Annotated in this window: 55 protein-coding genes (1 of these 55 running past the window's edge); 24 read left to right on the plus strand and 31 right to left on the minus strand. The window is 46.5% G+C overall.

Annotated features, from left to right (window positions below):
- Positions 1 to 199 precede the first annotated feature (199 nt).
- From AC4IE7_RS10415 to AC4IE7_RS10425, 3 genes are all read right to left on the minus strand, one after another.
- Positions 200 to 2506 (minus strand): TonB-dependent receptor, encoded by a 2307-nt coding sequence (locus AC4IE7_RS10415; protein ID WP_490776772.1) that lies wholly within the window; start codon positions 2504 to 2506, stop codon positions 200 to 202.
- 574 nt (positions 2507 to 3080) lie between these two features.
- A complete protein-coding gene (locus AC4IE7_RS10420; protein ID WP_490776773.1) occupies positions 3081 to 3728 on the minus strand; it encodes a response regulator in 648 nt (215 codons plus the stop codon).
- Positions 3729 to 4021: 293 nt separating this feature from the next.
- On the minus strand, positions 4022 to 5338 hold the full coding sequence (locus AC4IE7_RS10425) for an ATP-binding protein (RefSeq protein ID WP_490776774.1): 1317 nt from the start codon (positions 5336 to 5338) through the stop codon (positions 4022 to 4024).
- Positions 5339 to 5521: 183 nt separating this feature from the next.
- Between AC4IE7_RS10425 and AC4IE7_RS10430 the strand changes: the two genes are divergently transcribed.
- Positions 5522 to 7588 carry a TonB-dependent receptor family protein gene (locus tag AC4IE7_RS10430; protein ID WP_490776775.1) on the plus strand — a complete coding sequence of 689 codons (2067 nt, stop codon included), beginning with the start codon at positions 5522 to 5524 and terminating at the stop codon, positions 7586 to 7588.
- A gap of 692 nt (positions 7589 to 8280) precedes the next feature.
- Here AC4IE7_RS10430 and AC4IE7_RS10435 read toward each other — a convergent pair.
- From AC4IE7_RS10435 to AC4IE7_RS10490, 12 genes are all read right to left on the minus strand, one after another.
- Positions 8281 to 8853, minus strand: a complete 573-nt coding sequence (locus tag AC4IE7_RS10435; RefSeq protein WP_490776776.1) for a DUF2380 domain-containing protein — start codon at positions 8851 to 8853, stop codon at positions 8281 to 8283.
- Positions 8816 to 9760 (minus strand): nucleotidyltransferase domain-containing protein, encoded by a 945-nt coding sequence (locus AC4IE7_RS10440; protein WP_490776777.1) that lies wholly within the window; start codon positions 9758 to 9760, stop codon positions 8816 to 8818. Before AC4IE7_RS10440 ends, AC4IE7_RS10435 begins: the two co-directional genes overlap by 38 nt.
- A gap of 6 nt (positions 9761 to 9766) precedes the next feature.
- On the minus strand, positions 9767 to 10999 hold the full coding sequence (locus tag AC4IE7_RS10445; RefSeq protein WP_490776778.1) for a type III PLP-dependent enzyme domain-containing protein: 1233 nt from the start codon (positions 10997 to 10999) through the stop codon (positions 9767 to 9769).
- A complete protein-coding gene (locus tag AC4IE7_RS10450; protein ID WP_490776779.1) occupies positions 10989 to 11717 on the minus strand; it encodes a (5-formylfuran-3-yl)methyl phosphate synthase in 729 nt (242 codons plus the stop codon). Before AC4IE7_RS10450 ends, AC4IE7_RS10445 begins: the two co-directional genes overlap by 11 nt.
- On the minus strand, positions 11714 to 12283 hold the full coding sequence (locus AC4IE7_RS10455) for a DUF447 domain-containing protein (protein ID WP_490776780.1): 570 nt from the start codon (positions 12281 to 12283) through the stop codon (positions 11714 to 11716). The genes AC4IE7_RS10450 and AC4IE7_RS10455 overlap by 4 nt, the downstream gene beginning before the upstream one ends.
- Positions 12280 to 13686, minus strand: a complete 1407-nt coding sequence (locus AC4IE7_RS10460; protein WP_490776781.1) for a DUF6513 domain-containing protein — start codon at positions 13684 to 13686, stop codon at positions 12280 to 12282. Before AC4IE7_RS10460 ends, AC4IE7_RS10455 begins: the two co-directional genes overlap by 4 nt.
- 24 nt (positions 13687 to 13710) lie before the next feature.
- Positions 13711 to 14217: a 6-pyruvoyl trahydropterin synthase family protein gene (locus tag AC4IE7_RS10465; protein ID WP_490776782.1), complete on the minus strand. Its 507-nt coding sequence runs from the start codon at positions 14215 to 14217 to the stop codon at positions 13711 to 13713.
- A gap of 536 nt (positions 14218 to 14753) precedes the next feature.
- On the minus strand, positions 14754 to 15179 hold the full coding sequence (locus AC4IE7_RS10470; RefSeq protein ID WP_490776783.1) for a DUF6647 family protein: 426 nt from the start codon (positions 15177 to 15179) through the stop codon (positions 14754 to 14756).
- Between the two features lie 525 nt (positions 15180 to 15704).
- Positions 15705 to 16319 carry an amino acid kinase family protein gene (locus AC4IE7_RS10475; RefSeq protein WP_490776784.1) on the minus strand — a complete coding sequence of 205 codons (615 nt, stop codon included), beginning with the start codon at positions 16317 to 16319 and terminating at the stop codon, positions 15705 to 15707.
- Positions 16310 to 17704 (minus strand): aminodeoxychorismate synthase component I, encoded by a 1395-nt coding sequence (gene pabB / locus AC4IE7_RS10480; protein ID WP_490776785.1) that lies wholly within the window; start codon positions 17702 to 17704, stop codon positions 16310 to 16312. The genes AC4IE7_RS10475 and pabB overlap by 10 nt, the downstream gene beginning before the upstream one ends.
- Positions 17701 to 18750, minus strand: a complete 1050-nt coding sequence (locus AC4IE7_RS10485; protein WP_490776786.1) for a hydantoinase/oxoprolinase family protein — start codon at positions 18748 to 18750, stop codon at positions 17701 to 17703. Before AC4IE7_RS10485 ends, pabB begins: the two co-directional genes overlap by 4 nt.
- Positions 18740 to 19744: an ATP-grasp domain-containing protein gene (locus AC4IE7_RS10490; protein ID WP_490776787.1), complete on the minus strand. Its 1005-nt coding sequence runs from the start codon at positions 19742 to 19744 to the stop codon at positions 18740 to 18742. Before AC4IE7_RS10490 ends, AC4IE7_RS10485 begins: the two co-directional genes overlap by 11 nt.
- Before the next feature lie 18 nt (positions 19745 to 19762).
- Between AC4IE7_RS10490 and AC4IE7_RS10495 the strand changes: the two genes are divergently transcribed.
- Positions 19763 to 20449 (plus strand): HisA/HisF-related TIM barrel protein, encoded by a 687-nt coding sequence (locus AC4IE7_RS10495; protein ID WP_490776788.1) that lies wholly within the window; start codon positions 19763 to 19765, stop codon positions 20447 to 20449.
- A gap of 6 nt (positions 20450 to 20455) precedes the next feature.
- Here the strand turns inward: AC4IE7_RS10495 and AC4IE7_RS10500 are convergent, their stop codons facing one another.
- The 8 genes from AC4IE7_RS10500 to AC4IE7_RS10535 all read right to left on the minus strand — a co-directional run bounded on the left by AC4IE7_RS10500 (position 20456) and on the right by AC4IE7_RS10535 (position 28335).
- Positions 20456 to 21691, minus strand: a complete 1236-nt coding sequence (locus tag AC4IE7_RS10500; protein WP_490776789.1) for a 6-pyruvoyl trahydropterin synthase family protein — start codon at positions 21689 to 21691, stop codon at positions 20456 to 20458.
- A gap of 187 nt (positions 21692 to 21878) precedes the next feature.
- Positions 21879 to 22391 carry a formaldehyde-activating enzyme gene (fae, locus tag AC4IE7_RS10505; RefSeq protein ID WP_490776790.1) on the minus strand — a complete coding sequence of 171 codons (513 nt, stop codon included), beginning with the start codon at positions 22389 to 22391 and terminating at the stop codon, positions 21879 to 21881.
- Positions 22392 to 22410: 19 nt separating this feature from the next.
- Complete coding sequence (locus AC4IE7_RS10510) at positions 22411 to 23364, minus strand: triphosphoribosyl-dephospho-CoA synthase (RefSeq protein WP_490776791.1); 954 nt, start codon at positions 23362 to 23364, stop codon at positions 22411 to 22413.
- Positions 23361 to 24272 carry an ATP-grasp domain-containing protein gene (locus tag AC4IE7_RS10515; RefSeq protein ID WP_490776792.1) on the minus strand — a complete coding sequence of 304 codons (912 nt, stop codon included), beginning with the start codon at positions 24270 to 24272 and terminating at the stop codon, positions 23361 to 23363. Before AC4IE7_RS10515 ends, AC4IE7_RS10510 begins: the two co-directional genes overlap by 4 nt.
- Positions 24269 to 25243, minus strand: a complete 975-nt coding sequence (gene mch / locus AC4IE7_RS10520; RefSeq protein ID WP_490776793.1) for a methenyltetrahydromethanopterin cyclohydrolase — start codon at positions 25241 to 25243, stop codon at positions 24269 to 24271. Before mch ends, AC4IE7_RS10515 begins: the two co-directional genes overlap by 4 nt.
- Positions 25240 to 26400 carry an ATP-grasp domain-containing protein gene (locus tag AC4IE7_RS10525; RefSeq protein ID WP_490776794.1) on the minus strand — a complete coding sequence of 387 codons (1161 nt, stop codon included), beginning with the start codon at positions 26398 to 26400 and terminating at the stop codon, positions 25240 to 25242. The genes mch and AC4IE7_RS10525 overlap by 4 nt, the downstream gene beginning before the upstream one ends.
- Positions 26390 to 27292: an NAD(P)-dependent methylenetetrahydromethanopterin dehydrogenase gene (locus tag AC4IE7_RS10530; RefSeq protein WP_490776795.1), complete on the minus strand. Its 903-nt coding sequence runs from the start codon at positions 27290 to 27292 to the stop codon at positions 26390 to 26392. The genes AC4IE7_RS10525 and AC4IE7_RS10530 overlap by 11 nt, the downstream gene beginning before the upstream one ends.
- Positions 27292 to 28335, minus strand: coding sequence for a beta-ribofuranosylaminobenzene 5'-phosphate synthase family protein (locus AC4IE7_RS10535; RefSeq protein ID WP_490776796.1), 1044 nt, complete (start codon positions 28333 to 28335; stop codon positions 27292 to 27294). The genes AC4IE7_RS10530 and AC4IE7_RS10535 overlap by 1 nt, the downstream gene beginning before the upstream one ends.
- 680 nt (positions 28336 to 29015) lie before the next feature.
- Between AC4IE7_RS10535 and AC4IE7_RS10540 the strand changes: the two genes are divergently transcribed.
- The 9 genes from AC4IE7_RS10540 (at position 29016) to pqqE (ending at position 37300) form a co-directional block, all read left to right on the plus strand.
- Positions 29016 to 30320, plus strand: coding sequence for a formylmethanofuran dehydrogenase subunit B (locus AC4IE7_RS10540; protein ID WP_490776797.1), 1305 nt, complete (start codon positions 29016 to 29018; stop codon positions 30318 to 30320).
- A complete protein-coding gene (locus tag AC4IE7_RS10545; RefSeq protein ID WP_490776798.1) occupies positions 30314 to 31981 on the plus strand; it encodes a formylmethanofuran dehydrogenase subunit A in 1668 nt (555 codons plus the stop codon). Before AC4IE7_RS10540 ends, AC4IE7_RS10545 begins: the two co-directional genes overlap by 7 nt.
- The gene (gene fhcD / locus AC4IE7_RS10550; RefSeq protein ID WP_490776799.1) at positions 31978 to 32874 is read left to right on the plus strand and encodes a formylmethanofuran--tetrahydromethanopterin N-formyltransferase; all 897 of its coding nucleotides are present in this window, start codon (positions 31978 to 31980) and stop codon (positions 32872 to 32874) included. The genes AC4IE7_RS10545 and fhcD overlap by 4 nt, the downstream gene beginning before the upstream one ends.
- Positions 32871 to 33686: a formylmethanofuran dehydrogenase subunit C gene (locus AC4IE7_RS10555; protein WP_490776800.1), complete on the plus strand. Its 816-nt coding sequence runs from the start codon at positions 32871 to 32873 to the stop codon at positions 33684 to 33686. Before fhcD ends, AC4IE7_RS10555 begins: the two co-directional genes overlap by 4 nt.
- 412 nt (positions 33687 to 34098) lie before the next feature.
- Positions 34099 to 34173: a pyrroloquinoline quinone precursor peptide PqqA gene (pqqA, locus tag AC4IE7_RS10560; protein ID WP_490777039.1), complete on the plus strand. Its 75-nt coding sequence runs from the start codon at positions 34099 to 34101 to the stop codon at positions 34171 to 34173.
- Between the two features lie 57 nt (positions 34174 to 34230).
- A complete protein-coding gene (pqqB, locus tag AC4IE7_RS10565; RefSeq protein ID WP_490776801.1) occupies positions 34231 to 35145 on the plus strand; it encodes a pyrroloquinoline quinone biosynthesis protein PqqB in 915 nt (304 codons plus the stop codon).
- A gap of 12 nt (positions 35146 to 35157) precedes the next feature.
- Positions 35158 to 35889: a pyrroloquinoline-quinone synthase PqqC gene (gene pqqC / locus AC4IE7_RS10570; RefSeq protein WP_490776802.1), complete on the plus strand. Its 732-nt coding sequence runs from the start codon at positions 35158 to 35160 to the stop codon at positions 35887 to 35889.
- 3 nt (positions 35890 to 35892) lie between these two features.
- The gene (pqqD, locus tag AC4IE7_RS10575) at positions 35893 to 36177 is read left to right on the plus strand and encodes a pyrroloquinoline quinone biosynthesis peptide chaperone PqqD (RefSeq protein WP_490776803.1); all 285 of its coding nucleotides are present in this window, start codon (positions 35893 to 35895) and stop codon (positions 36175 to 36177) included.
- A complete protein-coding gene (pqqE, locus tag AC4IE7_RS10580) occupies positions 36143 to 37300 on the plus strand; it encodes a pyrroloquinoline quinone biosynthesis protein PqqE (protein WP_490776804.1) in 1158 nt (385 codons plus the stop codon). Before pqqD ends, pqqE begins: the two co-directional genes overlap by 35 nt.
- Before the next feature lie 109 nt (positions 37301 to 37409).
- On the opposite strand, the gene pip is transcribed toward pqqE, so the two are convergent.
- Positions 37410 to 38384 carry a prolyl aminopeptidase gene (gene pip / locus AC4IE7_RS10585; protein ID WP_490776805.1) on the minus strand — a complete coding sequence of 325 codons (975 nt, stop codon included), beginning with the start codon at positions 38382 to 38384 and terminating at the stop codon, positions 37410 to 37412.
- Between the two features lie 848 nt (positions 38385 to 39232).
- Between pip and xoxF5 the strand changes: the two genes are divergently transcribed.
- The 4 genes from xoxF5 (at position 39233) to AC4IE7_RS10605 (ending at position 43192) form a co-directional block, all read left to right on the plus strand.
- Positions 39233 to 41035, plus strand: coding sequence for a lanthanide-dependent methanol dehydrogenase XoxF5 (gene xoxF5 / locus AC4IE7_RS10590; protein ID WP_490776806.1), 1803 nt, complete (start codon positions 39233 to 39235; stop codon positions 41033 to 41035).
- A gap of 50 nt (positions 41036 to 41085) precedes the next feature.
- Positions 41086 to 41619, plus strand: coding sequence for a cytochrome c family protein (locus AC4IE7_RS10595; protein WP_490776807.1), 534 nt, complete (start codon positions 41086 to 41088; stop codon positions 41617 to 41619).
- A gap of 116 nt (positions 41620 to 41735) precedes the next feature.
- Positions 41736 to 42590, plus strand: coding sequence for a substrate-binding domain-containing protein (locus AC4IE7_RS10600; RefSeq protein WP_490776808.1), 855 nt, complete (start codon positions 41736 to 41738; stop codon positions 42588 to 42590).
- The gene (locus AC4IE7_RS10605; protein WP_490776809.1) at positions 42587 to 43192 is read left to right on the plus strand and encodes a PQQ-dependent catabolism-associated CXXCW motif protein; all 606 of its coding nucleotides are present in this window, start codon (positions 42587 to 42589) and stop codon (positions 43190 to 43192) included. The genes AC4IE7_RS10600 and AC4IE7_RS10605 overlap by 4 nt, the downstream gene beginning before the upstream one ends.
- A gap of 365 nt (positions 43193 to 43557) precedes the next feature.
- Here AC4IE7_RS10605 and AC4IE7_RS10610 read toward each other — a convergent pair whose 3' ends face one another.
- The 5 genes from AC4IE7_RS10610 to AC4IE7_RS10630 all read right to left on the minus strand — a co-directional run bounded on the left by AC4IE7_RS10610 (position 43558) and on the right by AC4IE7_RS10630 (position 48016).
- On the minus strand, positions 43558 to 44184 hold the full coding sequence (locus AC4IE7_RS10610) for a hypothetical protein (RefSeq protein WP_490776810.1): 627 nt from the start codon (positions 44182 to 44184) through the stop codon (positions 43558 to 43560).
- A gap of 3 nt (positions 44185 to 44187) precedes the next feature.
- Positions 44188 to 44994: an ABC transporter permease gene (locus AC4IE7_RS10615; protein ID WP_490776811.1), complete on the minus strand. Its 807-nt coding sequence runs from the start codon at positions 44992 to 44994 to the stop codon at positions 44188 to 44190.
- Positions 44991 to 45728, minus strand: a complete 738-nt coding sequence (locus tag AC4IE7_RS10620) for an ABC transporter ATP-binding protein (RefSeq protein WP_490776812.1) — start codon at positions 45726 to 45728, stop codon at positions 44991 to 44993. The genes AC4IE7_RS10615 and AC4IE7_RS10620 overlap by 4 nt, the downstream gene beginning before the upstream one ends.
- Positions 45725 to 46726, minus strand: coding sequence for a YVTN family beta-propeller repeat protein (locus AC4IE7_RS10625; protein ID WP_490776813.1), 1002 nt, complete (start codon positions 46724 to 46726; stop codon positions 45725 to 45727). Before AC4IE7_RS10625 ends, AC4IE7_RS10620 begins: the two co-directional genes overlap by 4 nt.
- 66 nt (positions 46727 to 46792) lie before the next feature.
- Positions 46793 to 48016 (minus strand): ABC transporter substrate-binding protein, encoded by a 1224-nt coding sequence (locus tag AC4IE7_RS10630; RefSeq protein WP_490776814.1) that lies wholly within the window; start codon positions 48014 to 48016, stop codon positions 46793 to 46795.
- Between the two features lie 642 nt (positions 48017 to 48658).
- Here AC4IE7_RS10630 and AC4IE7_RS10635 point away from each other — a divergent pair.
- The 5 genes from AC4IE7_RS10635 (at position 48659) to AC4IE7_RS10655 (ending at position 51643) form a co-directional block, all read left to right on the plus strand.
- Positions 48659 to 49183, plus strand: coding sequence for an SRPBCC family protein (locus AC4IE7_RS10635; protein ID WP_490776815.1), 525 nt, complete (start codon positions 48659 to 48661; stop codon positions 49181 to 49183).
- Between the two features lie 91 nt (positions 49184 to 49274).
- Complete coding sequence (locus AC4IE7_RS10640; protein ID WP_490776816.1) at positions 49275 to 50201, plus strand: YVTN family beta-propeller repeat protein; 927 nt, start codon at positions 49275 to 49277, stop codon at positions 50199 to 50201.
- 45 nt (positions 50202 to 50246) lie between these two features.
- Positions 50247 to 50540, plus strand: a complete 294-nt coding sequence (locus AC4IE7_RS10645) for a hypothetical protein (protein WP_490776817.1) — start codon at positions 50247 to 50249, stop codon at positions 50538 to 50540.
- A gap of 17 nt (positions 50541 to 50557) precedes the next feature.
- Entirely contained in the window at positions 50558 to 51247 is a 690-nt protein-coding gene (locus AC4IE7_RS10650; protein WP_490776818.1) for a hypothetical protein, read from the plus strand.
- Between the two features lie 27 nt (positions 51248 to 51274).
- Positions 51275 to 51643 (plus strand): hypothetical protein, encoded by a 369-nt coding sequence (locus AC4IE7_RS10655; RefSeq protein ID WP_490776819.1) that lies wholly within the window; start codon positions 51275 to 51277, stop codon positions 51641 to 51643.
- Positions 51644 to 51786: 143 nt separating this feature from the next.
- Here AC4IE7_RS10655 and AC4IE7_RS10660 read toward each other — a convergent pair whose 3' ends face one another.
- Both AC4IE7_RS10660 and AC4IE7_RS10665 read right to left on the minus strand, forming a co-directional pair.
- Positions 51787 to 52632, minus strand: a complete 846-nt coding sequence (locus tag AC4IE7_RS10660; RefSeq protein WP_490776820.1) for a quinoprotein dehydrogenase-associated SoxYZ-like carrier — start codon at positions 52630 to 52632, stop codon at positions 51787 to 51789.
- A 222-nt stretch (positions 52633 to 52854) separates the two neighbouring features.
- Positions 52855 to 53964, minus strand: coding sequence for an MBL fold metallo-hydrolase (locus tag AC4IE7_RS10665; protein ID WP_490776821.1), 1110 nt, complete (start codon positions 53962 to 53964; stop codon positions 52855 to 52857).
- A 62-nt stretch (positions 53965 to 54026) separates the two neighbouring features.
- Between AC4IE7_RS10665 and AC4IE7_RS10670 the strand changes: the two genes are divergently transcribed.
- The 4 genes from AC4IE7_RS10670 to AC4IE7_RS10685 form a co-directional block, all read left to right on the plus strand.
- Positions 54027 to 55046 (plus strand): ABC transporter substrate-binding protein, encoded by a 1020-nt coding sequence (locus AC4IE7_RS10670; protein WP_490776822.1) that lies wholly within the window; start codon positions 54027 to 54029, stop codon positions 55044 to 55046.
- An 11-nt stretch (positions 55047 to 55057) separates the two neighbouring features.
- On the plus strand, positions 55058 to 55804 hold the full coding sequence (locus tag AC4IE7_RS10675) for an ABC transporter permease (protein WP_490776823.1): 747 nt from the start codon (positions 55058 to 55060) through the stop codon (positions 55802 to 55804).
- A gap of 4 nt (positions 55805 to 55808) precedes the next feature.
- Positions 55809 to 56570: an ABC transporter ATP-binding protein gene (locus tag AC4IE7_RS10680; RefSeq protein WP_490776824.1), complete on the plus strand. Its 762-nt coding sequence runs from the start codon at positions 55809 to 55811 to the stop codon at positions 56568 to 56570.
- A 262-nt stretch (positions 56571 to 56832) separates the two neighbouring features.
- Positions 56833 to 57671: the start of an NAD(P)H-dependent oxidoreductase subunit E gene (locus AC4IE7_RS10685; RefSeq protein ID WP_490776825.1), read on the plus strand. Its footprint extends 868 nt past the window's final position; 839 of the gene's 1707 nt are visible here — the first part of the coding sequence; it begins with the start codon at positions 56833 to 56835; its stop codon lies beyond the right edge, outside the window.

Raw genomic sequence — 57671 nt, forward strand, 5'->3', positions numbered from 1 at the left:
CGGGAAGCCACTCAAGCCGCGATTACGGCGTTGCACCCCTTGGTAAGGGAACAACCATTACCTGCGGGCTGCGCCTTGCACTCACGGCTTGAGCGGCTTTCTAAATACAGGGTTTATATGACGCACCGCACTAGTTCATCCAGGATGAATGGATTAGTAGACTATGCTTCCACCTCCAGCGGCTTTAATAGTGTTTAGATCAGAAAAATTCATAGCTAATTCCAGCCCAGAATGCCCTGGGAGATCCGGGTGAAAGAAAACGGCTATCTTCATACTCATCACCAAGAACCTCATCGGCTTCGCCATAGAGACCAAAGGTTTCGTACTCTTTGTCAAATAGGTTGTCCACCTTGGCAAACACCTTAAAACTGTCAGTGGCCTGATATTCACCCCGTAGATCGACCAGGGTATAACCATCAATTTCATCATCAAGGTTTGCTTCATCGCCTCGCATGATGGTGCTGGAACTATATTGTAAATCCAGGCCAAGAGAGAGTTTCTGGGTCATATGATAGGTGACTCCTGCTTTTAGCAGATTCTCTGGTAGACCCGGAATCCTGTCGCCTGGTTGTATGCTGATTTCACCGTCTACCGCATTGGGGTTGTTAGGGCTGGCGATGGTCAGGTTTTCTTCAAATGTTGCCTTCAGGAAGGTGTAACTCAGGAACCAGTCAAGCTGTTGATCAAATGAGTTACCGTTCAGGCTCATCTCTATACCCTGTCTGCGGGTCTCTCCTACATTATCAAAATAACCCTCATTGGTAAGCGCTCCGGCACTTATAAAAATGATGTCATCATGATTGGTGGTATGAAACACTCCTAGGTGCCACTCAACTCCTGCCTGCGAGCCACGGATTCCGCCTTCCCAGGTCTTGGCCACAACCTGTTCCAGGGGTGGATCTGAGAGAAAGGCATTGGGTAACCGACAAGGATCATCAGGATCTGCGCAGGTCAGTTCCATCGCTGTAGGTGCTCGATTCGATTCACTGTAGCCCGAATAGATATTGAATTGATCTGACAAATCGTATGCGACACCGGCTGCCGGATTGAATCGCGTGAAACTGTGATCACCATTCAAGGCTGTACCCAGTTGATCTTTAAGCTCAATCTCTGTCTTGTTCCATCGACCGGAGAGGGTAAGTGACAGCTGTTCAGTGACAGACCAGGTATCCGTCAGATATAGGGAGAGGTTCTTTGTTTCTGTCTCAACTTCTGTAAAACTCTCCTCAACAAGAATGCCACTACCAATGGCCTGTCTGCTCTCATCGAGCCTGCCCAACTCACTATTGGATGAGAAATCAACCTCACTTCGATCAGCAGCTATACCGATAATCATATGATTATCCCTACCCGCCAATGATTGTAAAAAAGCACTCTGTAAGCTGAAACCCACTGTATCCTGATCACTTTTTGAACGGTTAACAGTAGCGCCTTCAACTGCATCATCTTCCAATACAGGGTTACCATTCTGATCAAACACAACCTCCTCTTCATCCCCATCCTCTTCACAGATGAAGCCTGCGTTCTCTGCATCTTCACACCCTTCATAGTCAGAATCGTCACCGTTTAATGTGTCGAGTTTGCTATTGCGGTAAAAGAGCATTCCTTCAAGCACTATTTCATCGCTTACATAGTGCTCACCTCCCAGTCTAAGTAGTGTGGCTTGCTGTTCTGTAATATCCGGACGAGTAAAGATTGTCTCCCTATCCTCCTCTAAAAGCTCTATCGGCAACGCGCCATTACCGATCAACTCACTGTCACTCAAACTCAGGCTGAGCTCTAGTGTGCTCAGTTCGCCCTGCCAGGTCAGATTACCAAACAGTTGTTGAGACTCAGATGGCGAATAATCCCGCCAGCCATCCTCTTCGAAATAGTTGCCTGTAATAAAATAGGCCAGATTGTCCTGGCTGCCACCAATGCTGGCTTCTGCTGTATAGCGGCCGAAGGAACCTCCGGACAGCTCAATGTCACCACCGGGATGGGAGAAACCATTCTTGGTATTGATTGAAATCGCGCCACCCAGGGTATTCAGTCCGAATAGTGGATTCGATCCAGACATCAGATTGATACCGGCAATGGCCGAGTCAGGAATCACAGACCAATTGACTGTGTCACCAAAAGGTTCGTTTATTCGGACACCATCCATATAGACAGAGATGCCCTGAGGTAATCCGATCAGAGGCGAGGCAACAAATCCACGATAGAGTAGATCTGGTTGCAGTGGATTGTTTTGTGCCTCATTGAGAAATACGCTGCCAAAGCGTTGATTAAGGAACTCTGAAAGATCCAGGCTCTGTTGCTGTTCCATGTCCCCATCAGTAGCAACCTCGGTGTGCATCGGTAAGCGATCTCTTTCAATGCCTACACCATGCAGTGGGGTCGTGCTGATGACTTCGATTGGCGCCAAAGTTTCCGCAGCCCAGCTGCCTCCTATACATGGCGATATAAGGATCGCGGCAATAAGCCATCTGCTGCGCTTATTTTTCGCTGATTGCATTCCTGACATGGTCGTAATCTCTCTTTTTTCTACTTTTTTTTGTTATTAATAACTATTAACAAAACATATGCATATAGGAGTTTATAACCCTATTCGGCATGGAGATGAAGAGGAACTTTTCTTGGGAATTCGGGAAATTTTCCCGTGTCAGAAACGAACATATTTGCACAGTGTCACCCGTTACACTGTTATCCCATTAACTTCTATTATTATCGTGTAAATTGTTGAAGGATAAGAGCGTCGGATTCCATTCGAGTGTAGTGTACAACAGGAACATCATACATTTTTCACCTGATATGGTGGGGCATGGCCCCACCCTACAGCAACCCTGAAAAGTGTGTCTCTTGGTATCCTATTTTGATACGAGCGAGTAGCGCAGGAATAACCCAACTATCGGAATAGATTCAAGCGTTGGGTGGGGCCATGCCCCACCATCAAGGCGTGGTTAGCTGAGAAGGCTTTTCTTTGTCACGAGCCTCAACGCTGTGCAAGGGCCCCTAACATTTATATTAAAAGGACAGGTACGCTTCGGTTGATGAGGAGATATTTATTTGCCGGATTAATAAAATATACTACTTAGGGGCTACTCACTGATTGGATCTATGACACCGTGCCGAATTGCCAGGTGCACCAGCTCAGTTGTGCTTTTAACATTGAGTTTTGATTTGATCTGTGTGGTGTAGTTGGCCACTGTCTTGTAACTCAAAGATAATTCGCTGGCAGTTTCAGTTGGCGAGAGACCATGGGCTAGAAGATTAAAGATTTGAAACTCTCGGGTGGTGAGACAGGCGAATACTTCTCTATCGCCACTAGCTTTATGCAGGGCCAGGTTCTGCGCGAGTTCGTGATCGATATAAGCCTGCCCTGATGCAATTGCTCTGATCGCATCCACCATAATTTCAGCAGCGCTATTCTTGGTGATATAGCCCCGGGCACCGGCTGCCAATGCCTTTTCAACAAAGGCGGTATCATCATGCATACTGAACACCAGAATTGCAGCATCACGATCACGGGCAACAATACGCCGGATCGCCTCAAGTCCACCAATTCCAGGTAATGAAAGATCCATCACCACCAGATCGGGTAGAAACTCAGCATATCGTTGGCAGGCTTCTTCACCACGACCAGCCTCTGCAACCACATCAATATCATGGGTTCCGTCAAGCAGGGTTTTGTAGCCGGCCCGTACAACGGCATGATCATCAACAAGTAGAACCCGGATAGCACTCATTTCTAAAATAATTTTCCTAGGGCCTGTGAACACTAATCGAATCGTCCCTGCTGAGACTGTTTTTTCGTCCAGCAAGGCAGAATAAGCGAGTTGTAGCCATTCTACATGAGCGAATGATAACGCCGCTGGGCGGAAAAATAGCCTCAGCCCTTCGGGTTACCCCTGAAAAAGTGCCTCTCGGCGTTACTCGTCGTTCATTTGGAGTGACCAAACCTCTCTCCTCGCGCCTTGATTGGCGCTTTTTCAGGGGCAACAGGGCCGATTCGATTAGTGTTAACAGGCCCTAATTACCCCTAACTTGAGGGTATAGTGATATCAATTGATACACCCTTGGTGGGTTCACTGGCAAGGGAGATTTTCCCACTCAAAGCCTCAATTCGTTCACGCATACCAAGCAGCCCCATGCCTTTGCGCTTGTTTTTTTGATCGAATCCCTGACCATTGTCACGGATAGATACCCTGATCTCACCTGACGAATTACGTTCAAGTTTTATCTCCACCTTCTCCGCTTTAGCGTGTTTGGCAACATTGGTTAGTGCCTCCTGTACGATACGATAGAGGGTAATTGCACGATCTTCGTCCACCTCATCGAACTCACCAATGATGGTGAGGGCACAGAAACACTCTTCCTGATGATCATTCCAGCCATCTACCAACCTTTCAATACCGGTCACCACGCCCAACTCTTCCAGGGCAACAGGTCGCAGACGATTCATCATGTCACGAACAACACTATACATGTGGTTACATACACTGATAATGGAATTCGTGCCATCATTGATATTTTCAGGGTGCTGTCTGAGCGTGACTGCCATTGCCTTTATTGCGCTGATCGATTGGCCCAGTTCGTCGTGCAGTTCCCGAGACAGATGACGTCGCTCCGATTCCTGCACTGACATCAAACGCCTGCTGAGCTGTCGATTCTCTTCCTGCTGAGCCTCCAGAACCTGCGCCATATGATTGAATTGCTGTGACAGACGGTTCAATTCAGGCAAGTTAAACTTTGGAAGACGAGCTTCATAATTACCAGACTGTATGATGCCGAGACCAGTACTGATCTGATTGACAGGTTTTAATGCTCGACGGATGGTAAATGCCATCAGTACAAGGTAAATGAGTGTAAAGGTAGTGATCAGCATGACAATCGAGCGAGCCTCCAACCATACCTCTCTGATCTCATCTGATGGATCTGCCAATATTACAATCTCACTGCTACCAAATTGTGGACTTGCTATACGCTTATGATATTCCGCTGGCGGTGGTTTGACTAAGTTGACAAACCATTCTGGAACCACTTTTGGTGCCAACTCCTGTCGCTCACTGAATGGATAGATGACCGTGCCGTCACCACGGGTCAGTGCTATGTGCAGATGACGCGTATCATCCAGTCTTTGCAAGTGGGTAATCAGAATTTGCTGTGCCTTTACCTGATCCTCGGCATGGCTGCTTATCAGCGCTGCTGTTAGCAGTTGCATTGTGATTCGCGCACTCGATTCGACCTCATTAGTGATGTTGGTACGTGCCACACCAAGCGCGAAATAGGCACCAAAAACAAACATCGCCAAGACAATCGTCAATACCAGAATCAGTAGTCTACTTGTCAGTGTCATAAGGCTCTTGTTTACCGAAACATACTAACCAGGTCATAGATATTAATATCGACTTGATTGCATTAACAGGTCAAGAGACCAAGTCCATACAATGTCATCACGGGATTTTTTCCCATATTAATAAAGGTTCAGATGGATTATTTTTTGCATTACTCAAGTTATATATCTCTCTCGGAGTGAATCATGTTACCTCTACGCCGTCAAACACCAGCACAGCTTGCTATTCTGATTTCCTTCACCCTGTGCAACGACATTATGGCCGAGGAGTCTGCTGAGGCTACCGTTTTGGAAGACATTTCGGTAACCGCTACACGAGTTGAAAAACCACTGGAAAATGTACCGGCAGCAGTTGGTATTGTGCAGCAGCAGGCGATCCAGTTCGCTCAACCCCAACTGGGACTCGATGAATCTCTGACCCAGATCCCCGGCATCTTTATGCAGAACCGTTACAATTTCGCTCAGGATCTGCGCATCTCGATTCGTGGATTTGGAGCCCGCTCAGCATTTGGTATCCGCGGCATCAAGGTAATGGTCGATGGAATTCCTGAAACCCTACCCGATGGACAGGCGAATGTGGACAGCATCGATATCGGCTCAATTGGGAATATGCAGGTGATTCGCGGGCCTGTCTCAGCCCTGTATGGGAATGCATCAGGAGGCGCACTTCTGATTGAATCAGAAGAGCCGCCAGAGATTCCTTTTATCTCACTTCGCCCTACTTTTGGTGAAGATGGTTTTCAAAAAACACAACTCAAATTTGGTGGCAAAACTGAGTTGTTTGATTACTTGGTCAATCTTTCTGACATGAGCTACGATGGTTATCGCGACCACAGCGCCACAGAGCAAAGCTCCCTTAATAGTAAGTTTGGTATCGATTTTGAAAATGGTGCACGTTTCAATACTGTAATCAACTACACCGACTCACCACAGGCCGATGACCCCGGTGGTCTGACCGAAGCACTGGCAGAGGATGATCCAACAACAGCCTGGACGAGAAATTCAACCCTCGATTCTGGTGAAGAGCTGGAGCAGACACGATTGGGTTTTGTCTACGATACCCCAATGGGTGACAGTGGTGAATTACGAGTACGCAACTACTATGTCTGGCGGGATCTGGCCAATCGTCTGCCCATAGGGGCAACAGGTCAAGGCATCCTGCTTGATCGCTTCGCTGTAGGTGGTGGTATCCAGTACACCCACAGCGCTCCTGTTGCCAATCATGCCAATCGCTTTACCACTGGTATTGACCTGGATCGTCAGCAGGATGAACGAAAACGTTATCTTCTGGCCGGTGACAGTTTGGGTGAAAAAACTCAGGATCAGGATGAGCAAGTCGATAGCATCGGCCTCTATCTGCAGAATGAATACAGTCTCAGTGATCGCATGGAATTAACCCTGGGTGGTCGTTATGATCGACTCAACTTTGATGTGGAGGATAACTTTCTCAGCAATGGTGATGACTCAGGTGATCGAAGCTTCAACAAATTCAGCCCCTCTGTGGGATTTCGCTTCACAGCCATGCAGGATCTCAATCTTTACACCAATATCTCTCGCTCTTTTGAATCACCAACAGCAGTAGAACTGCGGGATCCCGATGGTGCCGGATTCAACCAGAACCTGGATCCACAGGTGTCCACCAATTATGAAATCGGTTTTAAGGGTGCCATGGGTAAAAAAGTCCGCTATGACCTGGCTCTATTCACTATGGATGTAACGGATGAGCTGGTACCTTTTGAAATCGACGACATAACCTATTATCAAAACGCCGCAGAATCCCGTCGCAATGGATTGGAAGCTCAACTGGTATTTGAACTCTTCGACTATCTGATTACCACACTGGCCTACACCTACTCAGATTTTGAATTTGACAAATTCATAGATGATAACGGCAACGATTTCAGTGGAAATGTCATACCAGGCATTCCCGAAAACCTGTTCAGTGCCGATTTCTCCTACACCCACCCAAATGGTATCTATAGCCAGTTCACCGCCTTGTTTGTAGATGAGATTTACGCCAACAATGCCAACACAGTAACCAATGATTCCTATACCGTGGCAGATCTCAGAATTGGTTATACAAAGTTCTTTGGCCCTTGGGAGCTCTCACCCTTCATTGGCGTCAACAATCTGTTTGACGAGCAGTACAACGGCAATGTACGTATCAATGCCTTTGGCGGACGATACTTTGAACCAGCCCCTGATCGGGATATCTATGCTGGATTGACATTAAGGTATGATTTTGGAAGCTAACGAGCGGCCTAGTATTTAAAACAAACAACGCACTCTGGGTAGGGTGGGGCCCTGCCCCACCATAAGGTTTAACGAAAAAAGTTTATGGGTTTGTAACCACCTTCTTTGGTGGGGCATGGCCCCACCCTACCTGTGAAGGTGAGCTAACAGATTAGAGTAGTCCGTAGCCTGGATGTAGTGCAACGGAATCCGGAGGAACAGCGCACCAACCATCCCGGATTCCGCTGTGCTCCATCCAGGCTACCTAGCTCGTTCTGAGATTTAATGCACGGCCCAATAGTTAAAACAAACAACGCACTCTGGGTAGGGTGGGGCCCTGCCCCACCATAAGGTTTAACGAAAAAAGTTTATGGGTTTGTAACCACCTTCATTGGTGGGGCATGGCCCCACCCTACCTGTGAAGGTGAGCTAGCAGATTAGAGTAGTCCGTAGCCTGGATGTAGTGCAACGGAATCCGGGGGAACAGCGCACCAACCATCCCGGATTCCGCTGTGCTCCATCCAGGCTACCTAGCTCGTTCTGAGATTTAATGCACGGCCCAATAGTTAAAACAAACAATGCACTTTGGGTAGGGTGGGGCCCTGCCCCACCATAAGGTTTAACGAATAAAGTTTATGGTTTTGTAACCACCTTCTTTGGTGGGGCATGGCCCCACCCTACCTGTGAAGGTGAGCTAACAGATTAGAGTAGCTCTATTTCCTGGTCGTTGATGGTGTCATCATCTCAGACAAATCCCGGAGCATATAATCCGCAGCTCTAAGCCATGCCTTCTCGTTGTCACCTCTGAAGTCATATGCTTTGCTAATAAATGTCTGTTGAGTGGCTATATCTTTGATTTCGATATGCATGGTCAGAACCAGAATACTCATCTTATATATCCAGCCTGTCATAACCTTTTCTCCATCAACCTTTTTCGCCAGATCGTATTCACATAGGTTACAGTTTCGAATATCGGTGCCTAACTGGGCACTTTTTACGGCTTCATTGACTCTATCTTGCGGAACAACTTTAAATAAACCTTTTTCTTCGATTTTTTGAGCAATATAACGCGTCATTTTATCGAGCATCTTCTGGTTTCTCTCCTGGCCACCAGGCACAGGTGTGTTATCAACAATCTCAAACGGTAATACAACAAGCTTCTCGTTCTGAGCAGCTTCTGAGCTATTACTTAAAAAAACAGCTAGCAAAAAAAGTGTGGGAATAGCCACTGATATTCGTTGAGAAAAACTAATGGTGTTGTGATGATAGTGCTTTGATATATTCATGGGATGCCTCCCTGTTGGTACCGATAACAATACGAAGATGCCCGGCAATCGATACCTCTAATTGCCCCTGAATTTCCACCTGTTCATCTCTTAAAGCCTGGCCGCTATAGGTTGCGGTATAACTGATTACCTCATCTATAGCAGGATGACTTAGTCTATAGCGGGCGGGATAATCAAAACTATTCCGATCATCAGCAATAGTTGTCTTTAAGTTGACCCTACCCTGTTTTCTATAGCGTATAAGGTCCTGCCACCTATCAGCAGTTAGCAGACTGATATCAAATTTTGTCTCTTCAATTGCTGCTTTATTATATTTGCGATGTTCATGCCAACAATATTCATCGTATGTCAGAGCGCAGCCGCGTCGTGCATAGGCGTCCTGCCATAGTGTTTCATGCAGCGGTTGCAACTGTTGTTTAGTGATTAGAGTTTTGATGATTTCTCTGGCTTTGAAAAATGCCTCTCGCTGATAGAAGACTAAATCTATGTCAGAACTCTGCTTTTGAGCACCTATCAGCATGGAGCCAGTCACGCCAATCTCCGCTGTTTCCAAACCCTCCGCTTTAAAGAGTTTAATCAATCGCTGCAGTTTGGCTTCTATTTGGTCGTTCGGTTCTGCCTCTAGAATCTCCAGTAAGCGCAGCCTGGGTTGGTGGTGATATACGATTCGATCAACACCTACACCATGCAGCCAGACATCTCTTGTTGTGGAGTAGTAGAGATAGTAGGGATAGCTATCTTGCAACAGCTTTTCAGCTTCTGATGTGCTGAGTTTCTTATATCCATTAGGTGTCCGCTGATAGCGGAGAGAAGAGAGGATACGTTGATCTTCCTGATCTTCTGTAACTACAGCGAAGATCAACCCTTCAGCGGTCTCGACAAAATCCTTGGGCTGATAGTTGTCCAAGACAACCTACCCTGCACTGGTTTTGGAAGTCTGTTGAACGACATCCATTCCACTCCATTGCTGATGATAATCTGCGTAGTCATAAGACCTCATCAAACGCAGTTGGTTATTATCATCAAGAAAGTGGATTGATGGCAGATTAAGACCGTTAAAGCGGGAAGCTTTTATCAGTGAGTAGGCACCAACATTTTCAAAAATAAGCCGGTCATTGATTCTAAGTGGACGGTCGAACTGGTATTCACCAAACAGGTCGCCACTCAGACAGGTGCAACCCGCCAGGATTACCGAATAAGCCCCTTCACTCTTTTCTCCGCGAAGTTTGGGTTTAACCTGATACTCAAAAACTTCAGGTAGATGGTTGACTGAGGTATCGAGTACAGCTATCGATTTACCCTCGCTTTCAAAAGTATCAATGACTGTTGATACCAATACCCCTGCATCATCCACTACTGATGTACCAGGCTCCATATAGACCTCAGCCTGCCATTCAGATTGAATATGAGCTATTGTTGATAACAGTATCTCCAGATCCTGTGCAACCTGGAATTGGTAACCTCCCCCCAGGTTGATCCACTCAATTTGTCTTACCAACTCTGGTAACTGTTCTTGCAGATGGGCCACTGTCGATTGCAATGGTGCGAAGGAACTGGAACAGAAATTGGTATGTAGATGCAGACCACTGATGCCACTTGCTGGAAGGGTTCCCTCCCGCCAGTGTTTAACGACTTCTGACAAGGGGGCTCCGAGTTTGGAGTGGGCGCGACAGGGATCATAGCGTGGATCATCTAGAAACGAGCGTTGCGGATTGATCCTTAGACCGATTTTTGCCCGGCCGGCTAAATGAAATGGTAAGCGTTCCAGCTGACTCAGTGAGTTGAAGCTCACTGCATCACAAAGATCCCCAATTTCTGCTAACTCATCCTGTCGGAATCCCGGTGTGGTGATATGCATTGCGCCCATACCCCCTGTGACTTCATGGGCGAGCCTGGCTTCAAACAGCGAACTCACGGAGAAGCCATCGACATGATTACGAATCTGTTCCAACAGCCCCTTAAAGGGACATGCTTTGATTGAATAGAGCATATGACAACCGCTTGCCAAACGGATGCGCGACAATAGAGCAAGGTTTTCAGCCAAACGTTTTTCATCGAAAACAAAACTGGGTGAAGTAGAGAGGGACTCGACCCAATCAGTAGAGGCCTCGTTATCAGTTTCAGATTGCCAGTAACTAATCCCCATAATTCACCCCTGTGAATGTGGATTGCTGTTCAACCGGTTGGCCGTTATAAGTGAATGCGTTGCGAACTTCACTCAACCGATGCGGCATAATCCCCGCAGTTCGCTCTGACTGGTCACAAAGTGCTCCACGAAATCCAAGATAGTCTGGCATTAGTGGCAGTAGCCTGGGAATATCCTGTAAAGAGAGTGATCCGGCCAAGCCGTTCAGCATCCCAAGGGATCTGCTCTCTACTACGAAATGAGCTATCGATTCCAGATCGATGTGGCTGAGTAACCCACCTCCGCCCTTCCCTGCCGTATCCAACATAACACCACGAAAACCAGCTGAAGCAAAAGCCTTCAATTGATGCAGTGGGGGTTGAAGATCAGCAAAGAGTACCGCCACAACCGCATATTGGTCTGTGAGGCTGGAGATAGCCTGTAAACATTCAGTCAAATTATCGTTACTGAAGAACCCCACCTTGACATAGTCGACACCGCACCTTGCTGTTCTTCCTATTGCCTGGGTAAGTTGTGCGGGTTCAGCAGGCAGATCACCAACGGTTGCACTGACTGGACAACGATGTCTGCATTGCAGTACCAAGCTGTTTATTGTCTCTATCGGCAGTGCACCGAGGGCACCACTGTGAGGATTCTTTAGGTCGATAATGTCTGCTCCGGCATGAATTGCCAGTTCCATCTCCTGGTGATCAATCACACTGGCTAAGAGTTTACTCATACTGCGCCCTCCCTAGACTGCAGAAGATCGTTAACCCGAACCATCAACCAATCCCAAGCCTCCTTCTCTCGATCCCCTGCAGTTTTCTCTATGGCGATGGTGAGATAGGCAATCTCATTTTCAATTTTCTCATGCGACAATCTGCCCAGTCGACTGACAAGAATTGCCAACTCCAATACTGCTGATTGGGCTCTATTGAAACCTTGGAAAGGTCTATGGTTGGCTTGAAATAGTGGTTTGCAAATCAAGCGTGGGCGGATTGGATCCTCCTCCACTCGCATCAGTTGAACCTCAGTGTGAGCCAGTGCATTGGCGAGCCTTGGCGCGGAGACCTTTTCAGCTTCAAGCAGTGGCCAGTCATAACGTCCGGTAAGGCAGCCTGCGAATACTCTTACATCGTCACAATAGTTGATCACTGCACATTCACTGGCAAGGATATTATTGAGTGTCCGTGAAGGACGAAAGGGGGCAACTACAACCTCCTCTTCTCGCCATACCACACCCATCGGTGCAATCTGGTTTTCACCATCTGTACTGCGACAGGTAACGATAACTTCCTGGATCATGATCTTTTCCTGCTCTGGCTGACTTTTTTCATGGTTGTACCAGGCGCCTCCTGGCGATTCAGATCCCGCACGACCTCAGGTAGGGCGACACCCCAACTTAGTGGTTGATCCTGTACATAGCGCTTACCCAGTTGCTGTGCAATCTCTGCCCGGGCAAGCTCAACGCCAAGGTAGAAGGCGTGACCACCATCACTCTCAACACCCAGCTGCGGGTAGAAATCGAAGGGGTCACTATGGGTATGCATCCCATCCCTGTTAAAGCAGTGAACCCCCTCATCACTGACCTGTATTCTGAAATTGGGATCACGAATCTCCGCGGCAAGGTCACTGACCTCAGAGGCGTTATAGGGAAATGGCTTGATTTCATGCAGAGCGGTCAGGCCGCTATCAACCTGCTTAGGCAATCTATTTTCCTCTCTCGCCCAATACATGATCCGTCGTGCTCTATCTGCCTCTCTTATCGCACTTCGACAGTGTGGACTGACCTGGGTAGATAGAATATTTGTGACATGAAGCTCTGAAATAATGCCCATTAAAACCGCATTAATACCTGTAGTATCTGCTTCTGTCAGCTCTGTGATATTACCTACACCCATCATTATCTCAGCATCTGGATAGTCACTACGCAGACGTTGATAGCGAACGATTGAGTCGGTAAAACCGAAATGGATCGGATCAAGAATCGGATCTGCAATGTATCTACGACCCAGTTCATCAAGCTGTTTCATCGCCTTTTGCAGGGAATCCAAATCACCTGGCTGGGCAGGAATCAATATTGGTGTTGAATCAACCTTATCGGCAATCCAGAGGTTATTCTCATGCAGGCTGAGAAGATAATCAGCGCCAGCTTCCCCGCCAGCCAGCAACTCTTCAGACAACATGGAATCGACACTCACCTGATAGCCCTCATCCTTAAGCGCCTGTACGGACTCTGCCAGGTGAGGAAAAGGTGTTTCAGGCAGACAGCCCAGATCGATCACATCTGCACCATCAGCAGCATACGCCTTTGCCTGCAGAATAATTGCTTCAATCGTCAGATTTGGTGCGTCGACGATTTCAGAGAAGATTCGAACATCATAACCACTCAGATCGGGCGCCTTACCCTCCATACCGAAATATCGGGGTAAGTCCATCAACTCTTCCGGGCCACGCTCAACTGGAATTCCAAAATGGTGGCTGAGTTGATCCAAGTCTCCGCGGCAGCGGCCAGGTACTAAAATTCGTTGTGCATCTCCAATATCGGTGAGACGACGCTTGATCATATCCGCTGTCATCAGTGCTGCAACTTTGAGCCCAAGATTATGGACTCGCCATTCGAAGGCATCAGCGTTCATCTCCTGCAATACCCGGACGAGCTGTTTCTCCGCCAGGGAACCAGTAAGAAAAAGGATCTTTTCTGACACTACACTACACCCTTTATAGCCATCTCAATTGGTGCGGAAATCACGTCGACAGATACCCCACTGCTGATCAGCCTCTTCCACTGCGATCTCGAGGGTCTCCACATGGTTCAAGGCGTTGTCTGATTCGAGTTTCGGCAGTAGTGATTCCATGATGTACCAGGCGAGCATTTCTGCCGTGGCGTTGGCAATCGGGAGAATCAGGCAGTTACTAACCGGTAGGGAGAACTGCTTGTCGTAACTTTTGACTTCGATCTGCTCACCTACCTCCTCTATATCAACCTCTCTACTCTTACCAGGCAGAAGTATCTTGTCGTGAAGTTGCAGACAGACTTCTGCAGCGAGGCGATTGAGCTGGACAAAATCGATGACGAAGGCATCGTCATTATTGTCACCATTGGCCTGAATACGAACATGAAAGTTGTGACCATGAAGATTTTCACAACTGTTGTTAAATGTGATGAAGTGGGCTGAGTTAAAGTGTAACTCACCCGGATGCACACTAACTGCAAATGATTGCGCGTGATTTTGCAACGGTTGGCTCCGATATTATAAGTATTTTAACTACTTCCCAGGTTCCTCAAGTATCCTGGGGTGCCAGGTAAGCGTCAACCTGACTCAACAAATAGTATGCAAATATAGATCCAATCAGTGCTTTTCGAAAGAATCAGTTTAGCTGCTCATTACGGATAGCAGAATCAGCTATTTATAGGCACTCAGGTGTCTAGAGATGAGATAGGCGGATCATCCCCCTATTAAAAGCTCTTAGGGTGGGGCCGTACCTGCTGGATTGAGGAGGAAAACGGTGTGAAATTATCCCTGTTTTTACTCATGATCGACATTATTTGCTAGCTTTTAGCGACTTTTGCTGGGGCATGGCCCCACCCTACGCAAAATGTAACACTTGTTTATGGCGCGTGCTGAAAGGTTCAACATTCAGATTGCTTTGGCACAGCTGTGTTCACAATCTGCAACAGTGGAAAGGGGGTGGTAACTCAAAATTATTGGAAAATGAGCGGCTATTATGAGAAATAGCCGCCTGGATTGGTCATTTGATGGGGATATCCTGATTAAGATGTCTCTATGGGCTCTTTATCCTCACAACGCAGCATAGGAACAACCCTTCCGACTGGATAGTAGGTTCCGTACTCGACCAGATACTTGCTCTGTATGCTGTAGGCTTGACGCTCTGCTTCTATACTTCTCTCGCAGTTTTGCAGCAGTGCACCCTCTTTACCCTGAAGCCAATGAACCAGTTCATGCAGTGCGACAGAAGAGTGGAACAAGTTGTTTTCGAGATCCATACGATCATCTAGATAGATCACATCCCCTTCACCAGGATACCAACCAAGTACCTTGCAGGAACGTCCACTGCAGGCTTGTTCTTCGAGCCAGCTGTGAGCCACCATACGCATTTCGGGACAGGTATTTTTCTCGACTTGTTCGAGATCGGAGAGGGTGAACACCCAGGAGAGTAGTACTGCGCATAATTCCATAAGATACCTCTATGCTCTGCATCATAATCGACAATTTAGTCACAAGGACGGCCTGTCTGATAGAGGAGTCCGTGCCGCATATCCAAGACCATCAATAGTCTGATGTTTAATATATCGGGCAGTTGCAGCAGTACTTTAGAAATAGCTAATACAGCAAAACCAAATAAAACCAATAACATCAGATCTTACTAATATTCTGCATAACATATGCCAGCAATGCATTGATAATTGTTTATGCAATTATTTCATTAGGTTATGATGCTTTATTTATAAATTACTTTATTAATGAAACTGTCTAAATCAGTTCAAAGCTGACAAAAACACGCCACATAACAGTGCATGGTCACAATTTGATTTTATTAAGTAGTTAGTAAGCGATAGCTTGAGAGTCGAAAGAGTGAGTCTCAATTTGATTGGATATCTGCCTGCAAGCCGCTGGCGTTTGCTGCGTATAAGTTAAGGGCACCTCTATTAATTGAGATACCCTTAAGTTTCTGTGGTGAGTATGGCGGGTAGTCGGGTAAATTAAGGCTTAGAGATCACTACCCTGGTGGCATACTCATACTGGTTGTTGAGTAACTCACTTAAATGGGAATGAACTTCCTGCCCTACCATCCAAGCCTCAACAGGGTTCATCCGCAGGTAGTGCTCGAATCTATCATCCACTACATCATGCTCTTTAAGCATCTTTGTGCTCAGACTGGGTTTATCGAAAGTGATCGATTTCACCAGTAACACTCTCTCTATACCGAGTTGTCCTGCAAGCCACACTGCCAACGAATCAGAGGTGACACGCCAGCTCTGTTCAATCTCTGGATCTGCCATGACCATCGATGTTGGCATCCAGACTGGGGTAATCCCCCTTTCAAGGGATGCCTCAATCTCCTTTTGTGTGGTGGCAACTTGTAATCCAGGCTGTAGCCCACACAACATCCTTCCATATTGCTCCATGGCAAGCAGGGCCATGCAATGGGCAGTGGCTTCATCGAAGCCAAATTGGTTTTGGGAAAGCCTCACCTGATCGGCAAAAGGTCCGCCACCGGGGACTACGATCAGAGAGCGGTTATCGGCAAAAAGCGCCAGCCACTCTCTTAGATTATCTGCATTGAAGAGACTGCCACCGAATTTGACTACCCACATTTTTCGGAATTCATCTGTTCCATTTGCTGCAGGAGATCCAGCAGTGCAGAAGCTTTATGGTAGGTCTCCCGATATTCAGCCTCGGGATCAGAATCGGCAACTATGCCACCACCTGCATACAATCGAGTGATGCCATCTGCATGCACCATAGTTCTGATGGCGATGTTGCTATCCATGTCACCATCAAAACTGACATATCCGATTGAGCCACAGTAGATACCGCGTCTATGTGGTTCAAGCTCTTCTATGATCTCCATCGCACGCAGCTTTGGCGCACCTGTAATTGAGCCACCGGGAAAACAGGCCCGCAACAGTGAGAGGGCATCCTCTCCTTGAGCCAATTCACCACTGACTTTACTCACCAGATGGTGTACCCGGGAAAAACTTTCAAGCTTAAATAACTCAGGTACCTTAACAGTGCCATTTGCACAGACCTTACCCAGATCATTGCGCAACAGATCGACAATCATCAAATTTTCAGCCTGATCCTTGGTGCTGCCTTTGAGTAGTTCTGCAAGCATCATGTCCTCGATCGGATCCTCTCCCCTGGGAGCTGTTCCTTTGATAGGCTTGGTTTCAACTGTGCCAGCCCGGAGTTCCAGAAAGCGCTCTGGCGAGGAGCTCATCACCTTACACTGAGGGGTATTGAGGTAGGCGGCGAATGGGGCCGCATTGAGTTGTCTCAACCCTTTATAGGCTTGCCAGGGATCGCCTTCTGCCGCTACCGAGAAGCGCTGTGCGAAATTGACCTGATAGCAGTCGCCATCGAGGATATAGCGTTTGATTCGTTGTATCGATTCCAGGTATTCAGCCTGGGTCATATTTGAGCAGACTTCACCTAATACACGATAAGGCTCTGTTGCTCGGGATTTAGCCGAACGCTCTCCAACACCCAACATCAGTCTGCGAAATTTCTCAAGTCTGGTAGGATTCTGCCCAACCAGCCAGCTACGCTGTTGCTGGTGATCCACAACCAAAGACCAGTCATAGATTCCCACAGCCATTTCAGGCAACTGCTCCATATCTTCAGCGATTGTCGGCATCCGTTCCAAACGACGCCCCAGGTCATAGCCAAAATATCCGATTGCACCGCCACAAAACGGTAATCCCTCAATACCTTCCTGCAGAGGCCCCAAGGCTTCACGAAGCAGTTGAAAAGGGTCTTCTGTAGTGAGGCGCATATTGCTGCCATTAGAAGATATTCGGGTATGCTCTCCATGTGTGACCAATACAGTCACTGGATCAGCCGAGAGGATATCGTAACGCCCCTGCTGGCTGTAAGGCTGACAACTATCCAGCATCGCAGCCCAGGGAAGATGGCATATCGCCTCAAACAACTCGGCACTATCCTGCCGGTAGGGGAAGTCGAGGGCCTGAATTTTCATTTTGAACCCTCCATCGCTAGGCTGGCGACAGCAACTGCAGGCGCACACTCTGCCACTTTGGTCTGAATCTCTTGTTCACAGGAAAAGAGTGACTCTATCCCCAAGTATGGTCTATTCAATCTGCGACTGATCTTCTCGATCATAAAGCGCCCTGCTCCTGCACCTATCAGAGGGGCATCTGTGGACAACCCAGGAGCCGAGAGATGCCTTTCACAGGCATCCTGCACCAATCGCAACTGTTTTTCAGCAATAAACTCAGAGACGCTTCGCCAACCTGCAGTGTTGCTGGCATCCGCATCCAGACCTAACATACGGGCTAATCGACGGGTACTCCCCTGACAACTCTTTTCACCACCATCCGCACTGGGCAGGAGGTCTGCATCATCAGGCAGATCACCATTGAGTCTGTAGATATCAGCAGTTGTTGCAAAGTGTTCCGCCATCAAACCTACCCACTCCCCAGCAAAAGGGACCTTATCTGCTATTGCCATCAATGGAGTGCGCACAACGCCGGTATAGATCATTGTCTGCTCTACCAGGCGCTGATGATCGGAATAGCCGGAAACCAACAGCCGCTTATCGGCAAAAGGTATCAGATCGGTGGTGGTACTTCCCATATCAATCAATAAACCTTCGGGCAGACGGTTGGCAGCCCAGGATGCCGTGGCAAGCCAGTTTGCTGATGCAACCTGATTGGTATTCACTTTGGCAGCCTGGTGATCCAAAAATCCCGACATGCCGCCAAAGATTGCCAGGTCTGCACCTGCAAAGCGGTGACTCATACTATCGATCAGTGCATTTACACCACTCTCACGGTCAGGAAACAGATCGACCAGCTCCCCTGTCATGGTGACGGCATGTTTCAAGCCGATATTCTCTCCAACCTGGTTCAGAACTTCATCGATACTTGAGTGCAGATTCTCGAGTCCCTGCCAAAGAGGACAAGCTATCTGCAACACAGCATCCACGCCGCCATGCTGATTGACCAGGGCTGCTTTAGTATGGGCGCCACCGAGATCCCAACCTAATATTGCATTATGCCGCACCGGCAAACTCCAGATTTACATCTACTACGGACGAATTAAGCATTTTTTCTGACAAGCACTGTTTATTCTGCAACAGGTCAAACACCAAAGCAGCCGGGTTGACCCCGGTAGACTCCTTTAGCCCAACATATGAGGTGGTCACTCTAGGATTGACCTCCAGCACCTGTAAGCCCTCTGCTGTATCAAGAATATCGATACCAATGATACCCCACAAATCCGGAATTGCAGCTGCTACGGCTTTACCAAGATTTCTAAAGCACTTTTTATCTTTCAGGTGGCCATTCACAACACACCCCAAAAGCATGAATCCATTGTCTGTCATTGCTATTCTTTGATGATTGACACTCAGCAGTAGTGCCTTACCACCAGCTACCAATAAGTTGATACTTGTAGGTTTTCCATGGATAAAGGGTTGAACCACATAGTCTCCACCCACCGGTAAATAGTTAAACTGCTGGCAAAGCTCATCCCGGTCACGACAGATTCTGATTCCCTGACAGCCAACACCATCATCCGGTTTAAGCACCCAACTGCCCAGATGGTCAGGCACACCCTCTTCGAAACGGTAGGTGGGCACAACCGAGATACCCTCTTCTCTCAAACAGATGGATGTCAACATTTTGCTGGTTGTCATCTGTACTGCAGAGGGGGGACTGTTTAACAGTAATTTGCCCATGTTGACCACTGTTTCACTGATATGCAGCAGCACATTGGAGAACTCAGGCGCGATCGGCCAGACCGCATCAGCCTGCTCAAGACACTCTATCCAAGCAGCAGTGAAATCCTCCATACTATTCAACATATGACATACTACAGGCAGATCGAGCTGCCCCAATCTGGCATCTCGTGTTACAAACACCTCTATACCCTCGATTTCCACAAGATCGGAGATTAATGACTTCAGCATCATATCCCCCTCTTCGGCAAGGGAGGGTGGTAAAGGGCTGTCCAGCAATCCACCACCCGTAATATACTCAAAGACGAATACTTTCATGGCTAGCTATCCATACTAATGAAGCTTATTCCAGTCATAGACTTGATGAACGGAGATGTGGTGACCGCAATCAGAGGTCAGCGTGAAGCCTATCTGCCTTCCGATACGCCGCTCTGTTCCTCCAGCGATCCCCAGATAGTCCTTTCCGCACTGCTGCAGGTTCACGCTTTCGACACGGTTTACATCGCTGATCTCAATGCTATTAGAGGAGATGGCTCCAATTTTGAAGTGATTGATAGGCTCCACCATGATCATAAAGAAATCACCTTTTGGGTGGATAATGGAGTGACTGAGCTGGCCAGACTTACACAGATTGCCAGGCCAGTAATTGGTACTGAATCGGTCAACAGCATCGAACATCTTAGTCATCTGGTCACCTCGGTTGCAAAGCCAATACTTTCACTCGATTTCTTCGACGACAAATTCAAAGGCCCGGATGACCTCGATTATCTGACGGAACTATGGCCGAAAGATGTTATCGTCATGACCCTCTCCCGGGTCGGTAGTGCTAAAGGTGCAGATACCTCTAGGCTTGAACGACTGAAAAAACTCTCACCTGATACTCATCTCTACGCTGCAGGCGGCATCAGAGACCAAAGAGATCTGACGATGCTTAGTGCTCTCGGCATAACTGGTGCTCTGATCTCCACTGCCCTTCATCAAGGCGCAATTAATAGTATTGAGATCAATACTATTGTTGGGTAGTTGATATTAGCCGCTTGATTTACGAATAACTTCCAATGCTGGTGTTTTCTCCTTAATCAGGTTTCTTAATGATGACCTCCCCAGTCTCTCATCGAGAAAGTGGGTCATTAAACGATCGCTACCCTGCAGCTGAAAACTCTCTAAACTTGGACCAGTATAGTTACACCATGACTGTGGCGTTTCATACAACTCAAGTTCTATCAATCCGGGGAGATACTCTATTAACTGTTCCCAGATATAGACACATAACATTTCGGTACTTGAGCGCCATGACAGTTCTGTAGCTGCATAGTTAAGGTTATGGTGATCAAACTTTTCAATCACCTGCCTATTTGCCACCCGCTTAAGGTATCCATAGTCCACCACACAACCTGTTATCGGATCTATGCGATCTCTTACTTTGACATGCAGTAGATATCTGCCACCATGCAGGTTGGAGCACTTGGCCGGATGGTCAGTAATAAAGTGCGCTGCATCGAAAACCAGTTCTTTAGAGACGGTGACTTGTGGCGTCTTCTGGTCGAACCTCTGCAGAACACCTGGCATCTCTGTAAAAATCTCACTTACCAAGTCTAATAAGCGATCTGTATCGGAAATGGTTAAGGTACGTAGAAGCAGGCCATCGGTATGGTCAGCTGCATCCAGTTCTTTAAAATTGATACCACGCTGTGATGCCTCTGCCATCACACTCTTACCCGCTGCCTGGCCTGGAAACTGAAGGAAAAGATATCCAGCCTGCAATTCACCGACATGAGCAATGAGAACAGCGAGACTCCAGACGAAATCGGGAGGCGGTACTGGTGACAAATGAGCCTCAACAGTCTGAGAAAGAAAAGCACTGGGCACCTTCAGTCTATTCAGAGAGACTACCCTGTGGGTTGTGTCTGCATATCGATACTCCTGGCGGAACTGAAATCCATATTCACGTAACCACTGTAGACTCCATAGGAGTAGATCCAAGCGACGAATCTCGCCGGGTACTAAAGTAAATTCTCCATCATTGTGCAGCAATCCAGCCCACTTTAATCCTCTGAAAAGGGCTCGGGCGCGCTCCGAAGGATAGGCTTGAGGTTGTGTGTAATCATCAACCCTCTCTTCCAGATTGACCTGATCCCGCTCAAGCAGAAGATCGAGTGGCAGATGATGCCTGATTGCATATTCATGAAGGGTCAGCGAACAACAGTCGAGTAAATGACTGTTGTCGAGACGGTTTAGTTCAGTACCACACTCGAGACATTGCATAATTCATCCTACACAATCGAATTGAAATCGACTGTAAAGATCATTGATTTGATTCGAGATGGCGACGATGACGGCATTTTTAATCTGCCAAAACAACTGATACAAACCACCTCAATATAACATGCCCGGAATTAATATTCCGGGCATGGCCGGATCAGATCCTTATGCTAAAACCAATATCAATCTATTAGTCATGAGCAGCAAATGGATGTGAAGCTGAACCTTTCTGAGCCACAACAGCACTGGCCGCAGGTTCTCCACTTACAGCACGCTTGATAGACTCTTTGGTTGCCTGATAGTTGTAATCCTGGATCTTTGTATCATCCTCGGCTTCCCAATGGATGAAAACACCAACACAGATGAAGAGATCATCAGCCTCATCAGCAGGGATAGTGCCATCTTCAACGCAATCAGCAACAGCCATGGCAACACCGCGCTGTGCTGGGCCAAACATCTGTACTGCCTGCTTAGCGCCTTTGATAGTTACTTTATTGAACATCATGGTGCTTGGTTTGCAAGCCAGATTTGGAGCAACCACTGCAAGCAGTGCAGTAAAACCATCTTTGTTGTTGACCAAGCCGTTACAGAAAGCTGTCTCTACAGCAGATCCACGAGGACCAATCAGAAGATCGATATGTGCAACCTCGTTGCCATCTCCGACCAGCGATTCTCCGACCATTGTTCTATTGATAACTGACATTCAGTTTCTCCTTACCTTTTTATTGAGAGTTAACTTCGTTTCCCACCTCATTTGGGCGGGAATCGCGGACACGGGAAGTTCCCGTATTAAGTTCAAACACAGCAGATATCGATTCCAGATGCGCTATGAATAGCGTAGCTACAGTCATATCTGCAGAGGTACCGGGATTGATACCTTTACGTTTGAATTCGTAGTCTGTTTGTAACAGACGTAAATGAAAATGTTCGGGTGTGCTTGCATGGGACAACTCTTCTTCCAGTTTTGCCACATGGAGACTGATCACAGTCGCCCTGTAAAGCCCATGCTTGCGTTGAATATGTGTATCAGGAAAGCGCGCCAATAAACTGAGAAACAGACCGGTGATAACCCACTCTCTACTTTGCCAACGCTGCTCATATTCACGAAGCTGTGGAAGTGCGAAATCGAAAAGATTTGCGTAGCCTGTTGCATATTGGCGTGCAATGGTATCTCTATTTGATGCATGCTCCATCACTTCGAGCAGATGACCTGTGGGTGTCTCAAAAACATCATGCTTCGCTGACGCTCCAAGCCCTCCTGGTGCAGCCAATCGAATCGCACGAAACAACCAATCCATATCTTCTTCATTGGCCTGAGTCAGAACATTGCACAATCTGTCACGCAACTTGGTTTTACTGCTGTCTTTATCAAGCATTGCTTGAATCAGTGGCGCACACAACATCAGAATGCCAAGATTGGTATTGCAGCCCACTGCATCGTGGGTAGCTTCAACGGCTCGGTAGATACGCTCTCCCAATCCCAAGCCAGGCGCTGTCAAAGGTTTAGCGCTGACATTAGCGCTATTTGTAAAATCCTCCAGGGTCATGCCGTGTCCATCTGCGTAGCGATGGACATTACCTGGTTTCAGGGCATCAAGTTCACTCAGGCAAGACTGATGATAAGCTGCTTCTATCTGCTGCCTTAGATCACCACCCTCTATCAGGAACTCGGTCACCAGACCACCTCCGTCAATGGTTTGTTTTGACAACAACCAAGAAAGTCTTCAACCAGTAGATCAGTTACATCATGCGGTGTTACCTGTTGTAATCCTTTCCAGGCCGGAATACTGTTGACTTCCAAAACATAGGGCTGATCTCTACCATCGCGCAGAATATCAATACCGGCATAGCTCATATCCAAGGCACCAGCAGCTGCTTCTGCCAGCTCTTTTAGTTCCTGATCCAGCACTGCTGCATGACAGCGTGCCCCTTGAGCCACATTACTGATCCATCCCTTTCCTCGACGCAGCATCGCTGCAACTGCTTTGCCATTAATGACAAATACGCGCCAATCATGGACATCTTCTCTACCGGTGGAGATATAACGCTGTAGATAGTAGATACCGTTATATGACTCCGAATCCGGGAGTTCCTCAAAGTTTCTGACTCTCATAAGTCCATTCCCCTGGGAACCGAACAGGGGCTTAAGTACCAGTTCATGGCCTGCCTCGAACTCTTTCATCGCAATCTTCTGCAGATCATGTCCAGCTTGCAGAACCCAGGTTGGTGGTGTCGGTATGCCTGCTGTGTGCAACAGAAAGCTGGTCATGCCTTTATCCACACTGCGTTCGATCGCTCGTGCATCATTGTAGACACAGACACCAAGATGTTTAAGGGCATGCAGAATATCGAGGTAGTGCACAACCTGCTCAAGTGTTCCACCAGGAACGCCCCTAACGAAAACCCCGTCAGGGAGTGTTTCGAAGCCAGGTATCAACAAACCGTGTCGACCACTATTGAGAGTAAACCCGCACTCTTGTAAAGAGACGAATTCACTGCTGTATCCATGGGCATTGAAAGCCTCGCGCAAACGAGCCCCATGCCAACCTGGATCATCGGTAAAAATAGCAATACGATTACTCATGGTGCTATACCGAAGGAGGCCGTGAGCAGGGTATTATCGAGTTTACCCCCTGCGTAACTGTTTCCGCTCTCAAGCGAACTCACCACTACCCTCGCCGGGCTGAACAACATCGGGTCAATTTTGAAAAAATCATATTCATAGGCTTTGAAAACTTCGGCAAATGGACGCCCATAGTCTCGTGATGCACTACTGGGCAGGTCAGTTGCCAGCTTTTCGGCTGCCCCATCCTCTCCATTGACAAACAGTTGCACCAGACCGGCAAATAGAATTGCATCGTTGGTTCGACCCATGGCATTTAGAAAATCTGGTGCTGGCGGTGGCAACGGTGCACTACCAAATCCATCTTGAATAGAATCCAGGTCAAATCCCAATTCATGGGCTTTGTGCATTGCAACTTCCAGAACTCTGGCAACGATCTGTACTGTTCCAGCAAGACTGCTGGTAGGCGTCAGAATCAGTGTCAGGTTCGCTACATCTATTCCGCAATCCCGTGCGATTTTCTCGCACAGGGGCTGCGGTGGAAATCGATCAACCTCGAGCACCAGACAGGTGGAATCTGCCTGATCCCGATAGCCCATCTCTTTCAACAGTGGCTCTTTGTATGCCAGTACACGACCGGGTCCGGAACCCAGTGCGTTAAAGCCTTTTTGACCCTCTTCTTTGTGGGACAGACTCCAGCCTGCATACTGACTGCCCAGACAGGCGAGGACTGGATTCGTTGTCTGTACGTGAACAGAGAGCGGCCAACCGGCCACCGGCCCACTGCCACTTAAACTGACACGGCCCAAACCACCAAGACAGATCTCTGCTATTCTGCGTCCAGCTTCCAGAGAGCCTGGTACATTGATCCCTGCGTCTACAATGACACAGCCGTTTTCCAGGCGCTCAACTGCAATTCTCAATTGGTCTGCATCAGACTGTAGTGATTCCACCAAGGGTTGAGTCAAGGCATTGATACTGGGCATCTTCATACCACCGCCTTACGTTGCTTCGATTCACTGGAGAATGTGCCGAACATTTGTAAAATATCTTCCTGGTAGCTTTCTAAAACAGCTTCTACCCTGTCCACACTTGTGTCGGTTGCAAACAGACTGCACAGTGGTTGTCCCTCGACGATGCGGGTTCCGTCAGCAGGACGATCTTTTACCCAGTCAGGCCAGTTCATAGAGAATGGAATTTGAAGCGTTCTTGGTGCATAGACAATTTGATGACCATGCACAACAGCACTGCTCACCATAGGCACAATTGGCAGTTGGCCCTGGCAAGCTTGGATATGATGTTTAATCCAACCGTCAGTTAATAGATGTTCATACAACTCCAGTGTGGCTGATGGTCTTGGATTAAGATCAATCAGGTAGAGATCGTTATCATTGAGTATGAAGTCAAAGCTGTTTACACCGCGTAATCCCAACTCGAACACCAGCTTTTCTATGATATTGTCCAGCTGATGTCGCTGAATTCCATTCAGTGAAGCCTGGCCTATCGCACCGGTGTAAAGAAATGGTGCAGGCGCATTGGCAGAGTCCATTCCTAACCTGTTATAGCCAATGGTTCTGTGCCGTTTGCCATCGGCAATAAAGAGAACTGACATCACCTGCCCTGGGAGATGTTTTTGGTAGTAACATTTGTAATCTGCCGCAGAGTGCTGAGGATCAAAATAGGCTACCCCCTGGCCACCACAACTGCCTGTTCGTTTTATCAGCCAAGTTTTTTCAACCGCTGAATATGGCGGGGTAAAGCTGACTTCTGGATAGGGGATCCTCAACCTGTTTAGCAAAGAGAAATAGCGACGAGGTTTTCCTATTATCTCAAACACATCAGGGTCATTGCCATAAAGCTGAAATACATTTGATAATCGCTTCAACAATGCAGATGATTCTTCCAATCCCGCACCGAAGATCACTCCACTGATATCGTCTGGGGCATGAGAGACAATTTCGTCGACGAACATATCCATATCTTGTCGCAAGAACCCTCGACTGACAGGCCAGCAATCAGCTATAGCCAAAGTGTCTTGATCACAGAAACCGTCAAGTACTGTGACCTGGTAACCACTGCGAACTGCTGACTCTGCTATAGCTCTACCGCTGTTAGCCAGAACCAATAACGCTTTATGCTCAACTGACATAGGCTCTTGCCACCTCAAAGGCACTGCTGAAATCAAGAAATTCAGGATTACCGGTTTCAAACATTTGTTTCAATAATCTGTGTTGGGTCTGGTATTTCACATTTCCTACTGCCAACGCGCCTATACCCACAGCACCACTCGGCGAATCGGCGATTGCCACACCATCATCCATCACCCCTACCCCTTCAATACCTTCCGGGGGTACCGCATTCACATCACAGGCAACTTTGAGTCGTTCAGCTTTTTGTATATGACTCTTATTCAGCACCTGAACACCCGCTTTGGCTGCGTTGAAAACCACATCAGCCTGGCTGGCAAGTTCAATAATCATTTCATCGTTGCTCGCCACAGCGGCAGACATTGTAGAACCGTATCGTTGATTGCATAACGCCACTAAACCTTCAGCTTTATCCAGGGTGTCATGACTGACAATCACTGCCTCGGCACCTGCATTGGAGGCGAGCATCGCTGCTGTGGATCCGACAGGCCCTGTACCACCGAATACCATCACACGCATATCCTGCAATCCTTTGCTATCGAGCTTCTTGAGCTCTCTTTCTACACATGCGACCATTCCTGCAGCCGTTGTGAAGGCGCCGCTGGGATCTGCAAACAGGGATACCTCGAAAGGTGGCACCATCGACTGTTTTGCTCTATTCATCATCTCCATCGCCACATGAGCATCCCGGCCGCCAATGAATATGCCTGTCCGCTTAACCCCTTTTGGACCACGAGAGAAGATTGCGTCCTGAACCAGATCCTGTACCTCATCCACAGTCACGTTGATGTAGGGTGTACAGGCAGTCCACCCGGCGTCGTACGCCATATTTACGTCAAAAGGGCTGAGATTCTTGACTGCACTCAGCATATGCAGCAAATAAGGTCTTTCCATCAACGGGCTCGCTTGTTGTTTATAAGTCTTGTGGGTTGTTGTAAAAGGGTGATATCCGCACCTTGGTTGCGAGCTGCAACCTGCTGGCAACGGAATGATGAGAACTCGCCAAAATGGTGTTTGAGTGATTGTTCAAGCCAATCGGCCTGATCAGCATCTTCGAGCAGCACAAATCCGGTGGGGCCCCATGAGCTCTGACCAATGCCGTTGAATCCCTGATCTGAAATCCATTCCAAAGCAGCAGAAATCACCGGGCTGGTGAAACGTCCACCCTGGGCCGGAGAGAAATGGTCACCAACCACCTGTTGAATCTTTCCAATCGCATTTGAGAATGGAGAGAGTTGAGCCTCCATGACACCTGGGATCACCTGCATCATCACCAGTCGACACAGATCTGCTGCAGATTGCTCCGGGAATTCCGGCAGGTCTGAGAATGCTGTTAACTCAGCTTCACCATGTAACCCTTGCCCCCGAGTATCAAACAGCAACAAAGCTCGCCATGCTTTGGGAAAATCGAGCCTGACTGCAACTGGGGGGACAGCGTCAATCTCGCCCCGACCACAATCGAGTATGAAACCACCTTGCTCAAATGCGCCTATACCGATTCCCGATCTAACACCGCGCTCCATACACTGGGCAATGGCTCTACTATCACTATCGCCACCATATAGGCGTTCAATTGCTGTTCCTACGGCCAGCGCCATCTGGGTACCTGAGCCCAAACCCACATGGTCTGGAATCGCTTGCATCAACTTGATATCGACGCCACCTTTCAAGCCCCGAGCCTCAAGGTATCGTCTTGCATATTTGATTGCCCGCGCCTCTCCTGGGCCACTGGCAGTAATTTCTGTTGATTTTGCAGCCCTTAAGTGAGTTGCCAGAGTATCGATGGTCAGGCCTATACTGCCAAATCGTCTCCCCAGACCACCGTGCAGATCGAGGAAACCCAGATGCAGGCGTGCAGGTGCCTCAACTTCCACCTGGAGTCCTTCATGACTGGATATGGACGGGTATATCATTTGGTCGCCTTCATTAATTCTCATTATCAATTCACCTCCTGCAATTTGCATGCCTGCAAACCTGAAAGCTATAAACCGTCAGCATCGACACTCTCTCAATAGGATTTGTAATATGCAAAATCTACTCTTGACTAGAGTGCTATGTGACCTAAACAGAGAAGAGATTGTCACAAATAACCTGTGCGCAGCCAGTAACGAAAAACAAGCTATTGACAGCAAGCATGAGAGATTGGAGAGTGGATTCAGAGGGTGTTTAGAGTAGTCATCAACTGATTTCATATGCAGCATCCATTGCTCGATGAGTCCTGATTGTTGGTAAATGGTGTTAACTGGAACGGGGGTTGTGATAAGTGTTTAATTCCTTTCCAGACCTACAGTTCAATGCACCTGACTTGAATCAATGTGTCACATGCCATGCCCCAGCATTAAACAGTTGACCATTCCCAATGAATGTGCAGGTACAAAAACACATTAGGTTTTGACCAGTTAGCTTGCAAATTGATAAAGAAACATAACTCAAGGGAGCAACCCTTGTCTGCGGCCCACGCCTTGATTTTGAACGGGTCGTAAAGCCAGAGGGCATAAGCAGTTAATAGAGGTGCCCTATTGATGCTCCTGCAGTACGGGTTATTTATAAAGTGGCACACTTTCTGCACTACTGCATGGATTATTCACCGCATCGCCAACAGGATCATTGATACCACATGTGGAATAACACATTACAACAAACCATGAATTCAGTGACCTGCCCCGGCTGCGGATTGAGCTGCGATGATCTGCAGATCACGGTAGATGATGGTCAGCTGAAATCATTGAATAACAGTTGTGAAAAGGCACGCAGCTTTTACAACACAGCCTTCGATAATGCTGACCCAACCCCTATGATTGAAGGCTCCGCAAGCACAATGGATGAAGCATTGTCACTGGGCGCCCAGTTATTGCGGGATTCTGTCTCTCCACTATTTGCGGGTTTAGCTACTGATGTAAACGGCATGCGTAGCATACTGAATGTGGCCGACCATTGTGGTGCAACGTTGGATCATCTCAATGGCGATGCCATGTTCAGGAATCTTCGCGTGGTGCAGGATAACGGCTGGTTTACCACCACCTTTTCTGAAGTACGTAACCGAGCAGATCTGGTGCTCCTGGTGGGTAAGCAGGCTACCGATCGTTTTCCTCGTCTCGTCGAACGGGTATTTCATCCTCAGGAGTCGCTCTTCACCAAGCAAGGTCAACGAAAGATTGTGTTACTGGGTCCCTGGCAGGATGAGGATCTACCAGGAGAGTTGGCAGCCCTGAATCCAACGGTTATTACAACTGAAATCGACTCTATATCAGATATTGTCAGCTTGCTACGCGGTCTGGTTGCCGGCAAACCCGTTAATCCTGGTCATCTGGGTGATTCCCTGACTGGCTTGGCCGAACAACTGTTACAGGCGAAATACAGTGTCATCTGCTGGAGTGCTGCAGAACTCGATATGCCCCATGCTGAGTTGATTGTGCAAGGTTTGGCAGAACTGGCAAAAGCACTCAATGAAAAAACCCGCAGCGCTGCCCTCCCCCTTGCCGGAAGCCAAGGGGATATTACCAGCAATCAGGTCTGTACCTGGCAGCTTGGATACCCTCTGCGTACCCGGTTGAATCGAGGTTATCCTGAGCATGATCCACGCCTCAACCGCTGGCAGGATCTATTAAGCCGTGGTGAGAGTGATCTGTTGATCTGGACCTCATCCTTATCACCTCAGGCGCTACCACCGGTCTGTGAATCTCCAACCATTGTTTTGGGTCATGCCGGTATGAAATTTGAGAAACAACCTACGCTCTTTATCCCGGTCGGGGTGCCGGGTATAGATCATCATGGACATTGGTATCGAAGTGATTCCGTCTGTCCGCTACCTCTGGGAAAGTTGAGGGATAGCGATCTTCCATCTGTCGCCAGAGTTATGCAGCAGTTACTCGAAAGGGTGCAATCGAACAAGACAGCGTCAGAGAGGACAAGCGCATGTTGATTAAGCTTGCAGGCGCCAGAGTCTACGATCCAGCAAACAGTGTCGAAGGTGAAATCAGAGACATCTATATTCGTGACGGCATCATTGTCCCTGCTCCAAAAAGTGATGAGACCATACAGAAGACCTATTCCCTTGAGGGTAAGATTGTGATGGCTGGTGCTATTGATCTGCATACCCATATCGGCGGCGGTAAAGTCAATATTGCGCGCACCATGTTGCCTGAGGATCAACGAGGCAACCACAGATTGAAAACCGACCTGACCCGCTCAGGAGGTGGACATGCAGCGCCCTCTACCCTGTCGGCAGGTTATCGTTATGCAGAGATGGGCTATACCAGTTGCTTCGAACCTGCAGTACTGCCTGTGAACGCAAGACAGGCTCATATGGAGATGGCAGATACCCCAATGATCGACACAGGTGGTTATGCAATGCTCGGTAATGACGACCTGTTGTTACAACTGATGGCCGAGGGTGCTGAACAGCAGACGATCAATGACTATGTTGCATGGACGATGAAAGCCTCGCAGTGCATCGGCATAAAAGTGGTCAACCCAGGTGGTATCAATGCCTTCAAGTTCAATCAGCGGAAACTGGATGTTGATGATCTACATCCACATTACAAGCTCAGGCCTCGCGATATAGTACGTACTCTGAGCCGTGCTCTGAATGAACTTGGCGTCCCTCATCCTCTGCATGTTCATGCCAGTAACCTTGGTGTACCAGGTAACTATCAGTCAACACTGGCCACCATGGATGCAACAGAGGGATACCCGATTCATCTGACCCATATCCAGTTCCATAGCTACGGCACTGAAGGGGATAAGAAATTCTCTTCTTCAGCTGCAGAAATTGCCGAAGCGGTCAACAAGCAGCCTAATGTCTCCATTGATGTCGGACAGGTGATGTTCGGTCAGACAGTTACAGTTTCTGGCGACACCATGGCGCAACATGCCAACCATAGCCACGCCCACCCAAACAAGTGGACCTGTATGGACATCGAGTGCGATGCCGGTTGCGGTGTGGTTCCGTTTCGATATCGGGACAAGAATTTTGTCAACGCTTTGCAATGGGCGATAGGACTGGAGCTGTTTCTGATGGTAGACGATCCGTGGCGTGTCTTTCTCACAACGGATCATCCGAACGGCGCCCCCTTTACCAGCTATCCCCATTTAATAAGACTTTTAATGGACCGCAGCTTCCGCAATGATCTCTTGGCACAGATTAATCCCGATGCGGCTGCTGCCAGTCACCTGAAGAGTATGAATAGGGAATATTCACTCTACGAAATCGCAATTATGACCCGTGCAGCACCAGCCCGGATTTTAGGCCTGAAAGACCGTGGACACTTGGCGCCTGGGGCCATGGCAGATATCACCGTTTATCACGCCAACAGTAATCCTGAGCAGATGTTTGAGCGACCTATGATGGTTTTCAAACAGGGCCAGGTTATTGTTGAGGAGGGTCGGATCACAGCACCAGTCACTGGAGCCACCCAAGTGGTGCGACCAGAGTTCGATCCAGGTATAGAGAAGGTGATTGGGCGTTGGTTTGAACGTTATCACAGTATGGATATGCAGAATTTTATGATTTCAGATGATGAGATGTCTGAAGGCATTGGCAGTCCGGTCAACATTCACCCCTGTATGGACAGCCGAGCATGATCATTAACGGTACTGAAATCGAGGATACCTTTGCCGAAGCCTTCGGCATGAGTGCAACCCGCGTCATCATCACCGCAATCAATCCCCGTTGGGCGCGCATCGCCGGTGAGACCATGACCGGCTTTGCCACATCGGTCATTGGTTGTGGCGTAGAAGCGGGTATCGAAGCGGAACTTGAGCAGGATGAAACCCCTGATGGACGACCAGGTGTCAGTGTGTTGCTGTTTGGTATGTCGGGTAAAGCCCTGGCAAAGCAGCTGGAGACCCGAGTCGGTCAATGTATATTGACCTGCCCCACCACTGCAATTTTCTCAGGCATGCAGGGTGAAAAACTGATACCCCTGGGTAAGAATCTGCGCTTTTTTGGTGATGGCTACCAGATTTCGAAACAGATTGGTGGCTCACGTTATTGGCGGGTGCCGGTGATGGATGGTGAGTTTCTTTGCGAAGAGAGTGTCGCCAGGGTGCCTGCTGTAGGTGGTGGTAACTTTCTGGTGTTGGCTGAGAGTCAACAGCAGGCATTAACCGCCTGTGAAAAGGCTATAGAGGCAATGAGCATTATTCCGAATATCATTATGCCTTTTCCTGGCGGTATCGTTCGTTCAGGGTCAAAAGTCGGATCAAAGTACAAAACGCTGATGGCCTCAACCAATGATGCTTACTGCCCAACTCTGAGAGGTCTGGTCAAATCCAATCTTGATGAAGATATCGGTTCAGTGATGGAGATTGTTATTAACGGTTTAACGGATACCGATGTAATGCTCGCTACCCGCACCGGTATCAGTGCAGTCTGTGAACTGGGTGCAGAGGCAGGTATCAAGCGCATTTCTGCTGGAAATTATGGGGGTAAATTGGGTCAATTTCACTTCCACTTACGGGAGGTGATGGCATGAGTTGCCTGACCTTGAGATTAAAGTATCCGCTTGCTCAACGAATCGACATGAGTCCGTTCACCCCAGAATCACTCGCTGGAAAATCAGCACATGAAATTGCCCGCATCCCTGTTTGGCAGGGTAACCGGCAGATAGACCTCGGCGAGCTGTTCGAGATAGAGGGTAGTGCATCAGAGCAGTTAATTATTCAGTCTGAGAGTGACCGACTTGATTGCATTGGTGCAGATATGAGCAGTGGTAAAATCATTGTTGAAGGTAGTGCAGGCGCCTACCTGGGATGCGCCATGAAAAGTGGTGAGATCCTTGTAACAGGAGACGCAGGAGTTGCCGCTGGCTGTGCCATGAAGTCTGGCCGACTGACCATTAAAGGTAACGCCGGGGATTTTCTTGGTGGCGCCCTTACAGGAGAGCGTCAGGGAATGCGTGGTGGATCGATCATCGTTAAAGGTAATGCAGGTGACCGGGCTGGCGACCTGATGCGTCGAGGAACAATCCTGATTGGTGGTAATAGTGGCGATTATTGTGCCTCACGAATGGTTGCTGGAACCATCATCGTAGGTGGTAAAAGTGGAAAACAGACTGGCATGGCTATGCGCCGTGGCACGCTGATTACTGGCAATGAGCCGACATCGTTACCCGCTACATTCAACGACAATGGTCAACAGACACTCAGTTTTCTTGCCCTGCTCAGCCAAAATATCCCGTCTGATTCAGGATTCGATAATCTCATCGAAAAGGGAACACGGGTTCAACGTTGGCTTGGAGATCTAAGCTGTGATGGCAAGGGAGAGATACTGATCTGGTGCTCATAGAGCTCAGACTACTCTCTGCGCCCCCAATTTCCTGGATATTCTGTTCCTCTCTGACAAGCCAATGGTCCAGTCGAAAAATGATTATATCCATCCTCCTTTTATATTTTTAAGGATGGGCCTTAAAAAACTATCCGATGTTATCAGTCATCTTTGATTCAACTGTCCCTTTTGTGGCACACCCCCCGGTCAACAATATCCCAAGTTGACAAGTGCGACAGGAAAATTTCCCAACCATTTTCTGCCATATTGTCTGTCATACCCTCATATAGGGTAAAAAACCTGTATAAATCTACCATTTCAATTAAAAGGCACAACATTTGCTATGAAGTGGTTACGCTGTCAGAGACTGATAGTGAAGTTATAACAGAGTTAATTCGCTAAAAAGCACTACAAACTTGAGGAGTGATGTCACATGAAATGGTCTACACCTTCCTATGAAGATCTGCGTTTTGGTTTTGAAATAAATCTCTATATCAACAACCGCTAGCAGGTCACTACTGTTACCACCTGTAATACAGGTGGTAACATATAACAACAAAACTATATGCTAATACACATTCTAGGTTCCGGTGCGGGTGGTGGCTTTCCCCAGTGGAACTGTAACTGCCCAAACTGCCAGGGTGTCAGAGCTGGCACCATCAAAGCTACCCCCCGTACACAATCATCCATCGCCGTTAGCGCTAACGGAAAAGAGTGGGTACTCTTCAATGCTTCGCCAGACATTCGTGCACAACTCGATGCCTTTCCAACACTACAGCCTGGTAGATCGATACGGGACACGGCAATCCGTGCAATTCTGTTAGTCGACGCACAGATTGATCACACCACAGGGCTTTTGCTGCTACGAGAGCATACAGAGCCATGGGACGTCTATTGCACTCAAGCCGTACATGATGACTTAACCACTGGCTATCCCATCTTCAATATCCTTGGTCATTTCAGGGGTGTTAACTGGCACGAAGTTAAGACAGATGAATCCACTTTTACCATCCCAGGCATCGACGGTCTGCTCTTTACTGCGGTTCCATTGAAGAGCGAAGCCCCCCCCTACTCTCCCCATCGCCACAACACTGTACCTGGCGATAACGTCGGTATCAGGGTGCAGAATAGTGTCACTGGTCAGAACCTATTCTATGCTCCCGGGCTTGGTTCCATGGAACCCCATATCTTGCCTTACATGCAACAGGCCGACTGTGTCTTGGTCGATGGCACCCTGTGGAAGGACAATGAGATGGTGCAGGCTGGTATCAGCCAAAAGCTGGGGAGTGAAATGGGACATCTCGATCAGTCAGGTGATGGAGGCATCATGGAGATTCTGGGTAGTTTGACCAAGCCAAGAAAAATACTGATTCATATTAACAACACAAATCCAATCCTCGTGGACGATTCTCCTGAGCGCCTGGCGTTAACTGAAGCAGGTATCGAAGTCTCCCACGATGGCATGCAGATAGAACTATAAACGAGAAGAGTTATGACCCCAAATTTACACGCCCCATGGTCAAAGGAAGAGTTCGAAAGCAAACTGCGAGAAAAAGAGAAGTTCTACCACATCAATCATGAATTTCATCTGTTGATGAATAGTGGAAAACTGGATAAGCCGGCAATTCAGGGTTGGGTCGCCAACCGCTTTTATTACCAGGTCATCATTCCGGTCAAGGATGCAGCAATCATGTCCAACTGTCCTGATCGGGATGTTCGCCGACACTGGATACAGCGTATGATTGACCATGATGGCACACAGGGCGATGAAGGTGGTATTGAAGCCTGGCTGTTACTGGGTGAGGCAGTAGGTCTACCCAGAGAGGATCTGCTCTCGCACAAACATCTGCTCCCCGGCGTTAAATTTGCTATCGATGCCTATGTAAACTTCGCTCGCCAGCAACCCTGGGAAATCGCAGCAAGTTCATCACTGACAGAACTCTTTGCCCCAACCATTCATCAGAACCGACTCGATAACTGGCCCAAATATTATCCCTGGATTGATGAGCGTGGTTACCACTACTTTCGTAAACGCCTGACTGAAGCACGACGTGACGTAAAGCACGGACTGGATATCACCTTGAATTACTACAAAAGCCGAGAGCAACAGGAGAAAATGTTAGAAGTTCTGCAGTTTAAACTAGACATTCTCTGGACGATGCTCGATTGCATGTGGATGGCCTATGTGGAAAACAAACCGCCTTATCACAACATACCGGCCTGACCCATGAATAATCATTTTAAAGCAGATGATATTCCCCAGATCGCACCCACTTTTCGTTTTCAGTGGGAAGAGGCACAAGGATGTCATGTGATTCTCTATCCTGAGGGAATGGTCAAACTGAATCCTGCTGCAGGTGAGATTCTCAAGCGATGTGATGGTGAAGCCAGCGTCGCCCTGATCTTGAATGATCTAAAATCGACATTCCCCGAAACGGACCTGGAGGATGATGTCTACCAATTTCTGGATACCGCTTATGACAACCAATGGATCCGACACAAGCCCGCCTAAACCACTCTGGTTATTGGCGGAGTTGACCTATAAATGCCCGTTGCAATGCCCCTATTGTTCCAATCCGCTTGATATCGCACGGTATAAAGATGAATTATCAACGGAAGAGTGGATCAGAGTATTTCGTGAAGCCAGGGCCATGGGTGCAGTCCAGCTCGGATTTTCTGGCGGCGAGGCACTGGTTCGTAAAGACCTGGAGATATTAATCGCAGAAGCCCATCAAATGGGTTACTACACTAACCTGCTTACCTCGGGGGTAGGCATGGATGAAGCCCGCATCAAAGGCTTCAAAGAGGCGGGACTGGATCATATACAGGTCAGCTTTCAAGCCAGTAGTGAAGAGCTAAACAACTTTATTGCAGGCAATAACTCCTTTCAACACAAAATGGAAATGGCTCGGTTGGTGAAGAAGTACGACTACCCGATGGTGCTATGTTTTGTTCTTCATCGTCATAATGAAGACCAGGTAGAACAGATCCTGGAGATGTCCTACGCGCTGGAAGCCGACTATGTTGAACTGGCCACCACTCAATATTACGGTTGGGCACTGCACAATCGTGAACAATTACTGCCTACACAAGAGCAAGTCGAAGCCGCAGAGGCCGTTGCCCATCGCTATCAAGAGAAATACAAGGGAAAGATGCGGATCTTCTATGTAGTCCCCGATTACCATGAAGCACGGCCAAAAGCCTGCATGAACGGATGGGGAGCAGTATTCCTCACTGTTGCGCCTGACGGCACTGCCCTGCCCTGCCATGCTGCCAGTGAACTACCCGGACTTACATTTCCAAATGTACGAGATCACAGTGTTGATTGGATATGGAATGAATCATCGGATTTCAATAAGTTTCGTGGATTTGGATGGATGAAAGAACCTTGCCAGAGCTGCTCTGAAAAAGAGAAGGATTTTGGTGGCTGTCGCTGCCAGGCCTACCTGCTCACTGGCGATGCAACCAATGCCGATCCGGTATGCAATAAATCACCACATCATCAACAGATGGTTCAAATGGTTGAACAAGCGAATAATAAAAAAGAGAGTGATGCAGCACCCTTGGTATTCCGCAATATGCGAAATTCAAAAAAGTTGACCTCTGATAAGTGGCCGGAAGCAAGCAGCCAGTAAGCGGAATATTTCCAGATGCGACAGAAAGCATCTCTATAGGGTTATCAAGCTCTGATGCTCGAAAAATAGTGGCAATCCAGAGGTAATCTATGAGGTGCCCTTATCCCGCCTAACTTCCGGATAACATCACTCTAAACCGGTCAGTCTCATGCAACAGAGCAGAAATCATTGCAGGTTCCTCGATAATATGACCCGTCTGCTGCAGCTGAATAAATCTTGAATCAGGGATAGCCTGGTGCAGTAGCCAAGCCGACTCCATAGTACAGGTCAAATCGAAATTACCGTGTACAATAGAAACAGGCATTGAGGGTAGTGATTCAATTCGACTCAGCAACTCATTTTCATCGATAAAGTAACGGTGATAAGCGTAGTGAGTCTCGATTTTTACCTTTGCCAGCAATCTCTGCCGCTGAATACTCGTTTCACTCGCCCGCTGTGGACTTTTCTCACTATCTTTTGCTTTATGCCAATGAACTATGTGATTACCCCATGCAGACCATCTGCGGGCAGCCTGTAGCGATAGATCAGCATCATCACCATGAACCGCACTATAGTACCAATCTATTAAACCAGCTGATTCCTTACAGTTGGGTATATTTATCGAAAGCCCATTCCACACTTGTGGAAAAAGGCGCTTGAGGCCAACAAAAAACCACTCAAGATCTGATTTTCTTGCTAAAAATGTTCCTCTCAGGATCATCCCGGATATCCTGCCTGGATGAGCTAATGCATAGGCCAAACTCAAGGTGGCGCCCCAAGAGCCACCGAACAGCAGCCAGTTCGAAATACCCAGATGCTCCCGAATCACTTCAAGGTCCGATACAAGATCTTGAGTTGTATTCTGTGATGTATCACCTGATGGTTGAGATTTCCCTGAACCTCGCTGATCGAATAAGATAATTCGATAGGTTTCAGGATCAAATAAACGTCGATGATCTGGAGAACAACCTGATCCTGGACCTCCATGTAGAAATATCACAGGAATCCCCTCTCTATTGCCACTCTCCTCAACATAAAGCCGGTGCTTATCTACTGATATATAGTGAACACTATTGGGTTCACAAGAAGCATAGAGAGATCTCATCTTATTATTGGCCTTTGGGTTGTAATCAAAGGATGGTGCGCACTTAACCATTGGGCAGTTAACCACCTGCTATTGGATTCTTTAAGGGAACATTAAGTATCGTTTAGTTCACTTAAGCCGGGTTGAAATAAAGTGTCCCAGCTGTGACACACACCTAAATTCCACACCGAATAAAATGAATCACATGATTTTTCATGAATTGAGTCTTTCTTATACATATGTATTTTCTGATAGTTCTAAGCAATACAAGTATCTGAATATTTAGGCGGTATGACAACAAACATAAGCATTATAAACTAATAAACTAATAAACTCTTAACTGATTGTTTTTTAAAAGCACACTAATTATTCATATCAAGTTTGCTAATTATTCAGGTCACTATCCATTTTAAATTCAGTAGTTATGAGACGCTTTTTCATATTTTAAACAGTAAGTTAGATAGCATTTATAAAATATAATAAATAATTACTATATATCTATTTTTTAATATTGAAATCTCGAATAAGGGTTAAGCTAACACTGACGAATGAACTGTTAATTAAATTTTATCTACTTTTAATAGTCTAATATTTATATCACTGAGATCCGCAGATTCTCGCCCTTTTATTTATATTTTTTTATTTGGCACACTAGTTGCTCCTTTCAAATTGTCGCGAAATAAGACTACCTGCATTTATGCGACAGAACATATTTATATACCCAAATTAGGAGTGTTCATTGATAGCAGAGGAGAAGCTATACCGACTATTACGATTCAGTACCGGCAGGATGCCACTTTTTCGAATCGTTTGTTTTCCCTTGTTGAGTAGGTAGTCCCACTAATGAAAAAGACCCGAGGATTTAAACTATGGTAAAAGCAAAACGCAAAGTTTTGGCGATATGCTTCACCGCCTCTGCCATGCTGGCTGCAGCAGGTGGTGTTACAGCAAACTCAGAACTTTTGAAAATGCAAAAGAACGCTGATGACTGGGTGATGCCAAATGGTAACTATGGTAGTACCCGTTACAGTGAACTGAATCAGATCAATGCAAATAATGTTAAAGACTTGAAAGTTGAGTGGACATTCTCAACTGGCGTTCTCCGCGGTCATGAGGGTGGCCCATTGGTATTGGGTGATGTGATGTATATCCATACCCCATTTCCAAACAAGGTTTTCGCTCTCGACCTTAATGATAGTGGTAGGATTATCTGGAAGTACGAACCTCGTCAGGATACCAGTGTAATTCCTGTTATGTGTTGTGACACAGTAAACCGTGGACTGGCTTATGGTGATGGCAAGATCCTCATGTCACAAGCCGATACAACACTGGTTGCCTTGGATGCAAAAACAGGCAAGAAAATCTGGTCTGTGAAGAATGGTGATCCAAGCAAGGGTGAAACCTCAACTGCAGCACCAATGGTCGTTAAGGATAAAGTCTTTATCGGCATCTCTGGTGGTGAATTCGGTGTTCGTGGATCAATGACTGCTTACAGCCTCAAGGATGGTAAGCAGGTATGGCGTGGCTATTCAATGGGTCCAGACAGTGACACATTGATGGATGGCAAGAAAACCACTCATCTGGGTAAACCAGTTGGTAAAGACTCCGGCATCAGCACTTGGCAAGGTGACCAATGGAAAATCGGTGGTGGCGCTACATGGGGTTGGTACTCTTATGATCCAGATGAAAATCTGATCTACTACGGATCTGGTAACCCAAGTACTTGGAACCCGGTACAACGTCCAGGTGATAACCGCTGGTCAATGACCGTTTGGGCTCGTGATGCTGACACTGGTATGGCCAAGTGGGTCTATCAGATGACCCCTCATGATGAGTGGGACTACGACGGTATCAACGAAATGATCCTGGTCGACAAAAAGATCAAGGGTAAAATGCGTAAAGCACTGGTTCACTTCGACCGTAATGGTTTTGCCTACACCATGGATAGAGTAAGTGGCGAACTGCTCGTCGCAGAGAAGTATGATCCAGCTGTCAACTGGGCCACTCATGTGGATATGAAGACCGGCCGCCCACAGGTCGTATCCAAGTACTCCACCCATCAGAATGGTGAAGATGTGAACTCTACCGGCATTTGCCCGGCTGCATTGGGTTCCAAGGATCAGCAACCAGCCTCCTATTCACCACGTACCGGCCTTTTCTATGTGCCGACCAACCATGTTTGTATGGATTATGAACCTTTTGAGGTCTCATATACTGCAGGTCAACCCTATGTTGGAGCAACACTCTCCATGTACCCAGCACCTGGTGGTAACAACCTGGGTAACTTCATCGCATGGGATGCAGACAAGGGTAAGATCGCATGGTCAAACCCAGAGCCATTCTCAGTATGGAGTGGCGCACTCGCCACTGCAGGTGATGTAGTTTTTTACGGTACTCTGGAAGGTTATCTGAAGGCAGTTGATGCTAAATCAGGTAAAGAGCTTTATCGCTTCAAAACACCATCCGGCATCATTGGTAATGTCAATACCTACATGCACAAAGGCAAGCAGTACATTGCAGTCCTTTCAGGACTTGGCGGATGGGCTGGCATCGGAATGGCAGCAGGTCTGACCGATCCAACTGCGGGTCTTGGTGCTGTGGGTGTTTATGCATCTCTCAGTGACTACACCCAACTTGGCGGTACCTTGACTGTTTTCTCACTGCCAAATTAATGAGCTGATGTAGCGCTCTAAACCGTCGCCATTCACGCAGATGAATTAGCGTGAATGGCGACAACATACCAACTGAACAACACCTTTACATGGTAATTTTTACGAGGCTCTATATGCAGCACTTAAGATACAGCAAAACCTTTTTCCTGGCAGCCATGGCGCTCACGTATTCTATAACCAGTTATTCAGCTGCATCCAAAGCCGATTATCGGTCTTTTCAGCCATCACCTGATAAACCTTACTATTTCGAAGATGGAAAAGTTGACTTCGGTACCTATAACGGCTTTCGCCGCTATCATGCAGATTGTCATGTTTGCCACGGTCCCGCTGGTCTTGGCAGCTCTTATGCCCCAGCGCTGATGGATTCTCTAAAAGTCATGACCTGGGGAGATTTCGTCAATGTAGTAATCAGTGGACGGGAAGGCATTGATAACAGAATAATGCCATCTTTTGCTCAAAACGTTGATATCGTAACCAACCTATCTGATATTTATGCTTATTTAAAAGCGCGTTCAGATGGTGTCATTGGGGCAAACAGACCCAAGAAATTCCCTAAAGTTAAAAAAATGATTGCTGACAAGTAAAGAACTCTACACATAAAAAAATAAACAATTGTGTATATTTATCAATAGTACAAGTAGTGATAATCTACTCTGTCATTGATGACTGGTCTAGCCGATAGCAGTGGAGATCAAGAAAAATGTTAAAATCAGGTTCAATCTATTCTGTAAGAATGTTGGACCTTTTTTTATTTCTCTCATTGCTATTCCTGGTAGTAGCAAACACGCCAGCAGAGGCAAAAAACACATTTGAGGCTCGAAATAAAGACTATTTAACAGTCTGTGGAGATCCCAACCATCTTCCCTTCTCCAATAAGGAGATGGAGGGATTTGAAAATCAGATAGCTCAGTTGATTGCAGATGACCTCGATAAGAGGCTTCGTTATCACTGGTGGCCACAAACGATTGGGTTTGTTCGTAATACCCTTCGAGTTCGTCTCTGTGATCTGGTAATGGGTGTTACCTCAGTTAATGAACTGTTACAAAATACCAACCCTTATTACCGCTCTGTCTACACCCTGGTCTATCGTAAGGATAGTGGACTGGAGATTCAATCTCTCGATGATCCTGCATTGAAGGATCTCCAACTCGGAGTTGTTGCAGGAACCCCACCAGCGACATTGCTAAGTAACTATGGACTGATGGGACAGGTTCATCCGTATCACCGTACAGTAGATACCCGGCTATTTTCACCAGCCACTCAAGCCATTGAAGATGTAGCTATAGGGAAGATTGATATTGCTGTCATCTGGGGACCCATAGCAGGGTATGCTGCCAAGCAGCAATCTACTCCCTTAACTGTCATCCCCCTACCCGCAAAAGTTGATTCAGTGCCATTGGCTTTCAATGTATCGATGGGGATACGAAGACGCGAAAACAATTGGAAGCATCAGTTAAATGAAGAGTTAAAAAAACTTGCTCCAGATATTGAAAAGATTTTACTTCAATATGACATACCGCTGTTAGACTCAGACAACAGACTGATCAAACCTTGATACTGACTAAAACAAATAATCTGCTGGATGGTAAACATATCACAGTAATAGTACTGCTCTATGTTGGCTTGTCTGCTTTAAATCTCTTCGCATCGGAACCTAACTCTACGCTTTTTTCATCAGAAGGTTATCGCATTGCTGATTTTCGTGCGCCGGTTCCTGACTCTGTACCTTCAGGCACAACGTTAACAGCGCAGCAGCTAAAAGATCTAATGGATGAAAAGTCGATTCTGTTGATCGACGTCTTACCAACACCGATAAAACCCAAGGATCGGCCGGAAAATCTCTTATGGCTTCCCCCAGCGAGGTTAAATATCACAGGATCTCATTGGTTACCCAATGTAGGCTTTGGTGCATTGTCAGATGAACTGGACAACTATTTCAAAGGTAACCTGAAAAGATTGACTAAAGAGGATAAGAGTAGCCCTATAGTAATCTACTGCCTGGCAGATTGCTGGATGTCATGGAATGCAGCAAAACGCGCTGCAGAAGAGTATGGCTATAAGAGTATATACTGGTTTCCCGACGGTACCACAGGCTGGGAAAAAATGGGTTTGCCACTGGAACAAAGTTCACCGATACCGATTGAGTCAATTGAATAACCCCGTCATACCCAACCACAATGCAGGCACATCCAATCAAGATAGTATAGGCCAACCGTAGGGTGGGGCCCTGCCCCACCTTAAACCGTTGATTGTAGTGGTCAGGTCTTATTTGCTCTTAGTCTATTTTTAAATGGCAAATAAACACACTAATATTGCTTATCAAACATCTTGAACGACCAGTGAAATATTCGAAGCTTATGGTGGGGCATGGCCCCACCCTACTGTACTGGAACAAGGTTTTCCGATACCGATAATAACCCAATCATACCCAACCACAATGCAGGCACATCCAATCAAGATAGTATAGGCCAACCGTAGGGTGGGGCCCTGCCCCACCAAACCCAGCTACAAAGCAGGCAAATTCAGTCAAGATAGTATGCAATCGTACGAGCCAATGACCCGAGCTTCTCTTCAACTACCCGCGGGCGAGTACAAAGATATTGGATAAAGGTCTCTCGCTCATCAAACATTCTCTGTTTAATCTCCATCTCATTCTGCATCAGAATAAAACGTGCCTGAGCATCTGGTGAGGGGTCATCCTGCAATCGAACCATCTCATCGAGTTCTTCGCTTAGTCTATTGGCACGTTCAGCCTGTCCTTGGGCATACCGGGTTATACCATCAAGCTCCTTTTTGCGCTTAACATTAAGTGACTCAATAACCCCTGCAAACAGCAGGGTAAGTTTGTTATCTTTCTCCTCAGGTATTTGCTGATCAGCAAAAGTAGCAATTTCCCTGTCTGCATCACCAACTACATAATCCGCTGATACGAATCGCAGAACAAGACTCTCAATCTGCTTATCATGTTGCCAAAGTTTCTCCATCCCATCTATCGATGGCCCGGCCCACACCACAGCCGCGGGCACATCAGAGACATAGGCTTGTTCACACGGCCAATCAGGATTTTTCTCCTCTGCCGCAACCTGAAGTGGAATATTTATACTTATCAGGCAGACAAACAGAAGTTTATTCACTCTCTTTTGAAACAATTTCTAACCTCCTCCCTGTTTTCGGGTCATCAACCCTCGAGCCGGGTCATAACCATAAAGTGCACCAGCCAAAAACAGTAATAGTGAGCCAACAACCGCAAACAGCGCAACCCAACCTATCTGTCCATAGAGCGAAAACCTGATTAGCTCAACAGCATGGGTAAATGGGTTAAAGCGACATATCTCGTAAAGGAAAATACTGGAATCCTTAATGCGCCATAAAGGATAAAGTGCTGAAGATGCAAAAAACATGGGGAATATGACAAAATTCATTACCCCAGCGAAATTTTCTAACTGCTTTATAGCGGAAGATAGCAACAAACCCAATGCGCCAAGCATCAAACCAGATAAAAAGAGTGCTGGAAATGCCAATAGATACCCTATCAGTGGTGGTTGAACATCCCAAAACCAAGCTATTGCAAGAAACAGATATACTTGTGCAATAGAAACCAATGTCCCTGCGGTTAGTTTGCAAAGCAGCAGATACCATCGAGGAAAGGGACTGACCATTAACATACGCATGCTACCCATTTCACGGTCATACACCATGGAGAGAGAGCTCTGCATACCACTGAATAGAAGAATCATCGCAGCCAGACCTGGAACTATATACTCTTCATAAAGAATATAGGTTTCATAGGGGGGGATGATGGATACACCAAGTATTGAGCGAAAACCTGCTGCAAAAATAAAAAGCCACACCAGAGGTCTTACCAGCGCACCAAAAAAGCGTTCTCTTTGGTGCAGGAACCTTAAAGCCTCACGAGCCAGAATACCCCATAAACAGATTAGATACTGCTTTATATTCATGCTTGATCACTTCTTGTGAGACTGTTGAAAGCCGACTTCACACTATCAGTTTCTGTCTCCTGCATAATCTGTTTTGCGCTACCTTGAGCGAGTACCTTGCCCCCATGAAGTATCACCAGACGGTCATCGAGTTCAACTTCATCAACTAGATGGGTAGCCCATAACACACCAATTCCATCCTCACGACAGCGTTTACGAACCTGTTGCAGAATTGCCTGACGACTATGTATATCAAGCCCTACTGTTGGTTCATCTGCGAGTAGAAGAGTGGGTTGATGCAGAAGTGCTCTGACAAGTTCCACACGGCGCCGCTGACCACCACTTAAGGCTCTTACCTTGTCTGTAGCACGGTCTGACAAATCAATTTCATCCAGCACGGTAAACATTCGCTTCTCAATTTTATTCGGGTTCAAGCCCTGTAATGCACAGTGATAGCGAAGATTCTGTATTAATGAGAGATCCAGATCCAGGGTCGGTTGTTGGAATACCACACCCAGTTGAGCTAATGCCTTTCGGGTCTGTTTTTGCAGATCGTGGCCATAGATATCAATCTTACCGCCGCGACTCACAAAAAGCCGGGTAATCAAAGAAAAGAGTGTTGTTTTACCGGCACCATTAATACCGAGTAAGACACAGAACTCTCCCGGTTCCAGGGTAAAGGTAACACTATCCAGAACCGGTCGCTTGGTATAGGAGAAACTGACCTCTTTTAAAGTAAGCGCTGCTTCACTCATTTTTTCACCACAATACCCCACGGTAGACGTCCCACTCTGATCGATTTTTTGACTTTTAACCGATTTACATCGATAACCGAGACATCGTTACTTACCCCATTGGTAGTAAATAAAAATTTTTCATCAGGAGAAAAGGCAAGGTTCCAGACCCTCTGACCTACCAGTAGATATTTCTCAACTTCAAATGTGGAAGTGTCGATGACTGCCACCCTGGCCGCTGGCCCTAAGGCGACAAAGGCCTGTTTGCCATCGCCGGTAATCTTGATGCCAACGGGTTGAATAGTCTCTTTGTGGAGTCCTGGAATCTGAAAACTGATCTTCTTTATGATTTTATGGCTATCTGCATCGATCACGCTGACTGTGCCACCAATCTCTGATGAGACCCATACCTGTTTGCCATCGTTGCTGAACTGAGCTACCCGAGGTCGTTGATCGACCAGCACATTATGTTCAACCTTCAAGGTTTCAAGATTGATAAAGTGCGCCATGTTAGTGGTTTCCGAAGTATTGACCAACCATTTACCATCAGGACTGATACCCATACCTTCAGGTTCCACACCAACCTGGATTTCGGTTACCTTTGAGCGCCCCTCAATATCAACCATGGTCACCATATTGTCATCTTCGTTGGCAGCATAGAGATACTTACCCTGCGGCCCAAGCACAAGCAACTCAGGATCTGGACCAGAAGGTAGTTTGTGAGTAACTTTTAAAGTCGCGAGATCAAGTACTTCGATATGATCGGCATCACTGGCACAGACATAGAGTGTTTTGCCATCTTTACTCAAAGCGATACCCCTTGGTCGCTCTCCTACTGTCACTTCATCCAGTACTTTGAGACTCTCTCCATCGATGATGACTATTTTATTGTCTTTCTCACTACTCACATATACGGTATAAGCCGGTAGAGTTGTGGTAACAAGGGATAGTAGTGTCAACCACAGAAGCTGTCGTTTCAGCAGATAGTCGATTCGACCTCGAGAAGATATTCGAGACATTTAAGACTCCTGATTAATATATGTTTTTGAGTTCTGAGCCCTGAAACCACTTGCAGAGCAGATTCTTCACTTGGCACATTTGCTTTCGGGTTTATCGTAACCAAGCGTATCCAAGGTGGAGAACTGATGAAGAAAGCCTTTCTGGGGTGATACTGAGATCATCAATCTCGGTGAGGTGATCAATAACGGTTGTCTCATCTGATTATTCCATTCCCGGTAAGTAACCGGTCTGCCTTTGAAAGCAGCCAGATTGAAATCCCCACTCAGAATATATGATTTCAGTTTTTCCACATCGTTGTTTGATGTGCGAGTCGCCGCTTCGCCAATAGTACGCACAGCCAACCAGGCCGCATAATCTCGATCGCTCATCCAGCGCCCCTGTTTCTCCTTGAAACGACGTTGGAACTGTGTTGCGCCCCACTGTTCATGCACCCCACTCCAGGCTGCCGGTGAGAGACCATGTGATCCCCCTACAGGCCGAGGTAGAAATGTTCGGTAGGTGAGAAACTCACCAAACTCATCATGTTCGTCAGCCACAACAAGAATGTCGTAATCCCCAACCTGGCTGAATACATTGACTGCCTCCTGCTCCCTGTTGTGTCCTGAGTCTGTTCGCCTGGCTCCTGGCTCGAAGGTCCAGATTTTTTCTTCAACTATCTTGTGACCATAACGTTTTGCAGCACGTTTAAGTGCCTCGGCATAAGCCTTGTCCTCAGGATGACGACCCGTTACAAGAAACCACTCATCCCATCTTTTCCAGGTCAGATATTGTGCAAGCGCATCTGCGAGCATCGCACGACTGGGAATGGTATGAAATAGGTTAGCTCTACATTCTTGAAATCTGAGATAGTTTTCTTGGGCACTGATATTGAACAATAAAGTGTTCTTTGCCTCTGGCAATTCTGCCAGTTTAAGGAGTTTTTTTGCCGGCAGATTGAGAATAAAGAGCCTGAAGCCCTGTTGCTGCAGTTTGACAAAGGCCTCGACCACTGAATCTTCTGGTTTAATATCAATTGTAGTTAAGCGAAATATCTGACCGGTAAACTGCCCCGTTGTATTATTATCGCTGATACCCTGTTCTGCGCCAGCCAGCCCTGTATTGTCGATAACCGGCTCTAGTAGAGATAAGGGTATGTGCTTATCCTCATGCTCTGATAGCAGGGCAATGGGTATCTCCAGAGATTCTGCGAGCGCAGCACCAGAGAAAAACAACCAGCAGATGAGAAAGATATGTTGCTTTATAAGGCTAGCTTTGCTCTTTTTTTTATAATCAGTAACCGATGTGCTCAAGACAACTCCAGATAAATCTCTCTGACTAAGCGGATAGAGAATCCCTGTTGAAATTTTGCAAATTCCATACCATTAAAGTGTTTCAGTTATTTCAGCAATTACAGTCAATATTTGCCTGGGCTGTCATTTTTTCTGAATCGTTCAGTGTCAATGGTGACACACTCTGTCGGTAATGGTGTCTCACATTGGTCAGCTATTGATCCACAAACCCAGTGATCTGTTCGATACTCAGACCGATAGCAAGCCATTGTGTAGCCTCATCATAGTCCAATTATTAAAGAACAGTTAAGGGATTTTTTCCCTATTATCCACTCAAGTAACAAGCATAATAGAACATAGCCACATTGCGATTGGACGAATAACATTCGATTCCCCATCTAGTGTGGTGCGTCATACTAATTGACGATTCTAGCGAGACGCTAAGTGGTCAGCCTCTAGGCGCGTGCTGCAGGGAATGGCAGGGCAATTCCCTGCGCATTACGCCTTGTCTCCTGACCTGAGCTGGCTTCTAGAATCGTCAATTAGTATGACGCACCACACTAGAGAGGAAAGTGATTAATTTCCGAAAATCAGGCACGAATATTGCTGCCTTGGTTATTTAGAAAGAGAAGAATATCTAAAACTATCCTATTGGAGGTATCTGTGAAAAGAATCCATATTCTCCTTCCTGTCGTACTTCTACTGTTTGCAGTAGTCGCTCATGCCCATGGACCAACCCGTCAAAAGGTTATAGTAAAAGAGCAGATCTCAGCTACACCAGATGCAGTATGGGAACTGATCAAGAACTTTCATGATATGAGTTGGCACCCAGTTGTTGCTAAAACCGAAGGAGATGGGGGGAATACTGTCGGTGCATCACGGACTTTAACCTTGGTGAACGATGGAATAATCCATGAATCTCTAAAGAAATATGATGCTGAAAAGCGCACTTTCAGCTATAGAATTGATTCTGTTGATGTCAAGGTATTGCCTGTCACTAACTACAGTTCAACCCTAAGCGTTAAACCTTCTGATAACGGCGGTAGCCTCGTCACCTGGAAAGGCGCCTTTTATCGAGGATACCCTAACAATGATCCACCTCCAGAACTCAGTGATCAGGCAGCTAAGGATGCCGTAACCGGTGTCTATCAGGGCGGTCTTGCAAACCTGAAGAAGCTCTTGGAATAGGATTACTGTTGATTCTGTCGAAATGAATATAGCACTGGCAAAAAACCATCAATTTAAGATTAAGTCTATTTCTTTATGCTTAATCTTACTGTTGACTGGTTTCACCAGTGCTGTTTTATTCGCCGCACCCTTCGCTTATGTAACAAATCAGGGTGATGACTCAGTTTCTGTCATCGATTTGGCATCTTTGACAGAGACAGCAACCATTGATGTAGGTGCGAAACCCGCCGGTATTGTCGTATCCCGTGATGGTAAGCGCATCTACGTATCAAACCCAGAAAGTAAGGATGTCTACCTCATTGATGGTTCAGATTTCAAAATAGTCACAAGCAAGAAGATTGGGCTTGGACCTCTGGGCATAGCACTCAGCCATGATGACAATCAGGTCTATGTGGCTGATTGGTATCAGGATGTAGTGTACATCTTGGATAGCATAGATCTGTCGGTTGAGGCAAAAATTGCGGTTGGAGATTCACCTTCAGGTCTTGCTGCCAGTAAAGATGGAAAACGACTCTATGTTGCAGATAGAGATGATGACCAGATATCTGTAATAGATATTGATGAACAGCGGGTCATCAGCCGTATTGCGGTAGGTAATCGCCCTTTTGGCATCCGTCTCGATCCAGTTGATAAGAGACTCTATGTAGCGAATGTTGCCAGTAACGACCTTACCGTTATCGACCTTAAAGAAAATAGAGTAATTGCCACGATATCAGTGGGTAGTTCACCTTACGGTGTTGCGATCACACCACTCAATGATCGGGTGTTCGTAACAAATCAACATGATAATACCTTATCGGTTATTGATCCGCTCAGTTTAGAGGAAACACACAGATTGGATATTGGTGAATACCCTGAAGGGATCATTGTAGATCCGATCGGTAACAGGGTTTATATCGCCAACTGGTTTGACAACGAATTGGTAGTACTCAATACCAAAACGTTGCAAATAATTAAGCATATACCCACAGGTGAAAGCCCACGTGCCTTTGGTGTATTTGTTGCTGGCGGAACATAAGCTAATTGTCCCATGAGAAAAACCTCAATACAGGAGGAGTGAACCATGCCTCATCAAACCTTTCCAGAAGACTCTACTCTTAAACGTCATTTTGAATCTACAGTTGAGATGAAACGTCAGAGGTGGCTTCAACTGCCCCCTACCGACTCGATCCTCTACCGACATACGACGATGAGTGGTAAAAATCGATCTAAATCGACCTCAATAAATACCTCAACAACCACTGCTGTTAAATCCTCTGCAGCTAATGCCTCGCCAATGCCGCAGTCAGTAGAGAATATACCCCCTGAAAGAGGGTTTTTAGCAAAATTTTTCAGCTTATTCAGCCGTAGTGCATGAAACAGGAGTTATCTTAAATGTTCACGCGCAGTTTGATTATTGCAATATTTTCAGTCTTTTTATGCTCTACACCAATGCTGGCGGAGACCCAGATTCTACCCCCTCCGAGTTTAAACAAAGCTCAGAAGATGTTTTTTTACAAAGATCACCTTCAGGGGATTGGTAAAGGCAGCCAGCTCGACTATGGCTTGAAAAGCACAACTACTGATGATGAGAGCTTCACTGATAAGATTGAACTCAAAGTAACGAATGTTATCAGTGAAAGAAAGCGGGATATCGAGTTTAACTTTCTGACAGGCTCACGACATATCGATTTTTCTCCTGCTAAATCCTACACTGGAAATCCAGTGATTATTCACTTTCTTGAACGGGATATATCCATGATGTCGAGGGATACAGGCGGGTGGAATGGCTATTTTAGAAATCGTATCCGTGATTCTTTTAAGCATCCAGTTCATGTTAAGGATGTGAGTATTAAATATAAAGGTCAAGATATAAAAGGCACTGAAATAGTTATTACCCCATTTATTGGGGATCCAAATTCCGAAAACTTCAAACTGTATGTTAAAAAGAGTTATAAGTTTATCTTCTCTGATCAAGTACCAGGCGGTGTTTATCGAATCCACACACAGGTTCCAAGTGAAAATGGTGAGCAAGTTTTGATTGAAGAAGATATGACATTCCAGAAATTAACGCCTGGCGCATAAAAAATGATAGATAAATTGAGGCCATCCATGTTCAAAACAAGACTATCATTTACCTTGATCACTGTAGGATTTATTTCTATTTTCTCATCTGTAGTAACCGCTGATGAGTGCGATAAATCGGACGCCTACCCTACTTCAGCAAAAGTAGACTATGTCATCGGTTGTATGGCATCTAACGGACAGACTCATGAGATGATGCAAAAGTGCTCGTGCAGCATCGACTTGATTGAAAAGGCAATTCCTTATACTGAATATGAGCATATATCAACCTTATTGAGTCTACAACAGATGGCAGCAGCTGGTAGAAATGCTGTCTATAAAAGCTCTACCTGGTCACAGAAGGCCGTTGCAAAATTGCGGGATGTTCAAGCTGATTCTACTTTACGTTGTTTTTGAACTACCCAGCTTTTGTAGAATTTCCACCCATGATATTCCCATCATCAGCCAGATCATGTTCAATGGAGTCTCTGTATAAACCCTGAAACAGAGGCTCCAATCGTCTTAAAGGCAGCTCTATTAATTGCTTGTGCCCTTATCTGCTATGAACTCTTCTTTGGTAGATCTAACGTATGTGTAAAAGTCCTGCCTTTTGAGTCTTTGACATGTACTTCGAGCACACCAGTCTCTTCCGGCGAAAAACCAAAACGTATACTTGGATCTTCACTTATGGATATATCCGTATCTGCGGTGAAGACCTCCTCTCCATTGAAAGTAACTTGTATCGTTCTGATGAAATCAGCAGGTATGTAGAATCGAGAAACCTGATCAAATTGCAGTCCAGAATTATTGGGATGTTTTATCATTAGTTGGGTTGGGATGATTTCTCCTGAAGTGAATGATTCTGGTAGACGAAATTTTATCCGTCCCAGTTGCGCTTCAGCTGCTGCCGGATCTTTCAACGAAGGTGCAGAGCACCCTCCGGATGCCTTCACATAATTATTCACCATATAGATATTGCCATCGCTAACCTCTGCGATAGCTCGAAGATCAGTATAGGCATTGATACGTACCCGGGTGGATAGTGTTTTCCAACTATGATTTCCAGGAAATTTGAAAACCGCAGCCACGGGAGAAGGATTGTTGTCAATTATAATATAAAGCTTCTTGATATAGCGTTCCGGCGTCTGCTCAAATTTGGATTCAATCGAAATAGGTACAATTGCAGCATCCATAGCCCTTTTTGGCGTTTCAAGCGCAAGAACTTCTGTTCCATCCTGGATATATCTATCCCCTATCAGGGAACTTTTTATCTGAAACCATCGGGCACCATCTTCTGTGGCCTCTACCTTGGCAGGTAGTATAAAACTGATCAATATTACTATTGTGAAGAGAATGCAGGTGTTCCATACCCAGCCTTTGTGTTCCATTGTTGGGACAACTATCATAGTAAAAATCCTCTTTATGAGAAACAGAGTGACTGGAACCTGCTATTCGTCACGTAGTAGGAATTAGATCCAAATCTAATGAAAGTGTTCCAGGCAAAACCTGGACAACCGATTGAGGTGTTTCGACCTCCTAACTGTTTACCAATTATGATTCCTGAATTCCAGCTTCAACCACACAAAAAATCAGGACATTTCTAACCCTCACTTTTTATCACCCCCTCTCTACTCCCACTCTAATTCTGCAAATGCAGCTGTCACATTCCTGCCATGATATGTTTTAAATAACAACCAGTTGGAACGCTCATTCAAACCAACCTGCTCTACAGCCTGTGTAATCGTCCCTCCCTGTTTTATGATCTCTCTAATTTCATTCGCTATATTCTCTAGGTAACGTCGTTGATTGAGCAGTGCAGTTTTCCATTGAGTTACGACTGGTCCGTGACCAGGTACAACTCTCGCTATGGCATCACAGTTCAGACTATCCCTGGCTTTATGATCATCTTCTGTCTTTGCTGAATTGTTGAAACAGTTAGCATTTATAAGACCATTAGTGACCTTCATCCACCCTAGAATACTGCCATCAACCACGGGTATACGATCAATAAACAGCAGATCAGAAAGCCACAAGGTTGCCGTTTTACTGTCATAGATGCTGATATCATTATTAGTGTGAGCAGTAGGATAAGCTGTTAAATGAAGCAAACGTCCGCCAAGATCCAAACTTAGTCGTTGATCGACAGTCACCGTTTGATCAGGAAACACCATTTCAGTGCCCTCAGATGCAGAGCCTAAAATTTGTGTCATATTGTTCAGATAGACTGACTGACGCCTGGCTAGTGCATCTCCAAGCTGAGCATGTCCAATAAATTTCGGGTTATCCTGGCGGAATGCAGCCGCTCCCAAGCTATGATCCGGGTGCATATGGCTCAATATCACATACTCAATCGGTAGATCAGTAATTTCGCGAATCATCTGCCTAAGTGCCATCCCCTCCTGAATATTACTTCCAGTATCAATTACAGCTACACGATCATTACCTACAATAAAACCGATGTTGGCAATATGACCTTGGTTCGACTTGGAAAAATCCTCATGCAAGCCTGGCCTGATGTATATGCCTGGTGCTATTTCTTTTAACTCCCCAGCAGCTGCCGCGTAGATCGGCACAAGCAAAAGCAGTACGCTGGTTGTGAAGATTAGAGTAGTGTGGAATCGGAACCTATTCTGCCTCTTGCTAATCTTCTGAAATATTAAAGTAGAAAATATCCTGTACTCATTGGCATATATTTTGCGAAAATAATAAGAAATAAATTGATGAAGATTATTCAGCATACTGTCTCATCCTGAATCGATACATAGATAAAAAAACAGAATCAATAACTGCTGGAGGAGAGATGACACCATATTTCCTATGGGCCATTAAAAATACCTGTTTCACTTTCATTGCATTACGAAATCTTTTCTTTGTTGTAACTCTATTGCTCTACAGTACATGCACATTTTCGGCCAACACGCTAAAGATGGCTGTTTTGCAGTTTGGTACTGCCAATTGGGAACTCGATGTAATCAAGAGACATGGCCTTGACCAGGAGCAGGGGTTTACACTTGAAGTCACCAAAATGGCAGGAAAGCAGGCGACTATGGTGGCACTGCAGGCTGGATCTGTTGATGTTTCTGTCAGTGACTGGATCTGGGTCTCCAGACAAAGAAACAGTGGCAAACCCTATACCTTCGTACCCTACTCCACAGCGCTTGGTGCCCTTGTGGTTCCCCAAGGGTCTGACATCAAATCAATCAATGATCTGCAGGGTAAAAAGCTTGGTATCGCTGGTGGACCTCTGGATAAAAGTTGGCTACTGCTGCAGGCGCTTGCACTCCAGGATTCCAATATTGAATTAAGTAAAACTCTGACCCCGGTATTTGCCGCACCCCCTCTTCTAAATCAGCAACTAAAACAGGGACGGATCGATGCTGTACTTAATTTCTGGCCATATATAGCACGCCTGGAAGCATTAGGCATGCAGCAGATTATAGGGGTAGAGCAAGTTACGCATGGCTTAGGCATCAATAGCCGTGTCCCTTTCGTTGGTTATGTATTTGACGAACTATGGGCGAAGGAAAATCATCAAATTATCGAAGGTTTTATCCGCGCTACAGATAAAGCTAAACAGATCATGCAAAAATCTGATCAGGAGTGGGAATTACTGCGTCCCTTGATGAAAGCACCGGATAATGCCACTTTTATTGCATTAAGAGATGGTTTTCGAGCGGGTATCCCAAGCCGTTGGAGTGAACAAGAGCTTAAAGATGCCAAACAGTTGTTTGATATCCTCTTTAAATTGGGTGGTAAAAAACTTGTAGGCAATACAACTCAGCTTGCACCGGGAACATTCTGGCCGAACATAACTGATTAAGAGTAGTATCCTTGAATATTCCTGTATATGTCCGTCGTTTCTCTTCCATACTGTTGCTACTACTGATATGGCATATCACTGCTCTAATGTGGCAGAACAGTATGCTACCTCCGCCCAGTAGTGTCGTTGAGGTTATCTGGCAGGAGATGCAGAGTGGACAACTTTGGTTTCACTTGAGTGCTACCCTGATACGTGTTCTGATTTCATTTGTCATTGCGATGCTGGTAGGAAGTATTATCGGAATCATCATGGGCCGATCGCGCATGACCGATCAATTTCTCGACCCCTGGTTAATCGTTTTCCTCAATATACCGGCACTGGTAATCATAATTCTTGCTTATGTTTGGTTTGGTTTGGCTGAGCTAACGGCAATCTTTGCGATTGCAGTTAACAAAATTCCCAATGTTGTGGTGACCATGCGCGAAGGTGCTCGTACTCTGGATGAAGAGTACCATGAAATGGCGCGCAGCTTTAATATAGGCAGACGAAAAACTCTGCTATACATAACCCTGCCCCAGCTACTCCCTTTCTTTGCAGTCGCTGCACGTTCAGGCATTGCATTGATTTGGAAAATAGTGCTGGTGGTCGAACTGCTGGGGCGTAGTGATGGCGTAGGTTTCCAATTGCATCTCTATTTCCAGCTCTTCGATGTCAGTGGCATATTAGCTTACAGTCTCTCATTCATCATGATTATGCTGTTCATTGAGTATGGTTTACTGCAACCTCTAGAGCGGAGAATAAACCGCTGGCGCGGATAGACCTATGTTAGATATCGATATACAACGAAAAAGATATATTCAGCACAATCCAGAGCGTGAGCTTCTGGTATTGGATAACATCAGGATCAATGTGAAAGAGGGAGAATTCCTGGCTCTTGTTGGTCCTTCCGGCTGTGGAAAAAGTACCCTTTTACAGATTTTATCTGGCCTTGATAAAACCTTTGAAGGCAACATTACATGGCTTGATAAACACAGCAATTCTTCAGCTAACCTGGGTTATGTATTTCAAAACCCGAGACTTCTACCCTGGCTCAACTTACGTGACAATATTACCCTGGTGCTGGATAATCCTGCTGAAAAAAAACAGCAGGTTGATGAGTTGCTGGAAGCAACTGGTCTGTCAGCATTCAGCGATTATCACCCTGGCCAGCTTTCGATCGGCATGCAACGTAGAGCAGCACTTGCCAGAGCCTTTGTAGTGGAACCCTCTCTACTGATTATGGACGAGCCTTTCGTCTCCTTGGATGGCCCAACAGCCTTTCAGCTCAGGCAACTTCTGCTCGATATACTGGCTATACGTTGTACTACAGTGGTGTTTGTTACTCATGATCTGCATGAAGCAACCATGCTTGCAGATAGAATTCTTTACCTCTCATCCTCACCGGCAAAAGTGATCGGAGAATCACTTGTTGACTTAGCAAGGGACAAGCGTACCAATGAAGAGGAAATTGGAAAAAGATATTTAGAGATCAAAACCCTTTTCAAGAGCTTCTATCAATCTGACAGACTGCCCACAGAGTCATAATGAGATCAGCTCAAACTTGATCTAATATTCGATACCTTTGCGGTACATCGCTACAAAGATCTACAAAAATAGAGGTTTTTCCTCTATCAAAAGATTCATCGAAGATTGTCTTGCTGAAGTGACAGCTACAGTTCAATGTGCCAGAAAAGTGGAGCACTAGCCTTATGAGGCTACTCAATTACACCCTGTCACTCTATATGGCACATGAATTGCAGTTTGGTTATGAACGATATTTTAACCAATCAGCTCATGAGATATTCTTTTGTCACCCTCAGCTAAACCACAAAAAAGACGACTGGGACAACGCAAGGGACGTAGTGTAGATCAAACCACCCTCAAATTAGTCCGCGAGCTACTTGATGGGATTCCACGACGCCCTGACCTGCTCATAGAATCACTTCACAGAATTCAAGATCATCTGGGATATATCTCCGTAGAACATCTTTCTGCCCTCGCCAGTGAGATGAATCTCTCCAGTGCAGAAGTATATGAGGTAGCGAGCTTCTATCACCACTTTGATCTGGTCAAAGAGGGCCAATCTCCCCCTCCCCCCTTGACTGTGCGTGTGTGTGATTCCATATCCTGTAGTTTGTCGGGCGCTGAAAATCTATTTGCCGAATTACAGGCAGGACTGGGTAGTGGCGTCAGGGTTCAGCGAGTGCCCTGTGTCGGTCGTTGTCAGGAAGCGCCTGTCGCTGTGGTTGGGAAACGACCTCTCTCCCAAGCAAATGCAGTAAAAGTTCAGCAACTGATTGATGCTGGTGATATAGAAGCTGAATTGCCTGACTATCTTAGCTATAGCGACTATCGTGCTGGTGGCGGCTATAACCTGCTGCAGCAGATTTTGAATGACAAAAGTGAGAGTGATCAATCAGGGAAGCTGTCTGCTGAACAAGTTATTCAGTGCCTGGAAGGCTCAAACCTCAGGGGGCTGGGGGGGGCTGGTTTCCCCGCTGGTCGTAAGTGGCGGATCCTGAAAGATCAACCATCGCCCCGTCTTTTAGCCGTTAATATTGACGAAGGCGAACCTGGCACCCTGAAGGATCGCTACTATCTTGAACGAGACCCTCACCGATTCCTCGAAGGTACACTGATCGCTGC

The organism is Candidatus Thiodiazotropha sp. AKAK3 (assembly GCF_058244645.1).

What these genes read in the sequence shown, in the direction of transcription:
- AC4IE7_RS10415 (WP_490776772.1), bottom strand. Translation starts at nt 2,506, where the DNA reads ATGTCAGGAATGCAATCAGCGAAAAATAAGCGCAGCAGATGGCTTATT.
- AC4IE7_RS10420 (WP_490776773.1), bottom strand. Translation starts at nt 3,728, where the DNA reads ATGAGTGCTATCCGGGTTCTACTTGTTGATGATCATGCCGTTGTACGG.
- AC4IE7_RS10425 (WP_490776774.1), bottom strand. Translation starts at nt 5,338, where the DNA reads ATGACACTGACAAGTAGACTACTGATTCTGGTATTGACGATTGTCTTG.
- AC4IE7_RS10430 (WP_490776775.1), top strand. Translation starts at nt 5,522, where the DNA reads ATGTTACCTCTACGCCGTCAAACACCAGCACAGCTTGCTATTCTGATT.
- AC4IE7_RS10435 (WP_490776776.1), bottom strand. Translation starts at nt 8,853, where the DNA reads ATGAATATATCAAAGCACTATCATCACAACACCATTAGTTTTTCTCAA.
- AC4IE7_RS10445 (WP_490776778.1), bottom strand. Translation starts at nt 10,999, where the DNA reads ATGGGGATTAGTTACTGGCAATCTGAAACTGATAACGAGGCCTCTACT.
- AC4IE7_RS10450 (WP_490776779.1), bottom strand. Translation starts at nt 11,717, where the DNA reads ATGAGTAAACTCTTAGCCAGTGTGATTGATCACCAGGAGATGGAACTG.
- AC4IE7_RS10455 (WP_490776780.1), bottom strand. Translation starts at nt 12,283, where the DNA reads ATGATCCAGGAAGTTATCGTTACCTGTCGCAGTACAGATGGTGAAAAC.
- AC4IE7_RS10470 (WP_490776783.1), bottom strand. Translation starts at nt 15,179, where the DNA reads ATGGAATTATGCGCAGTACTACTCTCCTGGGTGTTCACCCTCTCCGAT.
- AC4IE7_RS10475 (WP_490776784.1), bottom strand. Translation starts at nt 16,319, where the DNA reads ATGTGGGTAGTCAAATTCGGTGGCAGTCTCTTCAATGCAGATAATCTA.
- pabB (WP_490776785.1), bottom strand. Translation starts at nt 17,704, where the DNA reads ATGAAAATTCAGGCCCTCGACTTCCCCTACCGGCAGGATAGTGCCGAG.
- AC4IE7_RS10490 (WP_490776787.1), bottom strand. Translation starts at nt 19,744, where the DNA reads ATGAAAGTATTCGTCTTTGAGTATATTACGGGTGGTGGATTGCTGGAC.
- AC4IE7_RS10495 (WP_490776788.1), top strand. Translation starts at nt 19,763, where the DNA reads ATGAAGCTTATTCCAGTCATAGACTTGATGAACGGAGATGTGGTGACC.
- AC4IE7_RS10500 (WP_490776789.1), bottom strand. Translation starts at nt 21,691, where the DNA reads ATGCAATGTCTCGAGTGTGGTACTGAACTAAACCGTCTCGACAACAGT.
- fae (WP_490776790.1), bottom strand. Translation starts at nt 22,391, where the DNA reads ATGTCAGTTATCAATAGAACAATGGTCGGAGAATCGCTGGTCGGAGAT.
- AC4IE7_RS10515 (WP_490776792.1), bottom strand. Translation starts at nt 24,272, where the DNA reads ATGAGTAATCGTATTGCTATTTTTACCGATGATCCAGGTTGGCATGGG.
- mch (WP_490776793.1), bottom strand. Translation starts at nt 25,243, where the DNA reads ATGAAGATGCCCAGTATCAATGCCTTGACTCAACCCTTGGTGGAATCA.
- AC4IE7_RS10525 (WP_490776794.1), bottom strand. Translation starts at nt 26,400, where the DNA reads ATGTCAGTTGAGCATAAAGCGTTATTGGTTCTGGCTAACAGCGGTAGA.
- AC4IE7_RS10530 (WP_490776795.1), bottom strand. Translation starts at nt 27,292, where the DNA reads ATGGAAAGACCTTATTTGCTGCATATGCTGAGTGCAGTCAAGAATCTC.
- AC4IE7_RS10535 (WP_490776796.1), bottom strand. Translation starts at nt 28,335, where the DNA reads ATGAGAATTAATGAAGGCGACCAAATGATATACCCGTCCATATCCAGT.
- AC4IE7_RS10540 (WP_490776797.1), top strand. Translation starts at nt 29,016, where the DNA reads ATGTGGAATAACACATTACAACAAACCATGAATTCAGTGACCTGCCCC.
- AC4IE7_RS10545 (WP_490776798.1), top strand. Translation starts at nt 30,314, where the DNA reads ATGTTGATTAAGCTTGCAGGCGCCAGAGTCTACGATCCAGCAAACAGT.
- fhcD (WP_490776799.1), top strand. Translation starts at nt 31,978, where the DNA reads ATGATCATTAACGGTACTGAAATCGAGGATACCTTTGCCGAAGCCTTC.
- AC4IE7_RS10555 (WP_490776800.1), top strand. Translation starts at nt 32,871, where the DNA reads ATGAGTTGCCTGACCTTGAGATTAAAGTATCCGCTTGCTCAACGAATC.
- pqqB (WP_490776801.1), top strand. Translation starts at nt 34,231, where the DNA reads ATGCTAATACACATTCTAGGTTCCGGTGCGGGTGGTGGCTTTCCCCAG.
- pqqC (WP_490776802.1), top strand. Translation starts at nt 35,158, where the DNA reads ATGACCCCAAATTTACACGCCCCATGGTCAAAGGAAGAGTTCGAAAGC.
- pqqD (WP_490776803.1), top strand. Translation starts at nt 35,893, where the DNA reads ATGAATAATCATTTTAAAGCAGATGATATTCCCCAGATCGCACCCACT.
- pqqE (WP_490776804.1), top strand. Translation starts at nt 36,143, where the DNA reads ATGACAACCAATGGATCCGACACAAGCCCGCCTAAACCACTCTGGTTA.
- pip (WP_490776805.1), bottom strand. Translation starts at nt 38,384, where the DNA reads ATGAGATCTCTCTATGCTTCTTGTGAACCCAATAGTGTTCACTATATA.
- xoxF5 (WP_490776806.1), top strand. Translation starts at nt 39,233, where the DNA reads ATGGTAAAAGCAAAACGCAAAGTTTTGGCGATATGCTTCACCGCCTCT.
- AC4IE7_RS10600 (WP_490776808.1), top strand. Translation starts at nt 41,736, where the DNA reads ATGTTAAAATCAGGTTCAATCTATTCTGTAAGAATGTTGGACCTTTTT.
- AC4IE7_RS10615 (WP_490776811.1), bottom strand. Translation starts at nt 44,994, where the DNA reads ATGAATATAAAGCAGTATCTAATCTGTTTATGGGGTATTCTGGCTCGT.
- AC4IE7_RS10620 (WP_490776812.1), bottom strand. Translation starts at nt 45,728, where the DNA reads ATGAGTGAAGCAGCGCTTACTTTAAAAGAGGTCAGTTTCTCCTATACC.
- AC4IE7_RS10625 (WP_490776813.1), bottom strand. Translation starts at nt 46,726, where the DNA reads ATGTCTCGAATATCTTCTCGAGGTCGAATCGACTATCTGCTGAAACGA.
- AC4IE7_RS10645 (WP_490776817.1), top strand. Translation starts at nt 50,247, where the DNA reads ATGCCTCATCAAACCTTTCCAGAAGACTCTACTCTTAAACGTCATTTT.
- AC4IE7_RS10650 (WP_490776818.1), top strand. Translation starts at nt 50,558, where the DNA reads ATGTTCACGCGCAGTTTGATTATTGCAATATTTTCAGTCTTTTTATGC.
- AC4IE7_RS10655 (WP_490776819.1), top strand. Translation starts at nt 51,275, where the DNA reads ATGTTCAAAACAAGACTATCATTTACCTTGATCACTGTAGGATTTATT.
- AC4IE7_RS10660 (WP_490776820.1), bottom strand. Translation starts at nt 52,632, where the DNA reads ATGATAGTTGTCCCAACAATGGAACACAAAGGCTGGGTATGGAACACC.
- AC4IE7_RS10665 (WP_490776821.1), bottom strand. Translation starts at nt 53,964, where the DNA reads ATGCTGAATAATCTTCATCAATTTATTTCTTATTATTTTCGCAAAATA.
- AC4IE7_RS10670 (WP_490776822.1), top strand. Translation starts at nt 54,027, where the DNA reads ATGACACCATATTTCCTATGGGCCATTAAAAATACCTGTTTCACTTTC.
- AC4IE7_RS10680 (WP_490776824.1), top strand. Translation starts at nt 55,809, where the DNA reads ATGTTAGATATCGATATACAACGAAAAAGATATATTCAGCACAATCCA.